Source organism: Castellaniella sp. S9, from assembly GCF_027257175.1.
Classification (GTDB): Bacteria; Pseudomonadota; Gammaproteobacteria; order Burkholderiales; family Burkholderiaceae_B; genus Castellaniella.
Genome location: NZ_JAPFGD010000008.1, coordinates 57,072 through 111,693, shown reverse-complemented (window position 1 = coordinate 111,693; position 54,622 = coordinate 57,072). Strand labels below are relative to the sequence as shown.

Below are 54,622 nucleotides of genomic sequence, written 5' to 3'. Positions count from 1 at the left end.
CCACGGCGATGGCCACGAACAGCGGCCCGATGATGGCGAGGATATCGAGCATGGGTGAGGTTCCGGCGGCGAGTCGGTCGCCCGGCGCGCGCCGGGCGGGGAAACGAAAGGCGCCAGTATAGAGGAAGCTAGAAGAATTGACCCACGTTCAACAGCGTGAGCACACCGAGCGCGGCGAAGACGGCGGCGGCGATCCCGTGCACCAGATTCATCCGCACCCGCCGGGCGATGGCTTCGCCCAGGAATACCGCGGGCGCGTTGGCCAGCATCATGCCCGCCGTGGTGCCGCCGACGACCGCCGCCAAGTCATGGTAACGGGCCGCCAACGCGATGGTTGCCACCTGGGTCTTGTCGCCCATCTCGGCCAGGAAGAACATCACCAGGGTCGCACCCAGCACCCCCAGGCCGTTCGTCGGCCGCGCCGTGGCTTCGGCCTCGAGCCTGTCGGGCACCAGCAGCCACCCCGCCATCGCCAGGAAGGACAGGCCGACCGCCCAGCGCAGGACGTGGGGGTCCAGCAGATAAGCCACGCCGACGCCCAGCAGGCCGGCCACCGCGTGGTTGACCAGGGTGGCGATGAGGATGCCGAAGCAAATGGTCCATGGGCGCTTGAAGCGGGCGGCCAGCACGATGGCCAGCAACTGCGTCTTGTCGCCCATTTCGCTCAGGGCGACGATGCCGGTGGAAATCAGGAATGCATCCATGTCGTGAAATCGGGGCTGGCGCGACTACGCTCTCCCCGGCCCCATGCGGCGGAAAGGCGCAGTCAAAGGTCTTGCCAGGCACTGGGCTGCATGCGCCACGGCCGGACGGCCAAGTGTGTTGACGCATGCCTGCGCGCGTACGCGCAGCGGCTACTCCCCGATGACGGGTGCGGGCGGATTATAGCGCGTCCGGCGATATCCCTACGGCCGATGGCGTCCGCGCGGCGCTGACTCCCTCTTTTGACGTATGATGGGTGTTACCCCCGCGTCAATTTCTTTGCACATCATGTCGTCCCGCAACAAGATCATCGAATTCGACCAGCCCGACATGGCCTCGGGCGCCATCACCGTGGCCGAGGCCTGGGCCCGGGTCAATCCGCCGCTGTCCGCAGACGAGCGCGAGTTCCAGAAAAACCGCATCCGCGCGTTGCTCGAGGCCCGCGATGCCGTGCTGGTCGCGCACTACTACGTGGATTCCGATATCCAGGATCTGGCCGAGGAAACCGGCGGCTGCGTATCGGATTCACTTGAAATGGCGCGCTTCGGGCGCGACCATCCGGCACGGACCCTGGTCGTGGCCGGCGTGCGCTTCATGGGCGAGACCGCCAAGATCCTCAGCCCGGAAAAACGCATCCTCATGCCCGACCTGGATGCGACCTGTTCGCTGGACCTCGGCTGCGACCCTATCGCTTTCAGGCAGTTCCGCGCCCAGCATCCCGATCGCATCGTGGTGGTCTATGCCAACACCAGCGCCGCGGTCAAGGCGCAGGCCGACTGGATGGTGACCTCGTCGATCGGCCTGGACATCGTCGCCGAACTCCATCGCCAGGGACACAAGATCCTGTGGGCGCCGGACCGCCACCTGGGGGGCTACATCCAGCGCCAGACGGGTGCCGACATGGTCCTGTGGCAGGGATCCTGTCTGGTGCACGACGAATTCAAGGGCGTCGAACTCGATCTGCTGCGCGAGGAACACCCCGACGCGCTGGTCCTCGTGCATCCGGAATCGCCCGCATCGGTCGTCGCCCAGGCCGACGTGGTCGGATCGACGTCGCGCCTGCTGGCCGCCGTCCAGGAATCCTCGGCGTCGACCTTCATCGTCGCGACCGACCAGGGCCTGCTGCACAAGATGCGCCAGGCCGCCCCGGACAAGGTCTTCCTCGCCGCCCCCACGGCCGGCGAGTCGGCCACCTGCAAGAGCTGCGCGCACTGCCCGTGGATGGCCATGAATTCGCTCAAGGGCCTGGCCGATTCGCTGGAATTCGGCCACAACGAGGTCCAGCTGGATCCGGCCCTGGGCCGGCAGGCCAAGGTCTGCATCGACCGCATGCTGGATTTTGCGGCGCAGCGCGGCCGCAAGGTGCTGCCCGGCCCCGACCTGGCCCGCGAGCAGGCGCTGTTCTCAGGCGTCGGCCCCGCATGAACGCGCCACACGAAGGCGCCCCGGCGCACGCGCCGGGCTCCACGCTGCGCAACCCCTACGCCCCCTTCCCGCCCGATCTCCAGGCCGCCTTCGACGCCAACGTCGACCGCGCGCTGGCCGAGGACGTCGGCGAGGGCGACGTCACGGGCCTGCTGATTCCCGCCGGCCGGATCGACGACGCCCGGGTCATCGTGCGCGAGGCGGCGGTGCTGTGCGGCGCGCCCTGGTTCGAGGCCGTCATGCGCCGCGTCGACGACGGCATACGCATCGACTGGGATCATGCCGAGGGCGACCTCATGGCGCCCGGTTCGACGGTGTGCCGGCTGCGCGGCCCGGCGCGCGCATTGCTGACCGCCGAGCGCACCGCGCTCAACTTCCTGCAGATGTTCTCCGGCGTGGCCACGGCCACCCGGCGCTACGTGGACCTGATCGCCGGCACGCGCGCCGCCGTCCTCGATACCCGCAAGACCCTGCCGGGCCTGCGGCTGGGCCAGAAATACGCAGTCCGGGTCGGCGGCGGACGCAACCAGCGCCTGGCGCTGTATGACGGGGTGCTGATCAAGGAAAACCACATCGCCGCAGCCGGCGGCATCGGGCCCGTCCTGCGCGCCGCCATGGCCTTGCCGCACGACGTGCCGATCCAGATCGAGGTGGAAACGCTCGATGAATTGAATCAGGCGCTCGAGGCGGGTGCGGTTTCTGTCCTGCTGGACAACTTCAGCCTGGCGGATCTCGCCGACGCCGTGCGCGTCAACCGCGGGCGCGCCCTGCTCGAAGCCTCGGGCGGCATCACCCACGACACCATACGCGCCATCGCCCTGACCGGCGTGGATCGCATCTCGATCGGCAGCCTGACCAAGGACCTCAAGGCCATCGACTATTCCATGCGCATCGTCTGAGGATCCCTAGCGGAAGCCTTCCTCGGGCGTGAGGACGGTGGGCAAGGCCTTGGGCAGCATCCAGGGAAAATCCATGCAATAGTGCAGGCCCCGGCTTTCCTTGCGCAGCAGTGCGCTGCCCACCACCAGGGCCGCCACCTGGACCAGGTTGCGGCATTCCAGCAGGTCGCTGGTCACGCGGTGGGCCTGGTAGTAATCCTCGATCTCCTGCTCCAGCATCGCGATGCGCTGGCGTGCACGACCCAGGCGTTTCTGGCTGCGCACGATGCCGACGTAGTTCCACATGAGGCGCCGCACCTCGTCCCAGGCATGCGTCACCAAGACCGCCTCGGAGGAGTCCCGCGCGCGGCTGTCGTCCCAGGCCGGCACCTCGCTGGGCGCATGGGGCGGCGCGTCCTCGCGGCGATCGATGTCGTGCGCCACGTTGCGCCCGATCACCAGGCATTCGAGCAGGGAATTGCTGGCCAGGCGATTGGCGCCATGCAGCCCGGTGTAACCCGTTTCACCGACGGCATACAGGCCCGGGATATCGGTGCACCCGTTCAGATCGATGACCACGCCCCCGCAGGTGAAATGCATGGCGGGCACCACCGGGATGGGTTCGCGCGTCATGTCGATGCCGAACTCCAGGCAGCGCGCGTGGATCGTGGGGAAATGCTCGCGGATGAACTCGGGCGGACGGTGGCTGATGTCGAGCTCGACATGGGTGAGGCCGTGCTTCTTGATTTCGAAATCGATGGCGCGCGCCACCACGTCGCGCGGCGCGAGCTCCAGACGCTCGTCGTGCCACTGCATGAAGCGCTTGCCCGCCTCGGCGCCCGCCCCGGCGGGCAGCCGCAGCACCCCGCCCTCGCCCCGCAGCGCCTCGGAAATCAGGAACGATTTCGCCTTGGGGTGGTACATGCAGGTGGGATGGAATTGCATGAACTCCATATTGGCCACCCGGCAGCCCGCGCGCCACGCCATGGCGATGCCGTCGCCGGTGGAGGTGTCGGGGTTGCTGGTATGCAGGTAGACCTTGCCCGCGCCGCCCGTGGCGAGGACCACCTGCGAGGCCAGAATGGTGTGCACGATGTCGCGGTCCTCGTCGTACACGTAGGCGCCCAGGCAGCGCGCGGGCGCGCAGGCCTCGCCGGGCGTTTTGCTGCCGCCCAGGATCCGGCTGGTGATGAGCTCCACGGCGGAATGGCGCTCGAGCAGCGTGATGTTGCGGTGCGCGCGCACCTGCTGCTCGAGGGTGAGTTGCACGAGGTGGCCGGTCTCGTCGGCGGCGTGGATGATGCGGCGCTGGCTGTGGCCGCCCTCGCGGGTCAGGTGAAAGCCCAGTTCGGCGCCCTGGTCGGGCGTGAACGGCACCCCGAGGTCGATGAGCCAGTCGATCGCCGAACGTCCGCCCTCGACGATGGCGCGGGTGGCGGCCTCGTCGCACAGGCCCGCGCCGGCCACCAGCGTGTCGGCAATGTGGTCGTCATGGCTGTCCTGGGAATCGAGCACCGCGGCAATTCCGCCCTGCGCCCAGTTGCTGGCGCCGTCGAGCAGGGCCTTCTTGGACAGGACCGCGACTTTCTTGTCGGCGGCCAGATGCAGGGCGACAGTCAGGCCCGCCAGGCCGCTGCCGACGATCAATACATCGTATGCGTGGTTCATCGTGGGGTGTGCGTTCGGAATGGTGACCGGATTATGACACCTCTGGGGTGAGTGTTGGTGCGGGAGGTCTCAAGCCGAAGCGGCTGTCCACCTCGCGGCCTGCAGGCCGCTCGGATGAAACAGGCACGGAATGGTCCGCAGGGACCATTCCGTGCCTGTTTCATCCACACACCCCCTGATACCCGCAATGGGTGCAGAACTGGCAGCCGTCTTTCTTGATGACGCGGTGCAGGTGGCATTCGGGGCATTCGGCGCCGACCATGGCGACCAGGGCCTCGGACTGCGGGGCACGCGGCGCACCCTCGTCGGTTTCGGCCTGCACGACGCCCATCTGTTCCAGGGGTTCGCCCTGCTCGTCCAGGATGCCCAGCATCGCGTAGCGGTGGATGACCAGGCGGGCGATGTAGGCCTCGGTGGAGGGGAAGGAGGCGGACTTGTCGCTGCCCGGCACGCGCGCCAGGAAGTCGCCTTGAGGTTCGGCATATTTCAGGAGCTTGCGCAGTTTCATGGCGATCCAGGCGGGATCGACGATGCGCATGTCCAGGCTGAGCAGCTTGAACAAGCCCTCGAAGGCGCGCGGGAACTTGCCCGCCCCCCACACGGAGTACGGGCGCGTCGAGCCGTCGGGCATCCGCAATTCCTTCATCATCAACACGAAGTCGTCGCCCGTCACCGGATTGAGCACGTCGCAGATCCAGCCCATGGTGCCGTCGGTGCCGGTCTTGGGTTCGCGCGGGGCGATCAGGGCGTCCATCATGGCCGAGTCCCCGCCGCCATCGTGGTCGATGCCCAGGCTGCGGTGGCGGAAACCCACCAGGCGCGCCAGCGCGGCCACCGTCGAGGGCATCCACACGGGTTCGCCCGTTTCAGGGTCGGTGATCTGGAAGGGCGAGCCGCCGTTGGTGCGCGCCAGGACCTCGAGCTTGCGGTTGAGCCACGGCGTGTCGTCGGTGTACATGTCCAGGCTGAGCATCTTGGCGACCGACCCCAGGCCGCGCGGCGGGCGCGCGCCGTTGACCCAGACCTCGAAGGGCCGCCGGGTCAGGTCCGAGACGAACACCACAAAACTGCCGTCGGGGGTTTCGATCGTGTCCGACGCCCATGCCGAGGCGCCGCGCGGCAGGCGCGGGCGGCTGGGCCAGCGCAGGCTGTTCAACACCGGCTCGATGGTGCGCTTGAGCACCAGGCGGCGGTCGGCCTCGGACAGCAGGATCGCCTCGGGCTGGGGCGCCTCGACGACGGGCGCGACCGACAGGACGGCGGCGCGCTTGCCGCTGGGACGGTAGGTGGTGATGCCTTTCAGGCCGAGCTTCCAGGCCTGCAGGTAGAGGTCCTTGAAATCCTCGTAGGGATAGTCGACCGCGACGTTGACGGTCTTGGAGATCGCCGCATCGACGTGGTCCTTGACGGCCGCCACCATCATGGCGTGATCCTGCGCCGAGATCTCGAGCGCGGTGCGGAAATACGGCGGCAGGCCCGCGGACACGTCGCCGCCCATCAGGCGGTACAGGCGATAGGCATGGTCCTCGACCACATAGTCCTGTTTGCCGCCATCGGCCATGCGCTTGGTGCGGGTGTAGGTCCAGGAAAACGGCGGCTCGATGCCGTTGGAGGCATTGTCGGCGAAAGCCAGCGAAATCGTGCCGGTCGGCGCGATGGACGTCAGGTGGCTGTTGCGGATCCCATGGTCGCGGATCGCCTGCCGGATATCCTCGGGCAGGCGTTGGGCAAAGCCGCTGGCCAGGTAGGGCTCGGCCTCGAAGAGCGGAAAGGCGCCGCGTTCCTGGGCGAGGGCCACCGAGGCCCGGTAGGCGGCCTCGGCCACCTCGCGCGCGAAGCGGCCCGCCAGCCGACGGGCCTCGTCGCTGTCATAGGCCAGGCGCAGCATGATCAAGGCATCGCCCAGGCCGGTCACGCCCAGGCCCACCCGGCGCTTGTTGGCGGCCTCGGCGGCCTGCTCGGGCAGCGGCCACACCGTGGCGTCCAGGACGTTGTCCAGCATCCGTACGGCCAGGCCCGTGACCTCGGCGAGGCCCTCCCAGTCGACCTCGGGATCGCCGTCGAAGCCGAAGGGATTGCGCACGAAGCGCGTCAGGTCGATCGAACCCAGGCAGCAGCAGCCATACCCCGGCAGGGGCTGCTCGCCGCAGGGATTGGTGGCCTCCAGCACCTCGATATAGTGCAGATTGTTTTCGCGGTTGATCTGGTCGTGGAACAGCACGCCGGGTTCGGCATAGTCGTAGGTCGAGCGCATGATCTCGTCCCACAGGTCGCGCGCGCGGATTTCCTTGTAGACCCACAGGCCGTCCTCGCGCCTTCGGGCGCCGGCCGCCAGCAGGTCCGTGCCCGGTTCGGCCGGATGCGTGAGGGGAAAGGCGGCATCGGCCTCGACGGCGCGCATGAACGCGTCGGTGACGCTGACCGAGACGTTGAAATTGGTGAGCTCGCCGCTGGTCTGCTTGGCGCGCACGAAGGCCTCGATGTCGGGATGGGTGACGCTGAGCACGCCCATCTGCGCGCCGCGCCGGGCGCCCGCCGACTCGACGGTCTCGCAGGAGCGGTCGAAGACGCGCATGTACGAGACCGGCCCGGAAGCCTTGGAGGCCGTGCCCTTGACCGCCGCGCCCGCCGGCCGGATGTGGCTGAAATCATAGCCGACGCCGCCACCGCGGCGCATGGTCTCGGCGGCCTTCTGCAGGGCATCGTAAATGCCCGGGCGGCCGTCCACCGCGGCCGACACCGAATCGCCCACCGGCTGGACGAAGCAATTGATGAGGGTGGCCGACAGGTCGGTGCCCGCCGCCGAATTGATCCGCCCCGCCGGAATGAATCCCCGTTGCTGGGCCTCGAGGAACAGGGCCTGGAAGTGCTTGCGGCGGGAGGGCTTTTCCACCGCCGCCAGCGCGCGCGCCACGCGCTGCTGGATCTCGGTGATGCTGGATTCCGTGCCCTTGGCGTACTTTTCCTGGAGGACCTCGATGGAAATGGACTGGGGCTCCAGCCCGGCGATGGGGTGTGCTCTCTTCATGGTGCGCCTGAATATGTCATTGATGTCAAAATGAAAAACCCTGTGCGGGCCCTGGGACACACGGCCGGCACAGGGTCGTCCACGGCGCCGCCTTTAGTGGGGCGCGCCCGCGATCAGCCATTCGACGACAGTCTGGATATCGGCGTCCGAAATGCCCGCATTGGGGGGCATCGGGATCGGCCCATAGACCCCCGAACTGCCCGAGCGGATGTGCTTGGTCAAGACCTCGGCGGCATCGGCCTCGCCCTTGCGCTTGGCCGCGACGTCTTGGTAGGCGGGACCGATGACCTTCTTGTCGACGGCGTGACAGGCCAGACAGGCGTTCTTGGTGAGGATGTCCTTGACCTGGGCGTAATCGGGCGCCGCGTGTGCGGCACCGCCCATCGCCAGGAGGGATGCGCACAGGGCGATCGCGGGTAGCTTCATTGTGAATCTCCGGGAATGAAGTCGTTCTTGGAAAGGTTCGAATCAGTATAAGCCACCCGTCCGCAGCAGGGCGTCGGGCGCTTCGGTCATTACACCATGCCGGTCGGGGCGGGAGGCAAAATATCAGTACTGAGCGTAAGCTTTCCCTGACACGGCGCGGGACTTATGATAAGCATGAGGTCCACGGCCCCCGGGTCCGGACAGCCGCTTTCACGGAGTTCTTCATGCCCTACTACGAACATGCGCCCGCCCTGCAGGTCGGCCGGTGGCTGAACACCGACGAGCCCCTGGACCTCGAAAGCCTGAAAGGCTCGGTCGTCGTGCTGCATGCCTTCCAGATGCTGTGCCCCGGATGCGTATCCCACGGCATCCCGCAGGCCAAGGCGATCCACAACGCGTTTCCGCGGGGACGCGTGCGCGTGATCGGCCTGCATACGGTCTTCGAGCACCACGAGGCCATGGGCGAGGTCGCCCTGAAGGCCTTCCTGCACGAATACCGGATCACCTTCCCGGTCGGTATCGACATGACCGATCCCAAGGGCAACCCCATACCGCTCACCATGCAGGCCTACCGGCTGCAGGGCACCCCCAGCCTCATCGTGCTGGACCAGGCGGGCGACATCCGCCTGCACCACTTCGGCTCGCTCGATGACCTGCGGGTGGGCGCGGCGATCGGCCAGCTGCTGGGCGAGGAGCCCGCGGCCGCCGACTGACCGCGCCCGCGGCCGGATCAATTGCGCGGCGTACCCAATGGATCCTCGCCGCCGGCCGGCGGCGCGACCTTGCCGAGGAAGCCCGCCAGCAGGTCGATGGGCACCGGAAAGACCAGCGTCGAGGACTTGTCGCCCGCCACCTGGGTGAGCGTCTGCAGATAGCGCAGCTGCATGGCGGAGGGCTCCTGCGCCAAAGTGCGGGCGGCGTCCTGCAAGGCCTGCGCGGCCTGGCGCTCGCCCTCGGCGTGGATGATCTTGGCACGCCGGTCGCGTTCCGCCTCCGCCTGCCGCGCCATTGCCCGCACCATGGTTTCGTTCAGGTCGATGTGCTTGATCTCGACCGTCGTGACCTTGATGCCCCAACCGTCGGTCTGGGCGTCGAGGATGGCCTGCACGTCGTGGTTGAGTTTTTCGCGCTCGCTCAGCATCTCGTCGAGCTCGTGCTTGCCCAGCACCGCGCGCAGCGTGGTCTGCGCGAGCTGGCTGGTCGCCTCGAGGTAATGTTCGACCTGGATGATCGCCTTTTCCGGCGCCACGACCCGGAAATACACCACCGCGCTGACCTGCACCGAGACGTTGTCGCGCGAGATCACGTCCTGCGGCGGGATATCCATGGTCACCACCCGCAGGTCGACCCGCACCATCTGCTGCAGGAACGGGATCACGATGACCAGGCCGGGCCCGCGGGTGGCGGTATAGCGGCCCAGCGTGAAAATCACCGCCCGTTCATATTCGCGCAGGATCCGGAACAGCTTGAAGAGCATCACCACCAGGATGACCAGGACCAGGATGCTCAGGCCCACGTCCATGTCCAGAAAAATCATGATCCACCCCCTTGATTCGTGGAAGATTCGTCGACGCCCCGCGCGGAAGGTTCGCCCAGGCGCTCGACCTCGAGCGTGAGGCCGCGCGCCGCGCGCACGCGCACGACGTCGCCCTCGGCGAGGGGCTCGCGCGTATGCACGCGCCAGATTTCACCGCGCACCAAGGCATAGGCGCGGCCCCGCGAATCGGAAGCCTGCGTCACCTCGCCACGCATGCCGGGCAGTTCCTCGTTGCCGCCCAGCACCCGCATGCGATGTGCCTGGATCCCCAGGACCACCGCCAGCAGCAGGATCAGCCCGACGGCAATCAGGACCCACATCGTGTCGGCCCCCCAATACAGCAGCACCATGGCGCCCTCCCCTTCAGGTCTTGTGGCGCCTGGCATAGGCGCTCATTTCCTCGGCCAGGATCAAGGCGTGGTTGTGCTCGGGGTCGCGCGCCCCGTAGACCAGCGTGATCGGGCGTCCCTTGGCCGCGGCAAACACCTCGCCCATCGCGCGCTGGCATGCCGCCTCATGGAGTTCGGAGGCGTAACCTTCGCGGAAACCGTCCCAGTGCTCGGGTTTGTGCCCGAACCAGGTGCGCAACGCCGGACTGGGGGCGAGGTCCTTGCACCACAGGTCGTAGTGGAAGGCATCCTTGGAGACCCCGCGCGGCCACAGGCGGTCGACGAAGACGCGGAAGCCGTCGGCCTCGGCGGCTTCCTCATAAACGCGCTTGATGCGTACCGGCGGGGTTTTCATGCGGGCCTCAGCTAGGGTGGGTCATGTCCAGGGGGACGATCCATTCATCGTACTGCGCATCGCTGAGGAATCCCAGCGCGAGGGCGGCCTCGCGCAGCGTGCTGTGCTCTTTGTGGGCCTTCTTGGCGATGGCGGCCGCCTTGTCGTAGCCGATGTGGCGATTCAGCGCGGTCACCAGCATCAGGTTCTTTTCCAGGTTCTCGTCGATGCGCGCACGATTGGGCTCGATGCCCGCGGCGCAATGCTCGTCGAACGACAGGCAGGCGTCGGCCAGCAGCTCGATGCTCTCGAGGACGTTGTGCACCATGACGGGCTTGTAGACGTTCAGCTGGAAATTGCCCTGGGACCCGGCAAAGGCGGTCGCGGCATCGTTGCCGAACACCTGGACGCACACCATGGTCATGGCCTCGCACTGGGTGGGGTTGACCTTGCCCGGCATGATCGAGGAGCCCGGCTCGTTTTCCGGAATCAGCAGTTCGCCGATGCCGCAGCGCGGGCCGCTGGCGAGCCAGCGCACGTCGTTGGCGACCTTCATCAGCGCACCCGCGAGGGTGCGCAGCGCCGCCGACAGGTTGACCAGGGCATCGTGCGCGGACAATGCGAAGAATTTATTGTCGGCGCTGCGAAACGGCAGGCCGGTGATGTCGGCGATGCGCGCCGCCGCCAGATCGCCGAAGCGCGGATGGGCGTTGAGGCCCGTGCCCACGGCCGTGCCGCCGATGGCGAGGTCGTAGATGCCCGGCAGAGCCGCCTGCACCGCGTCCAGGCCGAAGTCGATCTGCGCCACCCAGGCGCTGATTTCCTGGCCCAGCGTGATGGGCGTGGCATCCTGCAGGTGGGTGCGGCCGGTCTTGACGATGTCCTGGTAGGCGCGGGCCTTGGCATCGAGGGTTTCACGCAGCTTGCCCACGGCCGGGAAAAACCGCCCCGCGAGTTCCTGGGCCACGGCGATGTGCATGGCCGTCGGGAACGTGTCGTTGGAGGACTGCCCGCGGTTGACGTGATCGTTGGGATGCACGGGCGCCTTGGATCCGATCGTGCCGCCGGCCAGTTCGATGGCGCGGTTGGCGATGACCTCGTTGGCGTTCATGTTGGATTGCGTCCCCGATCCGGTCTGGAACACCACCAGTGGAAACTCGGCGTTGAGCCGGCCGGCGATGACCTCGTCGGCCGCACGCACGATGAGTTCGCCGATGTCGGCGGGCAGTTCGCCCAGTTCGGCATTGGCCTGAGCCGCGGCCTTCTTGAGGATGCCCAGGGCACGGATCACCGGGGGCTGCCACCGGAAGCGATCCACGCCGATGGGGAAATTCTGGATCGAGCGCTGGGTCTGCGCGCCCCAATAGCGTGCGGCGGGCACCTCGATGGGGCCCATGGAATCGGTTTCGGTACGGCTTTCGGCCATGATTTCAAGCTCCTTGTGGAAAATTACCTTGCCGTTCGGCGGTATCGGCGGGCGTCGCGCCCATGAACAGCGCCGCCCAGGCCTGGGCGACGTCCAGCATGCGGTTGGCAAACCCCCATTCATTGTCGAACCAGACCAGCAGATTTGCAAAATCGCCGCCGTTCACCCGCGTATGGCCCAGGTCGATGATCGCCGAGCGCGGATCGTGGTTGAAATCGATGGAGGCGTGCGGATGGCCGGTGCAGGCGAGCAGCCCGGGCCGTTCGCGCGCCGCCTGCTGGAACAGGCCGTTGAGGGACTCGACGTCGGTGGCGCGGCCCAGGTTGACCATCAGGTCGATGGCCGAGACATTCAGGATGGGCACCCGCACGGCCTTGGCCTGGATCCGCCCGGCCAGGCCGGGCAGCAGGCGCTCGACGCCCTGCGCCAGCCCCGTGGCCACCGGCACGATGGATTGCATGGCCGAACGGGTGCGGCGCAGATCGGCGTGGTGGTAGCCGTCGATCATGGGCTGGTCGTTCATGACCGAGTGCAAGGTGGTCAGGTAGGCGTTGCGCACGCCGGGCCCGCGCTCGAGCAGGTCCAGCACCGGCACGATCGCATTGGTCGTGCACGAGGCCGCCGATACGAGGCGCTGGCCGGCGTCCAGCCCGTCGTCGTTGATGCCGTGGACCACGGTGAAGTCCACGTCGGCGGCGCTGCGCGCGGGCTGCGACACCAGCACGCGCGGGCAGCCCGCCTCGAGGAATGCCGTCAGGGCGTCGCGCGTCCCGTACGCGCCCGAGCATTCGAGCAGCAGGTCGATGCCGAGCTCGCGCCAGGGACAGTCGCCGGGCGCGCGCCCATGGTGGACGCGGACCAGCCGTCCGTTGATCCGCAGGCCATCGGCGGCCTCCTCGACCGTGCCCGGGAACACCCCATGAGTGGAATCGAAGCGCGTCAGGTAGGCCATGGACGCGAGATCCGCGGGTTCGTTGATGGCGACGAGCTCGATGGCCCGGTCCCGGCCTGACTCGATCAGCGCACGCAGTACGCAACGGCCGATACGGCCGTAGCCATTGATGGCGACGCGAAGGGGGTGGTTCATGAACGGTCTCGAGGAAAAGAACGGTGGCCGGCGCCTCAGCGATTGAAGGCGGTCACCATGTTGCGCGGCTCGTCGCGGCAGAACGCCTCGATATTATCGCGGACCTGCTGGATGAGCGTCGCGATGGCCTCGGCGCTGGCCCAGGCCACATGGGGCGTCAGGATGAAATTCGGCATGTCGGCCAGGGCCATGAGGGGATGGTCGGGCGCGGGAGGTTCCTCGCTGGCGACGTCGAAGGCCGCCCCCGACAGGCGGCCCTCGCGCATCGCGCGCACCAGCGCGTGCTCGTCGACCAGACCGCCGCGCGCGGTATTGATGAGCAGCGGCCGGCGCTCCATGAGGGCGAACTCGGCATCCCCGATCATGCCGCGCGTCTGGGCATTCAGGGGGCAATGCAGGCTGATCACGTCGCTGGAACGCAGCACATGCTGAAACGAGGTGTAGTCCTCGGCGGGCGCGTCGATTTCCTTGCGCGCCGCGAACTGGACCTTCATGCCGAAGGCGCGGGCCAGCTCGGCCACCGCCTCGCCCAGCGCCCCGCGGCCGATGATGCCCAGCGTCGAGCGCGCCAGGTCGTGTATCGGGTAGTCGAAATAACAGAAGGCCCCCGCCGCCTGCCAGCGGCCGTCGATCACCGACTGGCGATAGGCCACCAGGCTGCGGCGCAGGGCCAGCATGAGCGCCATGGTGTGCTCGGGCACCGAATGGGTGGCATAGTCGCGCACGTTCGAGACGACGATGCCGCGCTGGTCGCAGGCATCCAGATCGATGTTGTCGGTGCCCGTGGCGGCCACGGCGATCAGGCGCAGGCGGCCGGCATGCTGCAGGTGATTCGCCCGCAGCGGAACCTTGTTGACCACCACGATGTCGGCGTCGCGGATGCGCTCGATGACCTGCGCCGGGGTCGTTCGGGCATGCAGGATCAGCTCGTGAGGCACCGAAGGGCCGGGAAAATCAACGTCCGCGGGCAGTGAGTCCCGATCCAGGAAAACAATGCGCAAGGGCGAATCAGCCATGAAGGAACTCCTGCGAGACGCGAAGACGGCATCGATAGTCTAACCCAAGGGCGGCCTGGGCCGCTGGGCCCCGCCGCCGGTGCGCGGTGGTATAAACAAGGCTTACGTTCATCCCTGGAGGCCGAGCTTTGCCATGAAACTCTATTACTTCCCGGGCGCCTGCCCGCTCGCCACGCACATTGTGCTCGAATGGATCGGCAAGCCCTACGAGGCCGTCCGGATCACGCGCGAGCAGACCAAGCAGGCCGAATATCTGGCGCTCAATCCCGCCGGCGCGGTGCCGACGCTGGTCGACGGGGACTTCGTGCTGACCCAGAGCTCGGCGATCCTGGAATACCTGGCAGAGCTCAATCCCGAGGCCGGCCTGCTGGGGGATTCGCCTCGCGAGCGCGCGGAAACCCGCCGCTGGCTGGCGCTGTGCAATGCCGACCTGCACCGCACGTTCGCACTGGTGTTTGGCGCGTCCTTCTACAGCGGCGGCGACGACAAGGCGACCGGCGTCCTCAAGGCGCAAGCGACCCAAAAACTGCTGGACCTGTTCACCATCGCCGAGCGCCGGCTCGAAGGCCGCGACTGGCTGACCGGCCGGCGCTCGCTGGCCGATCCCTACCTGTACACCGTGCTGCGCTGGGCCGACCTGCTGGGCATCGACCTGCCCGGCATGGATGCGCTGCGGCGGTTCCAGGCCCGCATGCAGGCCGACGCCGGCGTCCAGGCGGCCCTGGCCGCCCAAGGGCTTTCGTAGCTGCCAGGCTGGCGGGGGCGGACCGCTGCGGCGGGCGCCCTGCGGCCTCAGGCGCCCAGATAGGCCTTGCGGACCTCGTCGTTGATCAGCAGGTTTGCGCCCGTGTCGTGCAGCACGACCTTGCCGGTTTCCAGCACATAGCCTCGATCGGCGACCTGCAGGGCCTTGTTGGCGTTCTGCTCGACCAGGAACACCGTCACGCCCTCCTCGCGGATGGTGCGGATGATGTCGAAGATCTGGGCGATGATCAGGGGCGCCAGGCCCAGTGTCGGTTCGTCCAGCAGCAGCAGCTTGGGCCGTGTCATCAGCGCGCGGCCGATGGCCAGCATCTGCTGTTCACCGCCCGACATGGTGCCGGCGCGCTGGCCGGCGCGTTCCTTGAGGCGCGGAAACAGCTCGAAGACATGCTCCAGGCTTTCCTCGGTCTGGCGGCGGTCGAGGAAAAAGCCCCCCATGTTGAGGTTTTCGGAGACCGTCAGGTCGGGGAACACACGCCGGCCCTCGGGTGAAATGGCGATGCCGCGCTGCATGACGGTGTGCGTGGGCAGCTGGGTGATGTCCTCGCCCATGAAATGGATGCCGCCAGAGCGTGCCCGGGGATTGCCGCAGACGGTCATCAGCAAGGTGGTCTTGCCTGCGCCGTTGGCGCCGATCAGGGTGACGATCTCACCCTGGTTCACCTCGACCGAGACGTCGTTGAGCGCCTGGATGGCGCCATAGAAAGTGTTGACGTTTTCAAGCTTGAGCACGGTTCATTCCCCGAGATAGGCTTTGATGACGCGGGGATCCGTGCGGACCTCCTCGGGCAGGCCGGTGGTGATGGGCTTGCCGTGTTCCATGACCAGGATGCGGTCCGACACCCCCATGACCAGGCTCATGTCGTGCTCGATCAGCAGGACGGCCACGCCGAACTCGCGGCGCAGCTGATCGATGAGGGCTTGCAGATCGCGTTTTTCCTGGGGATTGAGGCCGGCGGCCGGCTCGTCGAGCATGAGCAGGCGCGGCTTGGTGATCATGCAGCGCGCGATCTCGAGGCGGCGCTGGTGGCCGTAGGCCAGGGTGCCGGCCTCGCGGTTGGCGTACTGGCGGATGTCCATGAAATCCAGCCATTCCGCCGCGCGGCGCTTGGCCTCGGACTCGGATTTACGGAAGGACGGCGCCTTGAACAGCCCGCGCACCAGGCCGGTCTGCATCTGGGTGTGCTGGGCCACCAGCAGGTTTTCCAGCACGGTGAGGCTCTTGAACAGGCGCACGTTCTGGAAGGTGCGCACCAGGCCATGGCGCGCCACCTTGTGGCTGGGCTGGCCCGTGATGGGCTGGCCGTCCATCAGGATGTCGCCGGTGGTGGGCTTGTAGAAGCCGCCCACGCAGTTGAACACCGTGGTCTTGCCCGCGCCATTGGGGCCGATGATGGCGAACACCTCGTCCCTGCGCACCTCGAATTCCACCTGGTCGACGGCCAGCAGGCCGCCGAATCGCATGGTCAGTCCGCTGACCTTCAGAAGTGCTTCGCTCATGATTCCAATTCCACATGCGGACGCTTGACCGGCAAGAGGCCTTGCGGGCGCCAGACCATCATCACCACCATCACCAGACCGAAGATCAGCATTCGGTACTCGGCGAATTCGCGGGCGATCTCGGGGACCACGGTCAGCAGGATCGCCGCCAGGATGACGCCGACCTGCGAGCCCATGCCGCCCAGCACGACGATGGCCAGGATCAGCGCCGACTCGATGAAGGTGAAGGATTCGGGATTGACCAGACCCTGGCGGGCCGCGAAGAACGCGCCGCCGAAGCCGGCGAACATCGCCCCCATGGTGAAGGCGGACAGCTTGATGGTGGTCGGGTTCAGGCCCAGCGAACGGCAGGCGATCTCGTCCTCGCGCAAGGCCTCCCAGGCGCGGCCGATCGGCATGCGGATCACCCGGCTGGAGACGAACAAGGTCACCAGCGCCAGGCACAGCGCCATCAGGTACAGGTAGATCACCACGTCCTGGCTGTCGAAGGACCAGCCCATCATTTCATGGAAGGTCGGATGCCCGTCGGTCGAGCGCCGCGTCATCTGGTAGCCGAAGAACGAGGGCTTGGGTATGCCGGAGATCCCGTCGGGGCCGCCGGTCAGGCCGTAGAGGTTGATGAGCATCAGGCGGATGATCTCGCCAAAGCCCAGCGTGACGATGGCCAGGTAGTCGCCGCGCAGCCGCAGCACCGGAAAACCCAGGATGAAGCCGAAGAACGCCGACATCAGGCCGGCCAGCGGCAGCGCCTCCCAGAAGCCCCAGCCCGCCCAGTGATAGAGCAAGGCGTAGGTATAGGCGCCCACCGCATAGAAGCCGACGAAGCCGAGGTCCAGCAGGCCGGCGAAACCGACCACGATGTTCAGCCCCAGGCCCAGCATGACGTAGATCAGCACCAGCGTGGCGATGTCCACCTGGGCGCGCCCCGTGAAGAACGGCCAGACCAGGGCGAACAGCACCAGCACCAGGATGGCGCGCTGGCGGCCCTTGTCGGAGAGCGCCGGCAGTCGCCAGCGCGATTCCGCGCGCGCCTTGCCCTTGCGCGCGAACAGCGGCCGCAGCAGCTGGAACACGAAGATGATCGCCATGCCGCCAAAGATATAGTCCCATTCCGGCTGGAGGTAGGTCTCCATCCCGCGGCGCAGGATCTGCAGGCCGAACACCGGGGCGATGATGACGCCGGCCACGATGGCCGCGATCACCGCGTTTTTGAAGTTCTGAAACATTAGACTTTTTCCACTTCGGGTTTGCCCAGCAGGCCCGTGGGACGGAACAGCAGGATGAACACCAGCAACAGGAAGGCGACGATGTCCTTGTACTGAGAGGAAATGAAGGCGGCCGCGAAAGTCTCGGCCAAGCCCAGCAGCACGCCGCCCAGCATGGCCCCGGGTATGCTGCCGATGCCGCCCAGCACGGCCGCGGTGAAGGCCTTGATGCCGGCGATGAAACCGATGAAGGGATTGAGCTTGCCGATGGCCAGGGCGATCAGCACGCCGCCCACCGCGGCCAGCATGGCGCCGATCACGAAGGTGAAGGAAATGATGCGGTTGGTGTCGATGCCCAGCAGGTTGGCCATGTGCAGGTCCTGCGAGCAGGCGCGCGAGGCCTGTCCCGTGCGCGAGTACTTGATGAACAGCGACAGCCCGATCATCAGCAGCACCGTCACCACGATGATCATGATGCGCGAGTAAGGCGCGGTCACCATGAAGTCGCCGGTGCCCACCGTGAACTCCACCGAGCCGCTGATCAGCGAGGGGACCGCCATGTCGCGGGCGCCCTGTCCCGTGGCCACCCAGTTCTGCAGGAAGATCGACATCCCGATCGCGGAAATCAGCGGCACCAGCCGGGGGCTGCCGCGCAGGGGCGCATAGGCGACCTTTTCCACCGCAAAGCCATAGACCGCGGTCACCAGGATCGCCACCAGGAGCATGAGCAGGATGATGACCGGCAGCGGCAGCCCGCTGTTGACGCCGATGGCAGAAAGCGTCACCAGGCCGACGTAGGCGCCGATCATGTAGATTTCGCCGTGCGCGAAGTTGATCATTCCGATGATGCCGTAGACCATGGTGTAGCCGATGGCGATCAAGGCATAGATCGCGCCAAGCGACAGCCCGTTGAAGAGCTGTTGCGTGAGGATGGGAAGCAGATCAGACATAAAGAGGGAATTTCCGGGGAAGACGCCGGCCGCGGGCGACCGCCCGCGGCGCTGCTGGAGAGGCCCGGGCGCACGCCCGGGCCGCCGGACCCGATCAGGGCTGGATCTGGGTCATATTGCCTTGGCCATCCCACCGGAACACCGCGAACTCGAAGTGCTTCAGGTCGCCCTTGGCATCGTAGTCCACCTTGCCGATGGCCGTGTTGAAGCTGTTGCCGTGCATGTAGTCGGCGACCTTGTCGGGGTCCGCGCCCACCGCGTTGATGCTGTCGGCCAGGATCTGGACGGCGGCGTAGGCGGTCATGGTGAAGGCGCCGTCGGGACTGCGATTGTACTTCTTGAAGTTCTCGAGGATCTGCTCGTTGCCCTTCATTTTCGTGAAGTCCGCCGGCAGTGTCACGAGGAGCTTGTCGACGGCGGGGCCGGCGATGGCGACCAGGTCCTTGTTGGCCACGCCCTCGGGACCCATGAACTGGGTGTCGAGGCCTTGTTCGCGCGCCTGGCGCAGCAGCAGGCCGAGTTCGGCGTGATAGCCGCCGAAATAGATCAGGTCGGGACCCAGGGCCTTGAGCTTGGAAATCACGGCCGAGTAGTCGCTGTCACCCACGTTGATCCCCTCGAACATGGCGACGTTGACCTTGCTCTTTTCCAGGGCGGTCTGCACCTGGGTGGCCACGCCCGAGCCATAGGTCTGCTTGTCGTGCAGGATGGCGACCTTGGTGGGCTTGAGCTGGCGGGCGATGTAGTCGGCGGCGAAGGGGCCTTGCTGGTCGTCGCGGCCGATGGTGCGGAAGAAGAAATGCGGCTTGATCGTGTCGGTGACCAGGGGGGAGGTCGCACCCGGAGTGATCGCGACGATGCCTTCCTGCTCGTAGACGTTGACGGCCGGGACGGTGGTCCCGGAACATGCGTGCGCGACCGCGAACTTGGCGCCGGCGTTGATCACGCGATTGGCGGCGGGAACGGCCTGCTTGGGCTCGCAACCGTCGTCGATCAGCAGCGGCTCGATCTTCATGCCCTTGATGCCGCCCGCGGCATTGAGTGCGTCGATCGCAGTCAGCGCGCCGGCCTGGATCTGATCCCCGTATTGGGTCGCCGGACCCGTCATGGGCTGGGGAATCCCGATCTTGAGGGTATCAGCCTGGGCGCCGACAGCCAGTGTCATGGCGCCGATCGCCAACATGAGGGGTGTGACACGCTTCTTGAAATTCATTCGAATAGTCTCCGGTAGAGCCCACCGCCAAACATCTGCGCCCTATTGGAGCGACAGCCATTCAACGGCAAGCCGGGGTTTTCAGCTTTCCGCCCTGAGCGGCAGGGCGTATTCTGACGAGTTGCCTACGGGGTGTCACTACGGTTAATCCCTTACATCCGTTTGCAATCGTCAGCTGGCTGGGCGACGGAGCCACCGGCGGCGTCCTTATTCCCGATCCCCGGCCAATTCGCGCGCGAGTTCGGCCGCGCGCTCGGCGGCCGCGCGGACCGCCTGGCCCACGATCCGCTCGAAGCCGGCCTCCTGGAATACGGCCAGCGCCGCCGCGGTGGTGCCGCCCTTCGAGGTGACCCGGTCGCGCAGGACGGCCGGCGAATCCGGCGACAGCGTGGCGAGCTGCGTCGCCCCGTGGAAGGTCGCCAGCGCCAGCTGGCGCGCCTGCCCCGCCGTCAGGCCCTGCTCGGTCCCCGCCTGGATGAGGGCTTCGAGGAACAGGAAGACATAGGCCGGCCCGCTGCCGGAGACAGCGGTCACGGCGTCGATCGACTCGTCGCGGTCGACCCACACGATCTCCCCGACCGCACGCAGGAGGTTTTCGGCCAGGGCGCGGTCGTCCGCCTCGACCCCTTGCATGGCATACATGCCGGTGATGCCGCTGGCGATCAGGGCGGGCGTGTTGGGCATGCAGCGCACGAGCTTCGCGTGCGGGGCGCCCTCGCCGCCCAGCCAACGGCCGATCGCCTCGCCCGGGATGCCGGCGGCGATGCTGATCACCAGGGTATCGGGCCGCAGGAAGGGTCGGCATTGCTGGACGACCTCGCGCATGACCTGGGGCTTGACGGCAAAGAACCAGACGCGGCAGGCGGACAGGCGTTCATCGGGCGTGGCCGCCGCGGTGGAGCCCTGCTCGGTCCAACGCGCGCGCAGCGCCTCGTTCGGATCGATGACGTGGACGTCGGCCGCGGCGCAGCGCCGCCCGATGAGTCCGGTTGCCAGGGCGTTGGCCATATTGCCGCCGCCGATCAATGCGAGAGTGAGTTCTTGTGTCATAGGGTGGCCATTGTATGACGAAGGGCGCGGAACCTGCCGCGCCCTTTGGGTGTGCCCGATCGGCCGGTACGCCCCGCAAGGGGCGCCGGCGCGGCGGGGATTACTTGAAGACGGTCTTGTTGCCGTCGGCGTGCCAGGTGAAGATGTCGAACTTGAAGTCCTTCAAGTCGCCCTGCTGGTTCCAGGCGATGTCGCCGATCGGGGTCTTGACCGTGTTGGCGTGCAGCCAGGCCGCGACCTTGACCGGGTCGTCCGCGCCGACGCCCTTGATCCCGGCGGCGATGGACTGCAGCGCCGCGTAGGCCGTGAGCTGGAAGGCGCCGCCCGGATTGCGGTTCTTGTCCTTGAACGCCTTGACGATGGCGGCGTTGTCCGGGTTCTGGGTGAAGTCCGCCGGCAGGGTGACCAGCATGCCCTCGACGGCCGGGCCGGCGATGGCGTTGATGTCGGGATTGCCGACGCCCTCCGGGCCCATGAACTTGGCATTGAGGCCTTGCTCGGCGCCCTGGCGCAGCAGCAGGCCCATTTCCGGATGGTAGCCGCCGTAATACACGAAATCGGCGCCCGAGGACTTGAGCTTGGTGATGACGGCCGAATAGTCGCTGTCGCCGGCGTTGATGCCCTCGAACAGCACGACCTTGATGCCGGCTTTTTCGAGGTCGTTCTTGACCGCGGTGGCGATGCCCTGACCGTAGGATTGCTTGTCGTGCAGGACGGCCACCGACGCGGGCTTGATCTTTTCGGCGATGAACTTGGCGGCCGCGGGGCCCTGCTGGTCGTCACGGCCGATGGTCCGGAAGATCATGTCGAAGTTCTTGCCGTCGGTCACGAGCGGCGAAGTCGCCGAGGGCGACACCATGACCACGCCTTCGGTGTTGTAGACCGGTGCGGCGGCGATGGTGGCGCCCGAGCACACGTGGCCGACCACGTAGTGGATTTCCTCGTTGACCACGCGGTTGGCGACCACGGGCCCTTGCTTGGGCTCGCAGGCGTCATCCATGACGACGGCCTCGAGCTGGTTGCCGAGCACGCCGCCCGACGCATTGATGGTTTCGATTGCGGTATCGACCCCCTCTTTGACCATGTCGCCGTACTGGGTAAGGGCACCGGTGAAGGGGCCCGCGATAGCGATCTTGATGGTGTCGGCGCTGGCAACCGAGGATATCAGCATGCCAGCCGCCAGACCTAGCGCCGCCGCCACCGGGGTTACACGGATCTTCATATCAACCTCCTTTGAAAATACCGAAAGAGGATACATCGAAAGTTACAGAGCGTGGGTGGCGGCTGCCTGAGGGTTTACGCGTACGTCAATCAGGCGAGCAGGCTGCGCAGCATCCAGGCGTTCTTTTCGTGCACGTCCAGGCGCTGGGTCAGCAGGTCGGCGGTGGGCTGGTCGTTGGCCTTGTCGGCGCGCTGGAAGGCGCTGCGGGCGGTCTTGGCGACAGCCTCGTTGCCCGCCACCAGCATGCGGATCATGTCCTCGGCGGACGGCACCGAGGTGGGTTCCGCGATCGAGGACAGGCGCGCATATTCGGCATACGTGCCGGGCGCGTAATGTCCCAGGGCGCGGATGCGCTCGGCGATGGCGTCGAGCGCCTGCCACATCTCGGTGTACTGGGTCATGAACAGTTGATGCAGGGTGCTGAACATCGGCCCGGTCACGTTCCAGTGGAAGTTATGGGTCATGAGATACAGCGTGTATGCATCGGCGAGCGTTTTGGAGAGCTCGTCGACAACCGCGGCGCGGTCCTTTTCCGAGATGCCGATGTCAATTGCCAGATCGGCGTTCGAGGCTTTGGGGGTGCGCTTTGAGGCCTTTGCCATTTCAGACTCCTTGGAATGCGGACCGAACCAGAATAGCACGCATGGGCCTGCCTCGTCAGAGGCGCCGCGCTGCCTCGCCAAAGGGGTCCACGGCGCCGTTCAGCCCGCCTCGCCCGCCAGGGCGGCCGCGTCCTCGAGCATGGTCACGCCGGGGATCCCGCAATAGCGCACGGCCTGTACCAGCGCCTCGATGGCCGCGAGCCGCGGGAAGCTCTTGCGCCAGACCAGGACCACGCGACGATCCGGCACCGGAGGCTTGAACGGCACGAAGGCCAGGAATTGATTTTCCTCGCCGCGCATGCCCAGGGCGCTGGCCGGCATCACCGTGATGCCGATGCCGGCGGCCACCATGTGGCGTATGGTCTCGAGCGACGAACCCTCGAAGGTCCGCTGGATGCCCTCGCTGGAGGCCGAGAAGCGGGACAGCTCGGGGCACACTTCGAGCACCTGGTCGCGGAAACAATGCCCCGCGCCCAGCAGCAGCATGGTTTCCTCTTTGAGCTTGGCCGAATCGATCTGTCTGCTGGCCGCCCAGGGATGGTTGTGCGGCAGGGCCACGTAAAACGGTTCGTCGTACAGGGCGCACTGCGCCAGCCCGGTGTCCGGCAGGGGCAGCGCGAGGATGGCGCAGTCGATCTCGCCCTGGCGCAGCAGCTCGAGCAGGCGCGCCGTGTAGTTTTCCTGAAGCAGCAGCGGCATCTGCGGCGTGGCGCGGATCTGGGCCGGCACCAGATGCGGCAACAGATAAGGTCCGACGGTATAGATCACGCCCACGCGCAGGGGCCCCTCGAGGGGGTCGTGGCCCTGGCGGGCGATCTCGCGCAGATTGGCGCCTTCTTCGAGGACGCGCTGGGCCTGGGCCACCACCCGCAAGCCGATCGGCGTGATGCCCACCTCGGCGCCGCCGCGCTCGAACAGCACCACGCCGAGTTCTTCCTCGAGCTTGCGGATGGCCACGGACAGGGTGGGCTGGCTGACGAAGCAGGCCTCGGCGGCGCGCCCGAAGTGGCGCTCCCGCGCCACGGCCACGATGTACTTCAGTTCGGTCAAGGTCATGATGATTGCCTGCTGACTCGCGATATGCTGAGGGGTCCAAAAAATTCAACTGCGCAGGTACTGCGCCCTGCCCTGCATCCAGCGCCGCTGATGCGCCAGCGCATGCTTCGGAAAATCCGCCGCCAGCCGCGCCGCCGCCTCGCGGGCCTGCTCCAGCAGATCCTCGTCGGCCGACAGGTCGGCAAAGCGCAGCAGCGCCTGTCCCGACTGACGGATGCCCAGCAACTCGCCCGGCCCGCGCTGGGCGAGATCGCGCCGGGCGATCTCGAAGCCGTCGCTGGTCTCGTACATGGCCCGCAGGCGCTCGCGCGCCACGCCGGACAAGGGAGGCTGGTAGAGCAGCACGCAGGCGGATTCGCCCGCGCCGCGCCCGACGCGGCCGCGCAACTGGTGCAACTGGGCCAGGCCGAAGCGCTCGGCGTGCTCGATCACCATGAGGGTGGCATTGGGCACGTCGACCCCGACCTCGATCACAGTGGTGCTGACCAACAGATCGATGCGGCCGTCGCGAAACGCCCCCATGACCTCGGCCTTGTCCTGCGCCGGCAGGCGTCCGTGCATGAGGCCGACCCGCAAGTCCGGCAGCATGCCGCGCAGGCGTTCCCAGGTGTCCACGGCGGTCTGCAGCTGCAGGGCTTCGCTTTCCTCGACCAGGGGGCAGACCCAGTACGCCTGCCGCCCCGCCCTCACCTCGTCGCCGATCCGCGTCAGGATCTCGTCGCGCCGGGTGTCGGCAAACAGCTTGGTCAGCACCGGCGTACGCCCCGGCGGCAGCTCGTCGATCACGGAGACCTCCATGTCGGCGAAAAACGCCATCGCCAGGGTGCGCGGGATGGGGGTGGCGCTCATGCTGAGCTGATGCGGCTGGACGCCTTCGGCCTCGCCCTTGCGGTTGAGGTCCAGGCGCTGTCCCACGCCGAAGCGATGCTGCTCGTCGGTGATCACCAGGCCCAGGTCGCGGAAGACGACCTTGTCCTGGATCAGCGCCTGCGTGCCGACCGCCAGCCGGGCCTCGCCCGAGGCGATCGCCGCCAGCGCGGCGCGGCGGGCCGCCGCGCTCAAGGTCCCGGTGAGCCAGGCCACCTGCACGCCCAGGGGCTCGAGCCATTCCGAAAACTTGCGCAGATGCTGCTCGGCGAGGATCTCGGTCGGCGCCATGATCGCCACCTGGGCCCCCGCCGAGATCGCCTGCGCGGCGGCGCAGGCCGCGACGATGGTCTTGCCGCTGCCCACGTCGCCCTGCAGCAGACGGTGCATGGGGTGGCCCTGGGCCAGATCCGCGGCAATCTGGTCGATGGCGCGCTGCTGGGCCGCCGTCAGGGCGAACGGCAGGCTGGCCCGCAGGCGGTCGAGCAGGTCGTCGCCGGGCACGAGCGCCCGGGCGCGCTGGGCCAGCCTGGCCGCGCGGGCGGCCGCCAGGGCGAGCTGCTGCGCCAGCAGCTCGTCGAATTTGATGCGCCGCCAGGCGGGATGGCGATGCCCGGCCAGGTCGTCCAGAGACACGTCGGGCGTTGGGCGGTGCAACATCCGCAAGGAGGCCTCGAAGGGCGCGAGGTCATAGGCCTGGAGAATCTGCGGTGGCAGGGTATCGTCCAGGTCGGCCCGCGCCAGCGCCTCGTCGATCGCCTTGCGCAGGCTGGGCTGGCTCAGGCCCTGGGTCGTGGGATAGATCGGCGTCAGGGTGCGCGGCAACTCGGTGCCGGCCTCGGAAATCAGGGGGTGCACGATCTCGGGGCCGCCGAAGCCCGCGCGCACTTCGCCGCGCGCCCGCAGCCGCCGCCCGGCACGCACCCGTTCGTGCTGCCCGGGGTAGACGTGCAGCCAGCGCAGGGTGATGCGCCCGCTGCCGTCCTCGAGCACGGCCAGCAGCTGGCGCCGCGGACGGTGCTGGACCTCGCTATGGATGATCTCGCCCTCGAGGACCGCATGCCGGCCCGTGCGCGCCTGCCCGACGGGCGTGATGCGGGTCTCGTCCTCGTAGCGCAGCGGCAGGTGGACGATGAAGTCCGCCGGCCGGCATAAGCCGAGCTTGCGGAACTTGCGCTCCGAGGCAGACTCCGCCGGGACCGGGCCGCGGGCGGTGCCGGCCTTGCGGGACGTGGCGGTGTTCAAGGTGCCCTAGAGGGCGAGGATGGCCTCGACCTCGAACTGCGCGCCCTTGGGCAGGCTGGCCACGCCGATCGTCGAGCGCGCGGGATAGGGTTCCGGGATGATCTCGGCCATGATCGCGTTGGCGCTGGCGAACTTGCTGAGGTCGGTCAGGAACAGGGTGAGCTTGACGATGTTGTCCAGGGTGCCGCCGGCGGCGGCGATGACCGCCTGCATATTGGCGAAGGACTGGCGCACCTGACCCTCGAAATTCTCGGAGACGAGCTCGCCGGTGCCCGGCTCCAGGCCGATCTGGCCGGACAGGAAGACCAGCCGGCCCGCCTGGGCGCTGACGGCCTGGGAATACGGGCCCACCGCGGCCGGCGCGGTGTCGGTATGGATGATTGCCTTGCTCATGATGATGTTCCGGTCTCGTGTTGAATGACTATCGGAGTTTACAGATCAATAGACAAAAGTAAAAGCCCTCGAGCGGACAGCCGCCGGAGGGCCTGCAGGCATGGCAAGGCCGCCGCTATTTTTCGGCGAAGGCGCGCTCGTAGACGTAGTCGCCCGGCTCGCCCACGCCGGGCGATACCACGAAGCCACGATCGTCGAGCATCCGGCGCACGTCCGTCAGCATCGCGGGGCTGCCGCAGATCATGGCGCGGTCGAGCGCCGGGTCGAGCGGCGGCAGGCCGATGTCGTCGAACAGCCGGCCGCTGTCGACCAGCGCGGTGATCCGTCCCTGGTGCTCGAAGGGCTCGCGCGTGACGGTGGGGTAATAGATGAGCTTGTCGCGCACCACGTCCCCCAGGTATTCATCCTGGGGCAAGTCCCGCCGGAGGTAGTCCGCATAGGCGAGCTCGCTGACGAAGCGCACCCCGTGCACCAGCACGATCTTTTCAAAGCGCTCGTAGACCTCGGGGTCCTTGATGATGCTGAGGAAGGGCGCCAGGCCGGTGCCGGTGGCGAACAGGTACAGGCGACGGCCGGGCTTGAGGTCGTCGGCCACGAGGGTGCCGACCGGCTTGCGGCTGACCAGGATCGAATCGCCCGCCTTGAGATGCTGCAGGCGCGAGGTCAGCGGGCCGTTGGGCACCTTGATGCTGAAGAACTCGAGGTTGTCCTCGTGGTTGGCGCTGGCGATGCTGTAGGCGCGCATCAGCGGTTTGCCGTCGACCTCGAGGCCCAGCATGACGAAGTGGCCGTTGTGGAAGCGCAGCCCCGGGTCCCGCGTGGTTTTGAAAGAGAACAGCGTGTCGTTCCAGTGACGCACGCTGAGGACCTGTTCGGAATTGAAGGCTGCCATGATGATCGCGAATAGAAACCGTCGTATGGGAATGGTAAGGGCGGAACCGCGAATTGCAAGCCGCGGGGGCGTGTAGCCAAGCTGGCCGCCCCCATTTTACACCGGGCGGCGGTGGTTCCCGGCGCCCGGCGCCGGTGCCCGGCAGGGCGGCTGCAATACAATCCGCCCATGGCCGGCTCGCGGTATCGGCCTCAACCGCGGGCGGCGGCCGTCGACCCGCCCGTCGAAAAGGATAGGATCCCATGCGCATCAAAAGCCAGAAGGACTTTTTCTCCGGCCTGCTCTTCATGGCCGCCGGCACCGCCTTCGGCTGGGGCGCCACCGATTACCGGCTGGGGACCAGCGCGCACATGGGCCCGGGTTATTTCCCCCTGCTCTGCAGCCTGATCCTCGCCCTCATCGGCCTGGCCGTCTGCATCAAATCCCTGGCTGTCGACACCGCGGACGGCGAGCGGATCGGCCGCTGGGCGCCCCGGCCGCTCGTCTTCATCGTCCTCGCCAACATGGTGTTCGGCATCCTGCTGGGCGGCTGGCCGGCGCTCGGCATCCCGGCGTTCGGATTCGTGCCGGCCACCGTGGCCACCATCCTCGTAGCCGCCGGCGCGGGGCCCCGGTTCCGGGTGCGCGAAGCCACCGTCCTGGCGACCGTGCTGGCGCTGGGCAGCTGGCTGGTGTTCGTGCAGGGCCTGGGCATGCAGCTGCAGAGCTGGCCGGACTTCATGGCCGGCTGAGGCGGAGGACCCCACGCATGGACGTCCTACAGCACCTGGCCCTGGGATTCAGCGTTGCCTTTACGCTCCATAACCTGGCCTATGCCTTCGCGGGCTGCCTCCTGGGCACGATGATCGGCATCCTACCCGGGCTGGGGCCCACCGCCACCATCGCCATATTGCTGCCCAGCACCTATGCGCTGGATCCGACCTCGGCGCTGATCATGCTCGCGGGCATCTACTACGGCGCGGCCTACGGCGGCTCGACGACATCCATCCTGGTCAACCTGCCAGGCGAGATCTCGTCGGTGGTCACGACGCTGGACGGCTACCAGATGGCCCGCCAGGGCCGGGCGGGCCACGCCCTGACGGCCGCGGCCGTGGGCTCCTTCGTGGCGGGCTGCTTCGGCACTGTGGTGATCGCCGCCTTCGCGATTCCCTTGACCGCGCTGGCATTCAAGTTCGGCCCCGCGGAGTATTTTTCCCTGATCGTTCTCGGACTGATCGGGTCCGTGATTCTGGCCTCGGGCTCGGTGCTGAAGGCGCTGGGCATGATCGTGCTGGGCCTGTTGCTGGGCATGATGGGCGCCGATGTCAATTCGGGCGTGCAGCGCTATGCCTTCGACGTCCCCGAGCTGTCCAACGGCATCGATTTCGTGGTCATTGCGATGGGCTTGTTCGGCTACGGCGAAATCATCGCCAACCTGTCGCGCGGCGACGAAAAGCGGCAGGTGTTCAAGGTCGGGATTTCCAAGCTGTATCCCGGCCGCAAGGAGTGGCGGCGCATGACGCCCGCCATTTTTCGCGGCACCCTGATCGGCGCCGTCCTCGGCGTGCTGCCCGGCGGCGGCGCCGTGCTCTCGTCCTTCGCCGCCTATACGGCGGAAAAGAAGATCCGCCTGCGGCCCGGCGAGGCGCCCCTGGGCGAGGGCAATATCCGCGGCGTGGCCGCCCCCGAGGCCGCCAACAACTCGGGTTCGCAGACCGCCTTCATTCCCCTGCTGACGCTGGGCCTGCCGCCCAACAGCGTGATGGCGCTGATGGTGGGTGCCATGATCATCCACAACATACAGCCCGGCCCCCAGGTCATGACGAGCAATCCCGAGCTGTTCTGGGGCTTGATCGCCTCGATGTGGATCGGCAACGCCTTCCTGGTGATCCTCAACCTGCCGCTGGTCGGCCTCTGGGTGAAGCTGCTGACGCTGCCCTATCGCTGGCTGTTCCCGGCCATCGTGCTGTTTTGCGCCATCGGGGCCTATTCCCTGAGCAACAGCACCTGGGACATCTGGATGCTGGGCTGGTTCGGCATCCTCGGCTATGTCTTCATCAAGCTCGGCCTGGAACCGGCGCCACTGCTGCTGGCCCTGATCCTGGGGCCGATGATGGAAGAAAACCTGCGCCGCGCCCTGCTGCTGTCCCGCGGCGACTGGAGCATACTCGTGACCCGGCCGATCTCGGCGACGCTGCTGGTGCTGGCCGCCGCGCTGCTCGCGGCGATGGTGCTGCCCGCCATCCGCAAGCGCCGCCAGGCGGCTTTCGTCGAGGAATGAAGGGCGATCCGGTCTGTTATATTTCAAACACACCATGAATCCCACCCCCCAACCCTCCATCACCGAGCCCGCGCGGCAGACACCGGTCATCGACGAGGTCGACGTGCTGGTGCTGGGCGGCGGACCGGCCGGGCTGGCGGCGGCTGCCAGCGCCGCCCGCTGCGGGGCGCGCACCCTGCTGGTCGAGCGCTACGGTTTCCTGGGCGGCATGGGCACGGCGGCGGGCGTCACCAATTTCTGCGGCCTGCACGCCAATGTGCATGGCGTCATCCGCCGGGTGGTGCAGGGTGTCGGCGCGGAACTGCTGGAGCGCATCGACGCGCTCGGCGGCCTCAATGCGCCGCACCTGCTCTTTGGCGCGCGCATGGCGGCGCAGGCCTACGATACCGCGGCCTACAAGGTGGCGGCCGACGAGCTGTTGGCGGCCAGTGGCGCGCGGGTGCTGCTGCACGCCTGGGTGGCGGGCGTCCTGATGCGGGACACGGAACGCCTCGACGCCATCGTGGTCGAGACCAAGTCGGGGCGCGCGGCGATCCGCGCGCAATATTTCATCGATTGCACCGGCGACGGCGACGTCGCGGCCTTCGCGGGCGTTCCCTACGAGAAAGGCGCCGATGGCGAGGCCATGATGTATCCCAGCACGATGATGCGCATCGGTGGCGTCGACCCCGTGCGCGCGGGCGAGGCCTGGCGACACGTGGCCGGGCGCATGCAGGCCGCCCAGGCCCGCGGCGAGACATTCACGCGCCAGGGACCGATCCTGCGGCCGCAAAAGAATCCGACGGAGTGGCGCGCCAACGTGACGCAGCTGGCGCGCGCCGACGGCGGGCCGGTGGACGGCACCGACGCCTGGCAGCTGTCCGCCGCCGAAGGCGAAGGCCGGCGCCAGGCGGCGCATTTCCTGGGTTTCCTGCGCCGCGACATGCCCGGCTTCGAGGATGCCTATCTGCTGGATCTGCCGCCGCAGCTCGGCATCCGGGAAACGCGGCGGATCGTGGGCGACTACGTCCTGAGCGAGGACGACGTCCTGCAGTGCGCCAGCTTCGACGACACGGTGGGCGTCAATGGCTGGCCCGTCGAGGAGCACGCGGCCGGACGGGTCGAGTGGCGCTGGCCGCACGGCACGCAGGACGCGGCCGGACGGGCCGCCAGCCGCGGATACAACCACCTGCCATGGCGCATGCTGCTGCCCCGGGGCATGGACAACCTGCTGGTGGCCGGCCGTTGCGCGAGCATGACGCACGGCGGACAATCGGCCGCGCGCGTATCCGGCGCCTGCTTCGTCATGGGCCAGGCCGCCGGCACCGGCAGCGCCCTGGCCTTGCGCCGCGCCATCCCGCCCCGGCGGCTGCCGGCCGGCGATCTGCAGGACGAACTGCGCCGCGCGGGCGCATGGCTCGGCCTGGACGGCGATCCCCTGCCCGCGCCCATCTGATCACCCAAGCACCACCTTTCACGGAGACCCTCCATGCAACGTCGCACATTCGTCATGGCCGCAGCCGCGGCGGCCCTCACCGTGTCGCTGGGCGCGCACGCCCAGGACTGGCCGACGCGGCCGGTCAAGCTGGTCGTCGGATTCCCGGGCGGATCGACGCCCGACATGGTCGCGCGGACCGTCTCCGAGCCGCTCTCGAAACTGCTGGGCCAGCCGGTCGTCGTCGAAAACAAGCCGGGCGCCAGCGGCAACATCGCGGCCGACAACGTCGCCAAGTCGACCGACGGGCATACCTTGGGCATCGTCATCAACGGCAACCTGACCTCGTCCAAGATGCTGTACCCGAGCCTGCCCTATGACCCCGTCAAGGATTTCAGCGCCATCAGCCTGCTGACGACCGCGCCGCTGATTCTGGTCGCGCCGGCGAGCGAGCCCGGCGGCGCCGCGTTTTTCGACAAGGCCAGGCAGGAAGGCGATCGCTGGAACTACGGCTCGGTGGGTGTCGGTTCGGTCTCGCATCTGGGCATGGAACTGCTCAAGAGCGAAGTGCCGGGCCTCGAGCCCATGCTGGTGCCCTACACCGGCGGCAATCCGGCCGTCGTGACCGCGCTGATCGGCGGTCAGGTGCAGATGGCCCTGATGCCGCCGGGCGTGGCCATGCCGCAGGTCGAGGCGGGCAAGCTCAAGGCGATCGGCGTGACCACCACCGGCCCGAGCCCGCTCGTGCCGAACGTGCCCTCGCTGTCCGAGGCCGGGGTCGAGGACTTCACCCTCGAGGTCTGGACCGCGCTCGTCGGTCCGGCCAGCCTGCCGGCGGCCGCCCAGCAGAAGCTCTCGTCCAGCATCATGGAGGTCCTGCAAACACCCGCCGTGCAGGAAAAACTGCTCGCCCAAGGCTGGAAGGCCGTGGGAACCACGCCCGAGGGCATGAAAACCCGCGTCGAACAGGAAACCGAGCTGCTGGGCAACATCATCCGCTCGCAGAACATCCGGCTGCAATAAAGGCGAAGGCGTCAGCTCGCCGCCGACGCGGGCGCCGTCCCGATCCGCATGCGGCGGCCGCCCTGGGTTGAGGCGCCCAGGACGGCCGCCGCATGCCGGCCCAGGCGTTCAGTTTACTTTCAGATCGTGCTCGGGTAATCTTTGCCCTGCGGTAGTTTTAATAATCATTATCATTCTCGCCTCATTCCCCCCGACATCCTATTTTCAGCGTACCTTGCCACGGGAGCCACTCGTATGACCTCGCCCTTTCCGCCCACGTCCCGACTCGCCCGCCGGCTGGCCACGCTGGCGATCGGCCTGCCGCTGCTGGCCGCCTCGGCCGCCATGGCCGCCGAGGTCAACCTGTACACCACCCGCGAGCCCAAACTGATCGAACCGCTGCTGAACGCCTACACCCAGCAGTCGGGCGTGAAGGTCAACACCGTGTTCGTCAAGGACGGGCTGCTGGAGCGTGTCAAGGCCGAAGGCGCCCAGTCGCCGGCCGACGTGCTGATGACCGTGGACATCGGCAATCTGCTCGACCTGGTCGACGGCGGGGTCACCCAGCCCATCCAGTCCGAGGCCCTGAATGCGGTCATCCCCGCGAATCTGCGCGGCGCCGACGGCCAGTGGTATACCTTGTCGCTGCGCGACCGCGTCGCCTACGTCGCCAAAGACCTCGACATCCAGGCGCTGCACTATGAGGATTTCGCCGATCCGAAGTGGAAAGGCAAGGTCTGCATCCGCTCGGGACAACACCCCTACAACACCGCCCTGATCGCGGCGCTGATCGCCCATGACGGCGCCGAAGCGACCGAGCAATGGCTGCGCGGCGTCAAGGCCAACCTGGGACGGCCGGCGACCGGCGGCGACCGCGACGTGGCCCGCGACATCCTGGGCGGCATCTGCGACATCGGCATCGCCAACGCCTACTACGTGGGCCGGATGAAGAACGCCCCGCAGGACTCGGACAGCTACAAATGGGGCGAAGCGATCAAGGTGATCCGGCCGACCTTCAAGGACTCCAAGGGCACGCACGTGAACATCTCGGGCGCGGCGGTCGCCAAGCATGCGCCCCACCAGGCCGAGGCGATCCAGTTGCTGGAATACCTGGTCTCGGACGAGGCGCAGAGCCTGTACGCCAAGGCCAACTACGAATATCCCGTCAAGGCCGGTGTCGAACTCGACCCGGTGGTCGCGAGCTTCGGCGCCCTGCAGGTGGACGAGCTGCCGCTGACCGAGATCGCCCGGCACCGCAAGCTGGCCAGCGAACTGGTCGATAAAGTCGGCCTGAACCGCTAGGGCAGGATGGTGGGGGCTTGACCGGCTTTCCCTCGGGGTCGCGCGCCCAGGCGCGCGCCTGGCATTTCGGCATGATCCTCGCGGGGATCAGCGTGCTGGCGCCCATTGCCTCCCTGCTGGGCCTGGCCGCCCAGGGTTCGGTCGAACACTGGGCGCACCTGCTGGATTACGTGCTGCCGGACGCCGTCGGACAGACTTTGCTGCTGCTGGCCGGCGTCGGCGTCCTCAGCGCCGGGCTGGGCGTGGGCGGCGCCTGGCTGGTGACCGCCTACGATTTTCCGTTCCGGCGCACGCTGTCCTGGGCCATGCTGCTGCCGCTGGCGGTGCCGACCTACATCGTGGCCTACGCCTATCTCGACATCCTGCATCCCATCGGCCCGGTGCAAAGCGCGCTGCGCGCCGTGCTGGGCTACGACAGCCCGCGCGACTTCCGCCTGCCCGACCTGCGCAACATGCCCGGCGCGATCGTCCTGCTGGGATTCGTGCTCTATCCCTACGTCTACCTGACCACGCGCAGCATGTTCGCCACCCAGGCGGCGAGCCTGCTCGAGGCGGCCCGCCTGCTGGGCCATGGGCCCTGGAGCACGTTCTTTCGCGTCGCCGTGCCCATGGCGCGGCCGGCGGTCGCCGTCGGCCTGAGCCTGGTCCTGCTGGAGACCCTCAACGACATTGGCGCCTCTGAATTCCTGGGCATCCAGACCCTGACCGTGTCGGTCTACTCCACCTGGGTCAGCCGCTCCGACCTGGCCGGCGCCGCGCAGATCGCCCTGGTCATGCTGCTGCTCGCCATGCTGCTGATCGCGGCCGAACGCCATGGGCGGCGCAGACTGCGCTACACGGGATCGCGGCGCACCCATCCCGTCCAGGCGCGGCGGCTGCGCGGCGCGGCCGCCTGGGCGGCCACGGGACTGGCCGCCTGGCCGGTGCTCGTGGGCTTTGGCGCGCCGGCGGCCTACCTGCTGGTTCAGACCGGCGAATGGCTGCTGATCAGCGGCCCGCCCTCGCCCCGGCTGCTGCGCGCCGGCGCCAACACGGTATCCGTGTCCCTGGCGGCCACCGCCGTCACGGTGGGCCTGGGCCTGGTGGTGGCCTGGAGCGCGCGCATCATGCAGCGCCCTCCCCGCTGGCTGCGCGCCCTGCCCCGCCTCGCCACCCTGGGCTACGCCCTGCCCGGCACCGTGCTGGCGATCGGGCTGCTCTTTCCCGTCATGGGCCTGGAGCGCGGCGCCGCGCTGGCGCGCGAGGCCCTGGGCATGGCGCCCGGCGAACTGATCCTCATGGGCACGCCGATCGCCCTGGCGGCGGCCTACACCATCCGCTTCCTGGCGATCTCGGTCGGCAGCATCGAGGCCGGCCTCACCCGCATTCCGTCCTCGATCGAACAGGCGGCGCGCCTGCTGGGCGAAAACGTCAACGGCACCCTGCGCCGCATCCACCTGCCCTTGCTGCGGCCAGCGCTGGCCACGGCCGCGCTGCTGGTGTTCGTCGACAGCATGAAGGAGCTGCCCGCCACGCTGCTGCTGCGGCCCATGAATTTTGATACCCTCGCGACATGGCTGTACGGCGAGGCCGCCCGCGGGTCCTACGAGGAAGGTGCGATCGCCGCGCTGGGCATCGTGCTCGCCGGCCTGATTCCCGTCATCCTGCTGGCCCGCATGCACAACCGGAAAACCGCCTGAGGCGCCGATGCTGGAACTGGATCACATTCACCTGAGCTATCCCGCCGCCGGCGGCCGCCTGCAGGCCGTCAGCGACCTCAGCCTGTCTCTCGAGGGCGGCCAGATCGCCTGCCTGCTGGGCGCCTCGGGCTGCGGCAAGACAACCGTGCTGCGGGCCATTGCGGGGTTCGAGCCCCTGGACGAGGGCGAGATCCGCCTGGCGGGGCGCGTGCTCTCGACGGTCGGCGGCCAGGTCGAGCCCGAACACCGGCGGGTCGGCATGATGTTCCAGGACTACGCCCTCTTTCCCCACCTGACGGTCGCGCAGAACGTCGCCTTCGGCCTGCGCCGCCTGTCGGCCAAGGCGCGTGCGCAGACGGTGCGCGAGATGCTCGCCCTCACCGATCTCGATGGCCTGGGCAACCGCTATCCGCACCAGCTCTCGGGCGGACAGCAGCAGCGCGTGGCGCTGGCCCGCGCCCTGGCGCCCGAGCCCCAGCTGCTGCTGCTGGACGAACCGTTCTCCAACCTGGACATCGACGCCCGCGAGAAACTCGCCTTCGAGCTGCGCGACATCCTCAAGGCGGCCGGCCGCACCGCCCTGCTGGTCACCCACAACCAGGCGGAGGCCTTTGCCATCGCCGACCGGATCGGGGTGATGCAGGAGCGCACACTGGCGCAATGGGACTCCCCCTATGGCCTGCACCACCATCCGGCGACACCCGAGATCGCGGCCTTCATCCGCCGTGAAGCCCTGCTGGCCCAGCGCGCGCAGGCCTGCCTGCGCGGCAGACCGGGCGCGCCCGCGGCGGCCTAGGGGCCTGTTCGGGCAACCCGTGCAGACGCCTGGTGCCTGGTCCTCACGCCTCCCCGCCGCCCGCATCCAGCCCCAGTTCCCGGCACTTGCGCGCCAGCGTATTGCGGCCAATGCCCAGGCGCCGGGCCGCCTCGCCGCGCCGGCCGCCGCTATAGGCCAGGGCGGCGCCGATCACCGCGCGTTCGAAGTCCGCCGCCAGCGTGTCCATCACACAAGGCTCCTGGCGTCCCAGACGGCGGCGCGCGTCCTCGGCCAGGGCGGCCGCCCATCCGGGCCCCTGCCGCCCCTCCGACGGGTCGGTTCCGGCGCGGCCCGCACCGGCCTCGGCCGCGGTCGCCGGCGCGGCCTCCAGGACCTCGGGCGGCAGGTCGTGCCGCTCGACCGTCTGGCTGGGCGCCATCACCGTCAGCCACTGGCAAATGTTCTCGAGCTGGCGGATATTGCCGGGATAATCGAAACGCTCGAGCGTCGCCAGCGCGTCGGGACCGAGGGTGCGCGCCGGCACCCCGAGCTCGGCGGCGCTGGTGCGCAGGAAATGCGCGGCCAGGGCGGCGATGTCCTCGCGGCGCTCGCGCAGCGGCGGCAGGCGCAGGCGAATCACGTTCAGCCGATGAAACAGGTCCTCGCGAAACAGACCCTGCGCGACGCGCCGCTCGAGCGGCTGATGGGTGGCCGCCACCACGCGTACGTCCACGGCCAGGGCCTGGGTGCCGCCGACCCGATAGAAACTGCCCTCGGCCAGAACCCGCAACAGGCGGGTCTGCAACTCGGCCGGCATGTCACCGATCTCGTCCAGGAACAGCGTGCCGCCGCGCGCCTCCTCGAAGCGCCCGCGACGCGTCTGCACCGCGCCGGTGAAGGCGCCGCGCTCGTGCCCGAACAATTCGGCTTCCAGCAGGTCACGCGGGATCGCCGCCGCGTTGACGGCAATGAAGGGCCCGGCCGCACGCCGGCTGTGCTGGTGCAGGGCGCGCGCAATGAGTTCCTTGCCGGTGCCGGATTCGCCGGTGATCAGCACCGTCGCCTTGGAGGCCGCCAGGCGCCCCATGGCGCGAAAGACCTCCTGCATCGCCGGCGCATGCGAGGGCATCAGCATGCCGCGCGCCGCCTCGCCCGCCAAGGGCCCGGCATCGGATTGCTCGCGCGCGGCACGGCGGATGGTGAGCACCGCGGCCTCGACGTCGAAGGGCTTGGCCAGGTAGTCGAATGCGCCGTGCTGGAAGGCCGCCACGGTCGTGTCCAGATCGGTGAACGCCGTCATGACGATGACGGGAATGTCCGGCGCGCGCGCCTTGATCTCGGCCATCAGACTCAAGCCGTCGCGGCCCGGCATGCGCACATCGGTGAGGACCACCGACGGCCGCTCGCCCGCGTCGAACGCGTCCAGCGCGGCCACGCCGTCCGAAAAACCCCGCACCGGCAGCCCTTCCTTGTCGAGGGCCTTCTCCAGCACCCAGCGCATGGTCTTTTCGTCGTCGACGATCCACACGGGATTCATAGCGGCTCCATGGGCAGGATGAGGCGGAACTCGGTATGGCCGGGCCGCGAGTCGAACTCGACCAGGCCGCCGTGCTGCTGCATGAATTCCTGGGCGAGGCTCAGGCCCAGTCCCGAGCCCTGGGCCCGCCCCGTCAACAGGGGATGGAAGATCTTGTCGCGCAGCGCATCGGGCACGCCGGGGCCGTTGTCGATGACGGACAGCACCAGGCCCATGCGCACCTGTCGGCGCAGCAGCACCAACTGGTGGCCGACGCGCGTGCGCAGGATCAACCGTGGGGCCTGGAGCCCGGGGTTCTCGGTCAAGGCCTGGCCCGCGTTGCGCGCCACGTTCAACAAGGCCTGAAGGATGCGCGAGAAATCGCCCCGCAACTCGGGCGCCGAGGCGTCGTAGTCGCGCACGATCTCGATTCGCCGGCCATACTCGGCGGCCAGCAGCGTGTAGACCCGCTCGCAGACCTCGTGAATATTGAAGCACCGGATCTCCAGCCCCTGCCGCTGCGAGGACACCAGGCGCTCGACCAGGTCCACCAGGCGGTCGGCCTCGGCGATGATGACGCCGGTATAGTCCCGCAGCCCCGGATCCTCGAGTTCGCCCTCGAGCAATTGCGCCGCGGCGCGCAGGCCGCTGAGCGGATTGCGGATCTCGTGCGCAAGATTGCGCAGCGATTCGCGCTGCGCGGTCTGCTCGGCATGGGCGTGCTGCCGGTCGTCCAGCAAGGTCGCCCGCACGGGGATCTCGTACAGCCAGGCCCACGGCGCCGCGCGCAGCGGCACCTTGACGACGCTCTGGACCATGCCGATGAGCGGGTCGGCGTCCATGCCTTCGAGCTGACGGCGCGACAGGCCGAAATATTCCTCCGCGGCCGTGTTGGCATGGCGGACCCGCCGGTCCCCGTCCAGCAGCAGGACCGCGGTCTTCAGCAGGTCGTAGCCGGCGGGGTCCATGGCGCAGCCCGCCGGCTACAGGCTGTAGTACATGTCGAACTCCACGGGATGCGGCGTCACGCGCAGGCGGTCCAGCTCGTTGGCCTTCAGGCCAAGGTAGGCGTCGATCAGGTCATTGCTGAACACGCCGCCGCGCGTCAGGAACTCGCGATCGCCGTCCAGGGCCTCGAGGGCCTGTTCCAGCGAGGCGCAGACCGTGGGGATCTTGGCATCCTCCTCGGGCGGCAGGTCGTACAGGTTCTTGTCCGCCGGATCGCCCGGATGGATTTTGTTCTGCACGCCGTCCAGGCCGGCCATCATCAGGGCCGAAAAGGCCAGGTAGGGGTTGGCCAGGGGATCGGGGAAGCGCGCCTCGACGCGGCGGGCCTTGGGATTGCCGACGTACGGAATGCGGATGGAGGCCGAGCGGTTGCGCGCCGAGTACGCGAGCTTGACCGGCGCCTCGTAGTGCGGCACCAGGCGCTTGTAGGAATTCGTCGAGGGATTGGTGATGGCGTTCAGGGCGCGCGCGTGCTTGATGATGCCGCCGATGTAGTACAGCGCGAACTCCGACAGGCCGCCATAGCCGTTGCCGGCGAACAGGTTCTGGCCGTCCTTCCAGATCGACTGGTGCACGTGCATGCCCGAGCCGTTGTCGCCCACGATGGGCTTGGGCATGAAGGTCGCGGTCTTGCCATAGACGTGGGCCACATTGTGGATGACGTACTTCATGACCTGGTTCCAGTCGGCGCGCTGCACCAGGGTGCTGAAGCGCGTGCCGATCTCGAGCTGCCCGGCCGTCGCCACCTCGTGGTGATGGACCTCGACCGGCACGCCGAGCTGCTCCATCAGCAGGCACATTTCCGAGCGCATGTCGTGGAAGGAATCGACCGGGGGCACCGGCACGTAGCCGCCCTTGATGCCGGGCCGATGCCCCAGATTGGTGCCGTTGGCGTCGTCCGCGCTGGACCAGGCGCCCTCCTCGGAGCGGATCTTGACGAAGCAGCCCGACATGTCGGCATTCCAGCTGATGCTGTCGAACACGAAGAACTCGGGCTCCGGACCGAAATACGCGGTGTCGCCCAGGCCGCTGGACTTCAGATAGGCCTCGGCGCGCCGGGCGAGCGAGCGCGGATCGCGGTCATAGCCCTTGAGGTCGGACGGCTCGACCACGTCGCAGGTCAGGATCAGCGTAGCCTCCTCCCGAAACGGGTCCATGCGGGCCGTGGTCGGGTCCGGGATCAGCAGCATGTCCGAAGCTTCGATGCCCTTCCAGCCCGGCAGCGACGAGCCGTCGAAGGCCACGCCGGCCTCCATCTTGTCCTCGTCCACGACGTGCGCCGGGGTGGTCAGGTGATGTTCGCGGCCCAGCGTGTCGGTATAGCGAAAATCGACGAAAGCCACTTCGCGCTCCGCGATCATCTTGATGACTTCTTCGTTGGTGGACATGAGAGCTCCTGTCTAGCACAGTTCGATTGAGGGAAAAGCCGATGGCTTACAACGCGTAAAGCAACAAGCGTGCCAAGTTTTTGGGCGTGCTGGAGGGCGGCAAAACGACCCATCGGCGAACCTGACGCCATGTCGCACCATAAGAGTGCAAATTATAGGGCGTGCATGCCCTATTTCAGTGCACTCCGGACAGGAAAAACATCTATTCCGCCAGGAACTCCATCTGCAACTCATTCAGGAATCGCCAGCCCAGCGGGGTGGCGCGGATCTGCTCGAGCCCCGGTTCCAGCAGGCCGCGCTCGGCGGCGTGCCGCATCGCCGGCAGGATCGACATCAAGGACAAGCCCGTGCGTTCGATGAACAGGCCGCCCTCGACACCGTCCCTGAGGCGCAGCGCATTGAGCATGAATTCGAACCCCAGGTCGGCTGCCCCGAGGACTCTTTCCTCGGCGATGTGGCTGCCGTCGCGCGCCAAGGCCTGGCGCATCCAGGAGTCGGGCATGCGCGAACGCGCCTGGCGCAGGATGCGATCCTGGAACGACAGCTTGGAATGCGCGCCGGGGCCGATGCCCAGGTAATCCCCGAAACGCCAGTAATTCAGGTTGTGCTGGCAGGCCTGCCCCGGGCGGGCATAGGCCGAGACTTCGTAGCGCTCCCAGCCGGCGGCCGCGGTCAGCTCGACGATGCGGTCCTGCATGGCGGCGCTGGCGTCATCGTCGGGCACCTTGGGCGGGTACTTTGCAAAGACGGTGTTGGGCTCCATGGTCAGGTGATAGAGCGACAGATGGCCGGTGCCGTAGGACATGGCCTCGCGCAGGTCGCGCTCGCACGCCTCCAGAGTCTGCCCCGGCAGCGCATACATCAGGTCCAGGTTCACGCGCTCGACCGCATGCTGGGCCATCCCGATGGCGCGCCGCGCCTGCGCGCCGTCGTGGATGCGGCCCAAGGCCTCGAGCGCGCGATCATCGAAGCTCTGGATCCCGAGCGAGATCCGGTTGACGCCGGCGCGCGCATAGCCCTCGAAACGGTCCGCCTCGGCGGTGCCCGGATTGGCCTCCAGGGTCACTTCCGCATCCGGCGCCAGGTTCAGGCATGCGCGAAACAAGGCCATCATCCGGTCCACCGTCTCGGCGGACAGCAGGCTGGGCGTGCCGCCGCCGATGAACACCGTGGACACGGTCCGTCCCCAGACCGAGGGGACGGCCTGCTCGAGATCCGCCGCCAGGGCGGCCAGGTAATCCTCCTCGGGGGCCCCTTCGGTGCGCTCGTGCGAATTGAAGTCGCAATACGGGCATTTGCGTACGCACCACGGCACGTGCACGTACAGCGACAGGGGTGGGAGGGCGACAAGCCCGGGCTTGCCGCGTACGCCCGGGCGACCGTCATCGCGCTCGGGCATCGGGACTGGGACGAGTTTCTTCAAGGGTGTCGTTCGCTTGGTTTCAGCGCACCGCGCCCTGCAGGGCCTGGAGCAGGCCGCGCAGGGCGCGGGCGCGGTGGCTGAGGGTGTTCTTGCGGGCCGGCGGCAGCTCGGCCGCCGTCAGGCCCAAGTCTGGCAGATAAAAATACGGGTCGTAGCCAAAACCATTGGCGCCTCGCGGCTGATCCAGCACCTCGCCGTCCCAGGCGCCTTCGACCACCACAGGACGCGGATCCTCGGCCGAGCGCAAATAGGCCAGTACCGCCACATAGCAGGCCCGCCGATCCTCGCGTCCCGCCATGTCCGCGACCAGCTGCGCGTTGTTGGCCTGGTCGCCGCGCGGACCGCCCCGCCGACTGGCATAGCGCGCCGAATACACACCGGGCGCGCCGCCCAGCGCGCGCACGCACAACCCCGAGTCGTCGGCCAAGGCCGGCAGGCCGGTCAGACGGCTGGCGTGGCGCGCCTTGGCCAGTGCGTTTTCGATGAAGGTGCCGTGGGGCTCGTCCGCCTCGGGCACCCCCAGGTCGCCCTGCGGCACCATTTCGATGCCCGCCGCGCCCAGGATCGCGGAAAATTCCTTCAGCTTGCCGGGATTGTTCGAGGCCAGCACGACCCGCATCGTCATACTGTCGCCTCCTCGAGGGCACGGGCCTGCAGGGCGCCCAGGCGGGCGATCCCCGCGCCGGCCAGATCCAGCAAGGCATCCAGCTCCGGACGGCCGAAACTGCCGCCCTCGGCCGTACCCTGCACCTCGACATAGCGGCCGGCATCGGTCATGACCACGTTCATGTCGGTGTCGCAGGCCGAATCCTCGGGATAGTCCAGATCCAGCACCGGGCGGCCGCCGACGATGCCGACCGAAACGGCGGCCACCTGCCCGAGCAGCGGATCGCCCGCCAGCAGGCCGCGGCGCTGCAGGCCGCGCACCGCCAGGGCGGCGGCGACCCAGGCGCCGGTGATGCCGGCGCAGCGCGTGCCGCCGTCGGCCTGCAGCACGTCGCAATCCAGGTGGATGGTGCGCTCGCCCAGGGCATGCAGGTCGAAGACGGCGCGCAGGCTGCGGCCGATGAGGCGCTGGATCTCCTGGGTGCGGCCGCTTTGCTTGCCGCGCGCGGCCTCGCGCTCGCCGCGCGTGTGTGTGGCCCGCGGCAGCATGCCGTACTCGGCCGTAACCCAGCCGCGCCCTGCGCCCTTGAGGAAGGGCGGGACCTTGTCCAGCACACTGGCGTTGCACAAGACCTGGGTGTCGCCCATGCAAGCCAGCACCGAACCCTCGGCGTATCGGGTATACCCGGTCAGCAGGCGCACCTTGCGCAGTTCGTCGGGGGCGCGGCCGGACGGGCGCGCGCCGGCGGATGGATGTTGAGTCATCAAAGATTCCGTGGGTGAGGCAAGCGGGCTTGCCGATGTTCGAGACTACAATACGCCCATATTGTAGATAAACACGGAACGTCCCATGATCCGCAGCATGACGGCCTTCGGCGCGGCACGCCTGGAATCCGAGCCCGGCGCCATCGGCATCGAGATCCGCAGCGTCAACAACCGCTACCTGGACCTCAATCTGCGCCTGCCCGACGACTTGCGCTTCGCCGAGTCCCGCCTCCGGGAGCTGGTGGGCCGGTATGCGCAGCGCGGCAAGATCGAGGTTCGCGTCAGCTACGCGATGGCCGCCGGCGATGCGCCGCGCAGCATCGACCCCGACGCCCTGCGCGCCCTGGCCGCGCAACTGCATGCGGCGCGCGCCCTCATCCCAGACGTCCCGGCGCCGACGCTGGCCGAGCTGCTGGGCGGCGGCGAACGCACGGCGCTGGATGCCGAGACCTGGCTGCCGCTGTGCGAACGCGCGATGACGCAGGCGCTCGACGAATTTACCGCGGCGCGCGCACGCGAGGGCGGGCGCCTGGCCGACGCCATGCTGCAGACGGCACGCGAGATCGCCGTCATCGTGGAGCAGGTCGAAGCCGACCTGCCCGCCTTGATCGACAGCCAGCAGGCCCGCGTGGCCCAGCGCCTGCGCGAGGCGCTCGAGGCCGCCAGCCCCGAGGGCTTCGCCCAGATCGGCGGCGCCGAGCTCTCGGCGCGCATCGCCCAGGAGGCGGGGCTGTTCGGCCTGCGCGTGGACGTGGCCGAGGAAATCGCCCGCCTGCGCTCGCACCTGGCCGAGCTGCAGCACATCCTGGGCGACCCGGGCGCCGCCGGCAAGCGGCAACCGCCGCCCAAGGGCAGCCGCGGCAAGCGCCTCGACTTCCTGTTCCAGGAAATGAACCGCGAGGCCAATACGCTGGGCTCGAAATCCGCGGCGCTGTCGGTCACCCAGGCGGCCATCGACCTGAAGCTGCTGATCGAGCAGATGCGCGAGCAGGCGCAGAATATTGAGTAGTGGTTCAGGACGGTTCGGGACGTTCCATAAAGACGGCCACCTCCCTGTAAAGCCCCTTGAAAAGCAATTTAATTGGGGGTACATTTAATCATGCGAACCGTCGTTGAAACCCTCATCTTCCAAAAGCAAGCCAACGAAGTTTGGGGTGAAAGCGAGCGCCACGCTTTCATCGACTGGATCGCCGAGAACCCAGAGGCCGGTGACGTAATCCCCGACTGGTGATGGTGTATGCCAAGGCTGTGCGCACCAACGTGAAGACCAAGGACATCAAGCGGAGCTGACCATGAAGACCCTGAAGAAACTGGACATGGACAAGGTGGCAAAGGCCATCGAGGCCGATGCCGGCCAGGCGCTACCTGGGCTGCGCGAATCGCTAGCCGAGGCCAAGGCGGGCAAGTTCGCCCAGGTGCATACGCCGGAGCAGATCGCCAAGCGCCGGGGGCGCCCCGTGGGCAGCACCCAGGCCGTGACGAAAGAAGCGGTGAAGCTGCGCCTGGATGCCGACGTGCTGGCCGCGCTGCGCGCCAGTGGCGACGGCTGGCAGACTCGTATCAACGACACCTTGCGGGCTTCGCTGGCCCTGGGCGGCAAGATTAAGGCCCACCCGGCCGGCTGACCCCAAAGCGCCGGCGCTGGTGCTGCTCAACGTGATCGAGCGCAACCCGCAAGCCGTCATCGACGCATTGGCCTGACGCCGGGCACCCCGAAAAATCCTTGAACGCGCGGCTGCATCAGCCCACTGTCATGTGGGCAAGCGTGATGCAAGGTTCCGCGTGCGCAGCGCTTGGCCCAGCGCGAGATGGCTTGCGGAATGCGGAAGCAAACCCGCCTGCCTTATGCGCCATTATCTACGGTGGCCGTGTTGCCTGCCAGAATCTTGTCGACGCACAGGTCGGCGGCGCCATCGACGGGTTCCTCCATATTGGCAAACGTCACCCAGCCGCCTTCCTCGATGAAGGTGTCCTGTTTCCAGGTGTCGACCTCTTTGAGCTGAGTCAATTGATACTGTGAATCCGGCGCGGCCAGAAATCGATTTGCGCAGATATTAGCGGCCAGGGTGGCGACCGCCTGATCGGTGGAAGACGCGACCTGTTCAGCCGCCGTTGCCCCAGTGACCCACCCGCCTGCGCCGAACCCGACCGCCATCGTCAAGGCCGCCGCGCCCACGCAAGACCAAAACCACACTGTTTTCGTGGGTCGATATTGGCCCCAACTGTTCATCATTTCGTTGGACATGTTTTTCCTCCTTATGGTGCTGAATTGCCCTTATATGAAACTGACGACAGTAATCTGTATGACCCGTCAATTCACTAAGTGAAAAAACCGTGACCATCGATATTCAAACAATGCCGTTCTGGTGTTCCTTTTAAAAGGGGCTGATTTATTGTACAGAGCGCATTTCAGGCAAAAGCGCCATGCTTACAATTTTTCGATCAAGGATATCCCTGAGGAACTTTTTATGAAAATTGCACACCGGCCGCGAAGCGTCCCGCTCGCCGGCCGACAAATCATTGTGGAATACTAGTGCCCTGTTTGCTTAATACTCATGCTTAAATTCGGCGTCTGCACTGCCCGCCCACGGCTCCCCTGCCAGGCTGTCCGCGACGTAGTCCATGAAGGCCTGCACGCGGGCGGGCCGCCGGCGGCCCGGCGGCGTCACGATGTGCAGCGCGATGGGTTCGACCTCCCAGGCCTCCATCGCCGTCTCCAATACGCCCGCGCGCAGATGTTCCCAGACCAGGAATTCCGGTTGGAGCGCCAGGCCCAGGCCCGCCAGCAAGGCCGGCGTCAGCGCCTCGGCGTTATTGGAATGCATCTGGGCCGGCATGACCTGTGTGAACTCGCCCTCTTTCTTGTGGCGAAACCGCCAGCTCGCGCCTGCGCGCGAGTAGGCGTATTTCAAGGCCTTGTGATTGGCGAGTTCACGGGGATGGCGCGGTTTCCCGTATTTCTGGAAATAGGCCGGCGAACCGACCAGCAGGATCCGCACCCCGCACAAACGGCGGGCCAGCAGGGACGAGTCCACGAGGTTGGCGATGCGCAAGGCCAGGTCGTAGCGTTCCGCGATCAGGTCGGCCTGCTTGTCGTCGAACTGCAGGTCCAGTTCCACCTCGGGATGCAGGGCCAGGAAGCCGGGCACGATGGGCGCGAGGCGGCTCAACCCGAACGACATCGGCGCCGACACGCGGATGATGCCGCGCAGGCTGCTGGATTGCTCGGTGATCTCGGCCTCGACGGCCTCCCCGTCCTCCAGAATGCGTGTGGCGCGTTCAAGCGCCAGGTGGCCGCTTTCGGTCAAGGACATGCTGCGCGAGGTGCGCTGGAAAAGCGTGGTGTTCAGGCGGGCCTCCAAGCGTCCGATCGCCTTGGACACCGTGGCCTGGGACAACGAGACCTCTGCCGCGGCGCGTGCGAAAGAACCTGTTTCAGCCACTTTGGCGAAGATGGCCCAGGCTTCGAAGTCCGGCAGTTTTTTCATCGGATGCGACAGAGGGTGTGGATATCGACATCATAGGGGCACAGTCGATGCGTTTCAATTTTTGAAGCTTCAACTGTCTAGCCGAATCGGGGTCGCCCGGCGGCCAGCCGCAAAACGGAAACCAAGACATTCCATTTCTGCCATTCTCACCCAGGGCCAGGGGGCATAGACTGAAGCCATTGCAATTCGACGCTGATGAGGATGTCATGATCGAACACCGCCCATTCAACTCGCTTGGAGGCGCCAACCACGGCTGGCTCGACGCGAAGCATCATTTTTCCTTCGCCGGATACTTCGACCCCCGGCGCATGCAGTGGGGCACGCTGCGCGTCTGGAACGACGACACCATCCAGGCCGGCTCGGGCTTTCCGCCCCATCCCCACGCCGACATGGAAATCATCACCTATGTCCGCGAGGGAGCCATCACCCATGAGGACAATCTCGGCAACAGGGGGCGCACGGTGGCCGGCGACGTCCAGGTCATGAGCGCCGGGACGGGCATCCGGCATTCCGAGTACAACCTCGAGCCCGGCTCGACCCGCATCTTTCAGATCTGGATCATGCCGGACCGCGGGGGCCAGCCGCCGTCCTGGGGTTCCAAGCCCTTTCCCAAGCATGGGCGCTCCGGCAAGTTCGTCACCCTGGCCAGCGGCATCGAGGGCGATGGGGACGCGCTGCCCATCCGGACGGATGCGCGGGTACTGGGCGCCACGCTCGAGGCCGGGGAAACCGTCGAGTATCGATTCTCGGACCCTCGGCGCTATGGCTATCTAGTGCCGGCCACGGGTCGCGTCGAGGTCAACGGCCTGGCCCTGCAGGCACGCGACGGCGCCGCCATTCATGGCGAGGACGCCATACGGGTCACCGCCCTCGAGGACGCCGAACTGGTCCTGGTGGATGCGGCGCCGGCCGACTAGCCGCCTGCCGCGCGCAGCGCTTGCAGCAGCTCCACGGCACGGTCGGTGCGCACGTCGTGGTCGGCGGCCAGCTGCCTCGCGATAGCGTCGATCTCGCCCCCCACCGCACCGGCGCCCATGGCGATGTTGCGGGCATGCAAGGCCATGTGTCCGCGCTGTATGCCTTCGGTGGCCAGGGCGCGCAAGGCGCCCAGATTCTGAGCCAGGCCGACCGCGACCGCCACCTCGCCCAGTTCCTGCGCCGTGTCCACCCCCATGATCTTCAGGGCAATGCGGGCCAGGGGGTGCGTCTTGGTGGCGCCGCCGACCAGGCCCACGGGCATCGGCATCTCGAGGGTCCCGACCAGGGCGCCGCCGATATCCTTTTCCCATGTGCTCAGTGAGGTGTAGCGCCCATTCCGGCATGCCCAGGCATGCGCCCCGGCTTCGACCGCACGCCAATCATTGCCGGTCGCCACGATGATCGGGTCGATGCCGTTCATGATGCCCTTGTTGTGCGTAGCGGCCCGGTAGGGATCCACCGCGGCGAAGGTATAGGCGTCGATCACCCCTTCGATGACCTCGGACCCGCTGCGTTCCCGGGTCTCGAGAACCTCGGGCGTCAAGCGCACACGCGCACGCGCCAGGCGCAGATCCGCCAGATTGGAGAGAATGCGCAGGCGCACCTGCCCGCCGGTCAGCTTTTCCACCAGGGGCGAGACGGACTCGGCCATGGTGTTCACGGTATTGGCGCCCATGGCGTCGCGCACGTCCACGATCAGATGCATGACCACCATCGGGCCGCGAGGCGTATCGGGAAACACGTGGACCTCGATGTCCCGGCATCCCCCGCCCAGATCGTTCAGTACTTTGTCGCGGCCATTGGCTAGGGCGACGACCTCGTCGCGATGCTTGAGCAAGGCCAGCCTGGCCCCATGGGGATCGGCAACACCCAGGATCTGCACCTGCGCCCGCATGATGGGGCCGGTGCTGGATGTCTCGAAGCCGCCGCAGTCGCGGGCCAGCTTGGCCATGAACGAAGCGGCGGCGACGATCGAAGGCTCCTCGACCACCATGGGCACGAGCACGTCCTTGCCGTTGACGGTGAAGTTTCCCGCCACGCCCATGGGCAGTTCGAAGGTGGCGATGACGTTCTCGATCATGCCGTCGGCCCGCGGCAGTTCCAGCGCCCCCGGCTTCTCGAGCAGCGCGACGTCGCCTTCGCCCAGGCCGCAGGCCTGCGCCACGTGCGCCAGTCGCTGCGCAGGCGCCAGATTGCGAAAATTGGGAAGCCGTGAATGGGTAGTCATGCTTGTCCTTTATAAAAAATGGTTCGTGCCGGGGCCCATCTGAACGGCCTGCGGGAAGCGCCCTCGAATCAACGTGCAAGAAAACGCCGCAGGCCCGCTTTGGCTTCATCGCAGGTGAATGCGCGCTGGCCCAATTGCGCCTCGCGCGCGAATGCATCCTGGAGGGAAAGGTGCCCCAGCGTCGAAGCCGCCTCTTTGATGACCGACAGGGCGACCCTGCCCTTCCGGGCGATACCTTCGGCATACGCCAGCGCGGCCCGCGCCAGCTCGGCTGCTGGAACGACCCGGTTCAGCAAGCCCATGTCCGCCAGCCGGCGTGCCGAAAAGCGCTCGGCCGTCATCATCAGCTCCATGGCATAGGCATAGGGAATCTGGCGCGTCAGGCGCACCAGCGTGCCGCCCGCGGGCACGATGCCCAGCGTGGCCTCCGGAAGGGCAAAGACCGCGGTGTCGGCGGCGACCCGGATGTCGGCCGCCAGCATGATTTCGAAGCCGCCGCCCATGCACAAACCATTGATCGCCGCCACGACGGGCTTGTAGAAACCAGGCTGCTTGATATGCGCACCGTCCCATTCCGAAATGTCGAATCGCCCCTCGGCCAACGCCGGTATGGATTCCGTGAGGTCCGCACCCACGCAGAACGCGCGATCCCCCGCGCCGGTCAGCAGCACGACCCGCACCTCGGGATCCTCGTTGGCCCGCGCAAAAGCGTGCGCGAGCTGGTCGTACATCGCCAGCGTCAGGGCATTGAGTTTCTCGGGGCGGTTGAAGCGGACATGCGCAATCCCCTCGCGCACTTCATAGTCGATGTTCATCAGATCACGCCCTCCGCGCACAGGCTTTCCAGGTCCGCGGCGCTCAGGCCCGCCCAGCGGCTGAACACCAGCGCATTGTGTTCGCCGAAGGACGGCGCCGCCCCCGTCGCCCGGACGGGCGTCTTCGACAGCTTCATCGGGCTGCCGAAGACCTTCACCGCCACGCCGTCCATGTCCACGGGAACGAACATGTCCCGCACCTGGAGATGCGGATCCCCCACCACTTCATCGATGGTCTTGATGGGCGTCAGAGGAATGGCGTCTCCGGCCATTTCCTCGAGTTCGGCCTTGGTTCGGCCTGCACACCAGCGCCGGACGATCGGCGCGACGCGGCGTTCGTATATCTGCGGATCGAACCGCTTTTCCATGGTGTCGATCTCCGGATCGTCGACCAGGTCGGGCTCGCCGAATATCCTGCAGGCCTCCCGCCAGAACTTGTCCGTATAGGCGCCGAAGAATACGAATCCGTCCTTGCAGGCGAGCTGGCCATAGGGGCGCACGAAGGGATGGTCATTTCCCAGAGGCTGCGCAACGACGCCATCGACGGTGAAATTGACCACGGCGTGCTCGGTCAGCGTCACCACGGAATCCTGCTGCGCGACATCCACCAGCTGCCCTTCCCCGGTCTGCCGGGCGTGCATGACGGCCGCCAGGGCCGCGATCGCCCCATAGAAGGAGGCCGACAGGTCCCCGATGATCGTGCCGACCCGGACGGGCGGACGATCCTTTTCCCCGTTGAAAGACCACAATCCGCCGGTCGCCTGCGCGCTGTTGTCGTAGGCGGGGCGCAGCGAATGAGGGCCCGTCTGGCCGAATCCGCTGATTGAGACATAGACGAGGCGCGGGTTTTCGCTTTTCAGCGCCTCGTAGTCCAGACCCAATTTCGCCATCGTTCCGGGGCGGAAGTTCTCGACGAGCATGTCGGCCTTGCCGATCAGCTTGCGCAGCAATGCCTGGCCCCGGCTGGTTTTCAGGTTCAGGCTGACGCCGAGCTTATGCCGGTTGTACTGAGCGAAAAAAGCGCTCGCCCTGCCCTTTTCCCCCTGCACGAATGGCGGGAAAGTCCTCACGTAGTCGGGCTCCGCGGGGTTCTCGACCTTGATCACCGTCGCCCCGAGGTCGGCCAGCATCATCGTGCAATAAGGCCCCGCCACCACGCGCGTCACATCGACGACCACCAATCCTCTGAGCGGGCCGTCGCCCAGGGGCAGCCCTGCCTCTGCTGCATTCATTCACCTTCTCCCGATATTTCCCGGCGATGCCCGGCGCTCGCGCGATCCGCCGTGACATAGCCGCGTTCGATAAACAGCGTCAGACTTTGCACGCCGTCCAACAAGGACGCATTGGACTCGGTGATCACCACGCAAAGCTGCGGGTGAGACTCGCGCAAGGCCCTGAGCGCATCGCCATACTGCCGCGCCAATACGGGCGCCAGGCCCTGGAATGGCTCGTCCAGCAAGACGTAGCGGGTCCCCACCATCAGCGCCCGAGCCAGTGCGACCATCTTGCCCTGCCCGCCCGACAACGCGGCCCCCGAGCGCTGCAACATGGGCTTGAGCTGCGGCATCGCGGCAAGCACCGCCTCCGCCCGCCGCGCAATCTCGCGCCTGGATACGCCCTGCACGTCGCAAGGCAGGGCAATGTTCTGGGCAACGGTCAGGGCGGGGAAAATGACCCTGTCCTCCGGTGCATAGCCGAACCCCGCGGCCGCCCGCAAATAGGCGGGTTCCTCGCCGATGTTCCGGCCATCGAGCAGCAGACGGCCCGACACCGGTTTCACCAATCCCATGATGCTTCGCAGCAGGGTCGTCTTGCCCGCGCCGTTGCACCCGACGACCGCGACCGTATCGCCCTGCGGCAGGCTGATGCTGACATCGCGCAGCACCACGTTGCCACCCAGGGCCACGCGCATGGATTCGATATGCAAGCCCACCTCAGCGCTCTCCCAGGACTTCGCGACGAACGACCGGATCGTTGAAAACGGCCTGCGGCTCGCCGTCCGCGGCCACCCGCCCGTCGATCCATGCCGCGACACGCGTGGCGTACGCCAATACGATGTCGACATCGTGCTCGACGAACCAGCTGGTCACCTGGCGCTGCCTCAGCGCGGCCATGATGGTTTGCATCACCGCGTGCTTGTCCTCGGAGGCCACCCCGCTGGTCGGTTCGTCCATGATCATGAGCCGGGGCTCCAGCATCAGGGCGATGGCCACGTCCAGCAGCTTGCGGTGGCCCTCGGGCAGGACCGCCGCCGGCTCGTCCCGGTAGGACGTCAGGTCCACCAGTTCCAGCATGTCGGCCACCGCATGGCCATCGGCGTTTCGCGCCAGCGGGATCCAGCGGGAGATTCGGCGGCTGCGCGCCACCGACGCCAGTTGCAGGCATTCCTGCACGGTGTGCTCGAGAAACAGCTGCGGCAGCTGGAAGGAGCGCCCGACCCCCAGCCGGGCGATCTGCCTGGGGCCTTTGCGGGTGATGTCCTGCCCGGCGAACATCACGCAGCCGGCGGTGGGCTTGATGTAGCCCGTGCAGATATTGATGAATGTGGTCTTGCCCGCGCCATTGGCGCCAATCACGGCCAGGTGCTCGCCCTGGCGCAAGATGAAGTCGATGCCGTCGGCGGCATTGATTGCGCCGAAACTCAAGGTCAGCCCCGAGGTTTGCAGCAGCGGTTCGCCCGATGTGGCGTTCATGATTCTTGATCCTCGGCCGCCCTGCCCGGACGGAATTGACGAAACCGCCCGACCAGCCCCGAAGGGGCAAAGAAAATCACGATCAGCAAGGTGACGCCCAGCACCATTTGCCAGATCGCGGTGAAGTACGCCGCGCCCACCAGCAGGATCAGCTCGAATACCGCCGCGCCGAGGAACGCGCCGATGGCGTGGCCCGCGCCTCCCAGGATGGCGATGAACACATACTCGCCTGAACGCAGCCAATAGCCGCCTTCAGGCGTCATCAGCCCCTGGGCCAGCGCGAGCAGCGCACCGCCGATACCCACCAGCGCGGACGAGATCACATAGGCTTCGATCATCGCCGCACGGGCCGAAAGGCCGATGTATTCGAGCCGGGTCTCGTTGACGCGTATCGCGATCGCGATCTGTCCCGCCGAGGACCTGAAGTAGCGCTGCACGACCCAACCCAACAGCAAGGCCAACAAGAGCGCCAGCAGCGTCATGCCCCACTCGAACTCGCCGCGATCCAGCGCCATGCCCAGCAGGGGCGGCCGCTCGAACCGCAAGCCGTCCGTTCCGCCGGTCCATGTGTAGAGTTTCCCGGCCAGGGAATAGAACACCATCGAAATGCCCAGGTTGAGCATGCCGAAGAATATTCCCCGATAGCGGGACACAAAAGCCGCCACCACCACGCCGACGATCACGGCGCTCGCTACGCCGGCTGCCAGGGCGATCAGCGCATCGGTGCCCGGAAATGTCCTGACGGTAAATGCCGCGCCGTACCCGGCAATCAAGGCGTACATGGCATGGCCGAAAGAAACCTGCCCCGCCCGCATCAGCACCGACAGGCCGAGCGCCGCCATGCCGTAACACAGGAACGTGATGACGGGCATGCGCGTCCATGGCCAGATCCATGCCATCGCCAACAGGGCCGCGGATGCGCAGCCGATGCCCACGGAGAACGCCGGATGCCGCATCAGATCCTCCTGGCCTCGGCAACCGAGAACAAGCCGCTGGGACGGATCAGCAGGACGAGAACCATCATGAGATAAGGCATGACCACCTCGAGCTCCGGCAGGGTGTAGACCGCCAGCGCCCGGGCCTGCCCGATCAGGATGGATGCGACCAGCGCGCCGGTGATCTGGCCCAGGCCCGCGGTGGCGATGACGGCAAAGGACGTGACCACCATGTCGGCGGCCACCCCCGGCACGAATGTCGTCATGGGGACGGACAGCGCGCCGCCGACCGCGCCCAGAGCACCGCCCAGCGCAAAGGTCATCAAGCCCATGCGCGCCGCATCGATACCCAGCGCGGTGGCGACTTCGCGATGATGGATGACGGCGAGCAGTTTTCGGCCCGTGATGGAATACCGCAGCAGGCACTGCAGCCCGAAAAACGACGCCAGCGCGATGCCCGGCACCAGCAGCAGCTGGTACTTCATGAAAGTCACGCCCAGCAGCTCGATCGTCCCCATGCGGCCGACCAGCCCGCCCGCATTGACGGGCGTGCTGCCCCAGATCATGCGCTGCAGATTCTCGAGGATCATGAAAACCGCAAAGGTGACCAGCAACTGCAAGACCGGGTCGCGATCCTGGAAACGCCGCATGATGCCCCGTTCGAGCAGCGCGCCCAGCGCGCCGCCCACCAGTATTGCCGTGCACAGCAACGCGCACACCAGCAGCGGCACCGAGGCATCGTCGGGCATCAGCCAGGCCAGCACGGTGGCCGCGCTATAGCCGCCGAACGCATAGAAGCTGCCATGGGCGACATTGATGACGCCGAACACGCCGCAAATCAGCGTCAGTCCCAGCGCGATCATGAACAGCAGGCTTGCATACGACAGCCCGTCGACCGCGGCCAGCAGCAATAGATCGAGATTCATGTCCGGCGTTCCGAGAGAGTCGGCTATTTGCCCACGCGCTGGATCCGCTGGCTTTGCAGGATCTCGGGCTTGAGCGTCTTGACCCAGTCCGCCGAGATCCCGCCCACGGGCGGCGATACCAGTTCGGCGGGATAGAACATCAGCTCGCCCACCTGCGGAAACGGGTAGTCGGAATGCTTCAACGTGACGCCATAGAGCTGTCCCTGCATCGCCTGGCCGTCTTCACGCATCCGGATCGGCCGCGACAGGCCCCGGTACTCCAAAGTGCGGAAAGTGGCCGCCAATTGGTCGGTCGTCGGCCACGCCCCCGCATTGGCCTTCAGCGTTTTGTCATAGGCCAGCGTGATGGCCTCGAGCGCCTGGACCATGTGATAGACCCCGAAATCCGGATAAAAGCCCGTCTTGTCCTTGAACTTCTTGACGAAATCCCTGACTTTCGGGTCATCCGCGAACTCGGGATCGGCAAAATAGCCATCACCGACGAAACCGACGATGACGCCGGGCGGCACCGCATCGCCCAGGCGTTCAAGAGACGAGTCGGCCAGAGGCAGCACGAACTGCGCGGTTTTCAGCAAGCCGCGTTGCGAGGCCTGGCGCAGGAAAGTGTCCAGATCGCCGCCCCATGCGGTCGACAGCACCACGTCCGGCTTCAAGGCCTGCAGGCGGGTGACTTCCGCGGAAAAATCGGGCGCGCCGAATTTCGGGAACATCTCCGCAACGATCTTCACATCCGGCTTGAGCGCCAGCAAGGCGTCGCGGAACAGATCCCAGGAATCACGACCCCAGGCATAATCCTGGTTGACCACCGCCAGGGTCTTGAAATCCGGCTTGACCTTCAGCAGATGCAGCACCGCCGCCACCATCTCCATCGTGCCGTTGGGGTCCGTCTTGAACACGTAGCGGTAGTTCTTTCCCTCGAGCACCTTCTCCGAAGAGCACTCCCATAGAATATTGATGACCTTGAGGTCTTCGGCGACGGGCGCCAGCGCCCCGCAATATCCGCTGGAGATGGCGGAAACCATCACCTTCTCGCCGGGCTCTTGCGCAAGCCGGCGATATTCCGTCAGGAATTTATCGGCGCCTTGCCCCTCATCGATCCAGGTTTGTTTGAGCTTGACGCCGTCGACGCCGCCGCGGGCATTGAAGTCCTCGATCCACATGTCGGCGGCGACTTTGGCGGGCGCCCCCAGGACGGCGGCCGAACCCGTCATGAAGGTACTCATGCCGAGCTTGATCTCGGCGGGCCGGTCGGTCTGGGCCAGGGCCGGCCCGGCGGCCATGCAAAGGCCCAGCACGGCGGCCAAGGTACGTATCAGCGTCTTCATTTTGTCTCCTTGTCATTGGAAATTCATCGACATGATGCGCCCCAGGCACTGGGGCAACAATATAGGATTCATCTATTTATTTTTTCTTTTATATATTTTTTATACATTTGATTCGCCGCGTCGGGGTTTACGATATGGAGGAACCCGTCATATGACAGTACCCTCATGACCAGCGATCGGCCCACACCCCTCACCCCCGCGTCCCCCGCCCTCCCGGCCATGGACGCCGTCCGGTTCCAGG

General features: G+C 67.1%; 55 protein-coding genes, 1 pseudogene and 1 riboswitch (2 of these 57 only partly in view). Of the genes and pseudogenes, 17 read left to right on the top strand and 39 right to left on the bottom strand.

Going from position 1 to position 54,622, the window contains the following annotated elements; genetic code table 11:
- A protein-coding gene (locus OOZ48_RS13945) for an AEC family transporter (RefSeq protein WP_269499342.1) crosses the window boundary here: on the bottom strand, positions 1–52 show its 5' end (the start). 887 nt of this gene lie to the left of the window's left edge; only the first 52 of its 939 coding nucleotides appear in the window; its start codon is at positions 50–52; its stop codon lies off the left edge, out of view.
- Positions 53–128: 76 nt separating this feature from the next.
- Positions 129–704, bottom strand: coding sequence for a TMEM165/GDT1 family protein (locus OOZ48_RS13940; protein ID WP_269499341.1), 576 nt, complete (start codon positions 702–704; stop codon positions 129–131).
- A riboswitch (yybP-ykoY riboswitch) is annotated at positions 699–875 on the bottom strand. (Overlaps the previous gene by 6 nt.)
- Positions 876–990: 115 nt before the next feature.
- On the opposite strand from OOZ48_RS13940, the gene nadA reads away from it, so the two are divergent.
- Both nadA and nadC read left to right on the top strand, forming a co-directional pair.
- Positions 991–2,127 (top strand): quinolinate synthase NadA, encoded by a 1,137-nt coding sequence (gene nadA, locus OOZ48_RS13935; protein WP_269499340.1) that lies wholly within the window; start codon positions 991–993, stop codon positions 2,125–2,127.
- The gene (nadC, locus tag OOZ48_RS13930; RefSeq protein WP_269499338.1) at positions 2,124–3,026 is read left to right on the top strand and encodes a carboxylating nicotinate-nucleotide diphosphorylase; all 903 of its coding nucleotides are present in this window, start codon (positions 2,124–2,126) and stop codon (positions 3,024–3,026) included. The genes nadA and nadC overlap by 4 nt, the downstream gene beginning before the upstream one ends.
- 6 nt (positions 3,027–3,032) lie before the next feature.
- Here nadC and nadB read toward each other — a convergent pair whose 3' ends face one another.
- The 3 genes from nadB to OOZ48_RS13915 all read right to left on the bottom strand — a co-directional run bounded on the left by nadB (position 3,033) and on the right by OOZ48_RS13915 (position 8,127).
- Complete coding sequence (nadB, locus tag OOZ48_RS13925) at positions 3,033–4,673, bottom strand: L-aspartate oxidase (RefSeq protein WP_269499336.1); 1,641 nt, start codon at positions 4,671–4,673, stop codon at positions 3,033–3,035.
- A 160-nt stretch (positions 4,674–4,833) separates the two neighbouring features.
- Complete coding sequence (locus OOZ48_RS13920) at positions 4,834–7,701, bottom strand: adenosylcobalamin-dependent ribonucleoside-diphosphate reductase (RefSeq protein WP_269499334.1); 2,868 nt, start codon at positions 7,699–7,701, stop codon at positions 4,834–4,836.
- A gap of 93 nt (positions 7,702–7,794) precedes the next feature.
- Positions 7,795–8,127 carry a c-type cytochrome gene (locus OOZ48_RS13915; RefSeq protein WP_269499332.1) on the bottom strand — a complete coding sequence of 111 codons (333 nt, stop codon included), beginning with the start codon at positions 8,125–8,127 and terminating at the stop codon, positions 7,795–7,797.
- 224 nt (positions 8,128–8,351) lie between these two features.
- Here OOZ48_RS13915 and OOZ48_RS13910 point away from each other — a divergent pair, with 224 nt between their 5' ends.
- The gene (locus OOZ48_RS13910; protein WP_269499330.1) at positions 8,352–8,840 is read left to right on the top strand and encodes a redoxin domain-containing protein; all 489 of its coding nucleotides are present in this window, start codon (positions 8,352–8,354) and stop codon (positions 8,838–8,840) included.
- A gap of 17 nt (positions 8,841–8,857) precedes the next feature.
- Here the strand turns inward: OOZ48_RS13910 and OOZ48_RS13905 are convergent, their stop codons facing one another.
- From OOZ48_RS13905 to OOZ48_RS13880, 6 genes are read right to left on the bottom strand one after another with little or no spacing between them, the layout of a single operon-like run.
- The gene (locus OOZ48_RS13905) at positions 8,858–9,649 is read right to left on the bottom strand and encodes a slipin family protein (protein ID WP_442867595.1); all 792 of its coding nucleotides are present in this window, start codon (positions 9,647–9,649) and stop codon (positions 8,858–8,860) included.
- 11 nt (positions 9,650–9,660) lie between these two features.
- Entirely contained in the window at positions 9,661–10,014 is a 354-nt protein-coding gene (locus tag OOZ48_RS13900) for an NfeD family protein (RefSeq protein WP_269499324.1), read from the bottom strand.
- 13 nt (positions 10,015–10,027) lie between these two features.
- A complete protein-coding gene (locus tag OOZ48_RS13895; protein ID WP_269499323.1) occupies positions 10,028–10,408 on the bottom strand; it encodes a DUF488 domain-containing protein in 381 nt (126 codons plus the stop codon).
- A 7-nt stretch (positions 10,409–10,415) separates the two neighbouring features.
- A complete protein-coding gene (fumC, locus tag OOZ48_RS13890) occupies positions 10,416–11,813 on the bottom strand; it encodes a class II fumarate hydratase (RefSeq protein WP_269499321.1) in 1,398 nt (465 codons plus the stop codon).
- A 4-nt stretch (positions 11,814–11,817) separates the two neighbouring features.
- A complete protein-coding gene (locus tag OOZ48_RS13885) occupies positions 11,818–12,900 on the bottom strand; it encodes a type I glyceraldehyde-3-phosphate dehydrogenase (RefSeq protein WP_269499319.1) in 1,083 nt (360 codons plus the stop codon).
- 35 nt (positions 12,901–12,935) lie between these two features.
- Complete coding sequence (locus tag OOZ48_RS13880) at positions 12,936–13,916, bottom strand: D-2-hydroxyacid dehydrogenase (RefSeq protein WP_269499317.1); 981 nt, start codon at positions 13,914–13,916, stop codon at positions 12,936–12,938.
- A 133-nt stretch (positions 13,917–14,049) separates the two neighbouring features.
- On the opposite strand from OOZ48_RS13880, the gene OOZ48_RS13875 reads away from it, so the two are divergent.
- Positions 14,050–14,661 (top strand): glutathione S-transferase family protein, encoded by a 612-nt coding sequence (locus tag OOZ48_RS13875; protein WP_269499315.1) that lies wholly within the window; start codon positions 14,050–14,052, stop codon positions 14,659–14,661.
- Between the two features lie 47 nt (positions 14,662–14,708).
- On the opposite strand, the gene OOZ48_RS13870 is transcribed toward OOZ48_RS13875, so the two are convergent.
- From OOZ48_RS13870 to OOZ48_RS13815, 12 genes are all read right to left on the bottom strand, one after another.
- Positions 14,709–15,410, bottom strand: a complete 702-nt coding sequence (locus OOZ48_RS13870; RefSeq protein ID WP_269499313.1) for an ABC transporter ATP-binding protein — start codon at positions 15,408–15,410, stop codon at positions 14,709–14,711.
- Positions 15,411–15,413: 3 nt separating this feature from the next.
- Positions 15,414–16,178 carry a high-affinity branched-chain amino acid ABC transporter ATP-binding protein LivG gene (livG, locus tag OOZ48_RS13865; RefSeq protein ID WP_269499311.1) on the bottom strand — a complete coding sequence of 255 codons (765 nt, stop codon included), beginning with the start codon at positions 16,176–16,178 and terminating at the stop codon, positions 15,414–15,416.
- The gene (locus OOZ48_RS13860) at positions 16,175–17,404 is read right to left on the bottom strand and encodes a high-affinity branched-chain amino acid ABC transporter permease LivM (protein ID WP_269499309.1); all 1,230 of its coding nucleotides are present in this window, start codon (positions 17,402–17,404) and stop codon (positions 16,175–16,177) included. The genes livG and OOZ48_RS13860 overlap by 4 nt, the downstream gene beginning before the upstream one ends.
- Positions 17,404–18,333, bottom strand: coding sequence for an ABC transporter permease subunit (locus tag OOZ48_RS13855; protein ID WP_269499307.1), 930 nt, complete (start codon positions 18,331–18,333; stop codon positions 17,404–17,406). The genes OOZ48_RS13860 and OOZ48_RS13855 overlap by 1 nt, the downstream gene beginning before the upstream one ends.
- 94 nt (positions 18,334–18,427) lie before the next feature.
- A complete protein-coding gene (locus OOZ48_RS13850) occupies positions 18,428–19,546 on the bottom strand; it encodes a high-affinity branched-chain amino acid ABC transporter substrate-binding protein (RefSeq protein ID WP_269499306.1) in 1,119 nt (372 codons plus the stop codon).
- A gap of 207 nt (positions 19,547–19,753) precedes the next feature.
- Positions 19,754–20,596 (bottom strand): pyrroline-5-carboxylate reductase, encoded by an 843-nt coding sequence (proC, locus tag OOZ48_RS13845; RefSeq protein WP_269499305.1) that lies wholly within the window; start codon positions 20,594–20,596, stop codon positions 19,754–19,756.
- Positions 20,597–20,696: 100 nt separating this feature from the next.
- Complete coding sequence (locus OOZ48_RS13840; protein WP_269499303.1) at positions 20,697–21,818, bottom strand: branched-chain amino acid ABC transporter substrate-binding protein; 1,122 nt, start codon at positions 21,816–21,818, stop codon at positions 20,697–20,699.
- Positions 21,819–21,907: 89 nt separating this feature from the next.
- On the bottom strand, positions 21,908–22,420 hold the full coding sequence (locus tag OOZ48_RS13835) for a Dps family protein (RefSeq protein WP_269499302.1): 513 nt from the start codon (positions 22,418–22,420) through the stop codon (positions 21,908–21,910).
- Between the two features lie 99 nt (positions 22,421–22,519).
- Positions 22,520–23,476, bottom strand: a complete 957-nt coding sequence (locus tag OOZ48_RS13830; RefSeq protein WP_269499300.1) for a LysR substrate-binding domain-containing protein — start codon at positions 23,474–23,476, stop codon at positions 22,520–22,522.
- Positions 23,477–23,521: 45 nt separating this feature from the next.
- Entirely contained in the window at positions 23,522–25,588 is a 2,067-nt protein-coding gene (gene recG, locus OOZ48_RS13825; protein ID WP_269499297.1) for an ATP-dependent DNA helicase RecG, read from the bottom strand.
- 6 nt (positions 25,589–25,594) lie between these two features.
- On the bottom strand, positions 25,595–25,981 hold the full coding sequence (locus tag OOZ48_RS13820; protein WP_269499296.1) for a Rid family detoxifying hydrolase: 387 nt from the start codon (positions 25,979–25,981) through the stop codon (positions 25,595–25,597).
- 115 nt (positions 25,982–26,096) lie between these two features.
- The gene (locus tag OOZ48_RS13815) at positions 26,097–26,873 is read right to left on the bottom strand and encodes a ferredoxin--NADP reductase (protein WP_269499293.1); all 777 of its coding nucleotides are present in this window, start codon (positions 26,871–26,873) and stop codon (positions 26,097–26,099) included.
- Positions 26,874–27,115: 242 nt separating this feature from the next.
- Between OOZ48_RS13815 and OOZ48_RS13810 the strand changes: the two genes are divergently transcribed.
- From OOZ48_RS13810 to OOZ48_RS13780, 7 genes are all read left to right on the top strand, one after another.
- Positions 27,116–27,604 (top strand): tripartite tricarboxylate transporter TctB family protein, encoded by a 489-nt coding sequence (locus OOZ48_RS13810; protein ID WP_269499292.1) that lies wholly within the window; start codon positions 27,116–27,118, stop codon positions 27,602–27,604.
- A 17-nt stretch (positions 27,605–27,621) separates the two neighbouring features.
- Positions 27,622–29,133, top strand: coding sequence for a tripartite tricarboxylate transporter permease (locus tag OOZ48_RS13805; RefSeq protein WP_269499290.1), 1,512 nt, complete (start codon positions 27,622–27,624; stop codon positions 29,131–29,133).
- A gap of 34 nt (positions 29,134–29,167) precedes the next feature.
- Entirely contained in the window at positions 29,168–30,568 is a 1,401-nt protein-coding gene (locus tag OOZ48_RS13800) for an FAD-dependent oxidoreductase (RefSeq protein WP_269499289.1), read from the top strand.
- Positions 30,569–30,601: 33 nt separating this feature from the next.
- Positions 30,602–31,570, top strand: a complete 969-nt coding sequence (locus tag OOZ48_RS13795) for a Bug family tripartite tricarboxylate transporter substrate binding protein (RefSeq protein ID WP_269499288.1) — start codon at positions 30,602–30,604, stop codon at positions 31,568–31,570.
- 234 nt (positions 31,571–31,804) lie between these two features.
- Positions 31,805–32,851, top strand: a complete 1,047-nt coding sequence (locus OOZ48_RS13790; RefSeq protein ID WP_269499287.1) for a Fe(3+) ABC transporter substrate-binding protein — start codon at positions 31,805–31,807, stop codon at positions 32,849–32,851.
- 71 nt (positions 32,852–32,922) lie between these two features.
- Positions 32,923–34,530, top strand: coding sequence for an ABC transporter permease (locus OOZ48_RS13785; RefSeq protein WP_269499558.1), 1,608 nt, complete (start codon positions 32,923–32,925; stop codon positions 34,528–34,530).
- A gap of 7 nt (positions 34,531–34,537) precedes the next feature.
- The gene (locus OOZ48_RS13780) at positions 34,538–35,326 is read left to right on the top strand and encodes an ABC transporter ATP-binding protein (RefSeq protein ID WP_269499285.1); all 789 of its coding nucleotides are present in this window, start codon (positions 34,538–34,540) and stop codon (positions 35,324–35,326) included.
- Positions 35,327–35,369: 43 nt separating this feature from the next.
- Here OOZ48_RS13780 and ntrC read toward each other — a convergent pair whose 3' ends face one another.
- The 6 genes from ntrC to rph form a co-directional block, all read right to left on the bottom strand.
- On the bottom strand, positions 35,370–36,824 hold the full coding sequence (ntrC, locus tag OOZ48_RS13775) for a nitrogen regulation protein NR(I) (protein ID WP_269499283.1): 1,455 nt from the start codon (positions 36,822–36,824) through the stop codon (positions 35,370–35,372).
- Complete coding sequence (gene glnL, locus OOZ48_RS13770) at positions 36,821–37,771, bottom strand: nitrogen regulation protein NR(II) (RefSeq protein WP_269499281.1); 951 nt, start codon at positions 37,769–37,771, stop codon at positions 36,821–36,823. The genes ntrC and glnL overlap by 4 nt, the downstream gene beginning before the upstream one ends.
- Positions 37,772–37,786: 15 nt before the next feature.
- Entirely contained in the window at positions 37,787–39,199 is a 1,413-nt protein-coding gene (glnA, locus tag OOZ48_RS13765) for a type I glutamate--ammonia ligase (RefSeq protein ID WP_269499279.1), read from the bottom strand.
- A gap of 202 nt (positions 39,200–39,401) precedes the next feature.
- On the bottom strand, positions 39,402–40,598 hold the full coding sequence (gene hemW / locus OOZ48_RS13760) for a radical SAM family heme chaperone HemW (RefSeq protein WP_269499556.1): 1,197 nt from the start codon (positions 40,596–40,598) through the stop codon (positions 39,402–39,404).
- Between the two features lie 43 nt (positions 40,599–40,641).
- Positions 40,642–41,247: an RdgB/HAM1 family non-canonical purine NTP pyrophosphatase gene (gene rdgB, locus OOZ48_RS13755; RefSeq protein WP_269499276.1), complete on the bottom strand. Its 606-nt coding sequence runs from the start codon at positions 41,245–41,247 to the stop codon at positions 40,642–40,644.
- Positions 41,244–41,993: a ribonuclease PH gene (gene rph, locus OOZ48_RS13750; RefSeq protein ID WP_269499274.1), complete on the bottom strand. Its 750-nt coding sequence runs from the start codon at positions 41,991–41,993 to the stop codon at positions 41,244–41,246. The genes rdgB and rph overlap by 4 nt, the downstream gene beginning before the upstream one ends.
- Positions 41,994–42,078: 85 nt before the next feature.
- Between rph and OOZ48_RS13745 the strand changes: the two genes are divergently transcribed.
- The 4 genes and pseudogenes from OOZ48_RS13745 to OOZ48_RS18480 form a co-directional block, all read left to right on the top strand.
- Positions 42,079–43,002: a YicC/YloC family endoribonuclease gene (locus OOZ48_RS13745; RefSeq protein WP_269499272.1), complete on the top strand. Its 924-nt coding sequence runs from the start codon at positions 42,079–42,081 to the stop codon at positions 43,000–43,002.
- Positions 43,003–43,092: 90 nt separating this feature from the next.
- Positions 43,093–43,224 (top strand): hypothetical protein, encoded by a 132-nt coding sequence (locus OOZ48_RS13740; RefSeq protein ID WP_269499270.1) that lies wholly within the window; start codon positions 43,093–43,095, stop codon positions 43,222–43,224.
- Between the two features lie 61 nt (positions 43,225–43,285).
- The gene (locus OOZ48_RS13735; protein WP_269499268.1) at positions 43,286–43,618 is read left to right on the top strand and encodes a BrnA antitoxin family protein; all 333 of its coding nucleotides are present in this window, start codon (positions 43,286–43,288) and stop codon (positions 43,616–43,618) included.
- Position 43,619: 1 nt separating this feature from the next.
- Positions 43,620–43,694, top strand: a pseudogene (locus OOZ48_RS18480) (transcriptional regulator); the annotation flags it as partial.
- A gap of 142 nt (positions 43,695–43,836) precedes the next feature.
- Here OOZ48_RS18480 and OOZ48_RS13730 read toward each other — a convergent pair.
- Together OOZ48_RS13730 and OOZ48_RS13725 are read right to left on the bottom strand one after the other, a co-directional pair.
- Positions 43,837–44,238: a hypothetical protein gene (locus OOZ48_RS13730; protein WP_269499265.1), complete on the bottom strand. Its 402-nt coding sequence runs from the start codon at positions 44,236–44,238 to the stop codon at positions 43,837–43,839.
- A gap of 301 nt (positions 44,239–44,539) precedes the next feature.
- Positions 44,540–45,481: a LysR family transcriptional regulator gene (locus OOZ48_RS13725; protein WP_269499263.1), complete on the bottom strand. Its 942-nt coding sequence runs from the start codon at positions 45,479–45,481 to the stop codon at positions 44,540–44,542.
- A 206-nt stretch (positions 45,482–45,687) separates the two neighbouring features.
- On the opposite strand from OOZ48_RS13725, the gene OOZ48_RS13720 reads away from it, so the two are divergent.
- Entirely contained in the window at positions 45,688–46,398 is a 711-nt protein-coding gene (locus OOZ48_RS13720; RefSeq protein WP_269499261.1) for a pirin family protein, read from the top strand.
- Here the strand turns inward: OOZ48_RS13720 and OOZ48_RS13715 are convergent.
- From OOZ48_RS13715 to OOZ48_RS13680, 8 genes are all read right to left on the bottom strand, one after another.
- Positions 46,395–47,687, bottom strand: coding sequence for a hydroxymethylglutaryl-CoA reductase, degradative (locus OOZ48_RS13715; RefSeq protein WP_269499260.1), 1,293 nt, complete (start codon positions 47,685–47,687; stop codon positions 46,395–46,397). The genes OOZ48_RS13720 and OOZ48_RS13715 overlap by 4 nt on opposite strands.
- 68 nt (positions 47,688–47,755) lie before the next feature.
- Entirely contained in the window at positions 47,756–48,502 is a 747-nt protein-coding gene (locus OOZ48_RS13710; protein ID WP_269499258.1) for an enoyl-CoA hydratase/isomerase family protein, read from the bottom strand.
- Positions 48,502–49,734, bottom strand: a complete 1,233-nt coding sequence (locus OOZ48_RS13705) for a CaiB/BaiF CoA transferase family protein (RefSeq protein WP_269499257.1) — start codon at positions 49,732–49,734, stop codon at positions 48,502–48,504. Before OOZ48_RS13705 ends, OOZ48_RS13710 begins: the two co-directional genes overlap by 1 nt.
- Positions 49,731–50,429, bottom strand: a complete 699-nt coding sequence (locus OOZ48_RS13700) for an ABC transporter ATP-binding protein (protein WP_269499254.1) — start codon at positions 50,427–50,429, stop codon at positions 49,731–49,733. The genes OOZ48_RS13705 and OOZ48_RS13700 overlap by 4 nt, the downstream gene beginning before the upstream one ends.
- Positions 50,430–50,436: 7 nt before the next feature.
- A complete protein-coding gene (locus OOZ48_RS13695; RefSeq protein ID WP_269499252.1) occupies positions 50,437–51,195 on the bottom strand; it encodes an ABC transporter ATP-binding protein in 759 nt (252 codons plus the stop codon).
- Entirely contained in the window at positions 51,192–52,151 is a 960-nt protein-coding gene (locus OOZ48_RS13690; protein WP_269499250.1) for a branched-chain amino acid ABC transporter permease, read from the bottom strand. Before OOZ48_RS13690 ends, OOZ48_RS13695 begins: the two co-directional genes overlap by 4 nt.
- Entirely contained in the window at positions 52,151–53,056 is a 906-nt protein-coding gene (locus OOZ48_RS13685) for a branched-chain amino acid ABC transporter permease (RefSeq protein WP_269499248.1), read from the bottom strand. The genes OOZ48_RS13690 and OOZ48_RS13685 overlap by 1 nt, the downstream gene beginning before the upstream one ends.
- 23 nt (positions 53,057–53,079) lie before the next feature.
- On the bottom strand, positions 53,080–54,381 hold the full coding sequence (locus OOZ48_RS13680) for an ABC transporter substrate-binding protein (protein WP_269499246.1): 1,302 nt from the start codon (positions 54,379–54,381) through the stop codon (positions 53,080–53,082).
- A gap of 165 nt (positions 54,382–54,546) precedes the next feature.
- Between OOZ48_RS13680 and OOZ48_RS13675 the strand changes: the two genes are divergently transcribed.
- On the top strand, positions 54,547–54,622 hold the start of the coding sequence (locus OOZ48_RS13675) for a helix-turn-helix domain-containing protein (RefSeq protein ID WP_269499244.1). It continues 1,934 nt past the right edge of the window; 76 of the gene's 2,010 nt are visible here — the first part of the coding sequence; the start codon lies at positions 54,547–54,549; its stop codon lies off the right edge, out of view.

What these genes read in the sequence shown, in the direction of transcription:
- OOZ48_RS13940 (WP_269499341.1), bottom strand. Translation starts at nt 704, where the DNA reads ATGGATGCATTCCTGATTTCCACCGGCATCGTCGCCCTGAGCGAAATG.
- nadA (WP_269499340.1), top strand. Translation starts at nt 991, where the DNA reads ATGTCGTCCCGCAACAAGATCATCGAATTCGACCAGCCCGACATGGCC.
- nadC (WP_269499338.1), top strand. Translation starts at nt 2,124, where the DNA reads ATGAACGCGCCACACGAAGGCGCCCCGGCGCACGCGCCGGGCTCCACG.
- nadB (WP_269499336.1), bottom strand. Translation starts at nt 4,673, where the DNA reads ATGAACCACGCATACGATGTATTGATCGTCGGCAGCGGCCTGGCGGGC.
- OOZ48_RS13920 (WP_269499334.1), bottom strand. Translation starts at nt 7,701, where the DNA reads ATGAAGAGAGCACACCCCATCGCCGGGCTGGAGCCCCAGTCCATTTCC.
- OOZ48_RS13915 (WP_269499332.1), bottom strand. Translation starts at nt 8,127, where the DNA reads ATGAAGCTACCCGCGATCGCCCTGTGCGCATCCCTCCTGGCGATGGGC.
- OOZ48_RS13910 (WP_269499330.1), top strand. Translation starts at nt 8,352, where the DNA reads ATGCCCTACTACGAACATGCGCCCGCCCTGCAGGTCGGCCGGTGGCTG.
- OOZ48_RS13905 (WP_442867595.1), bottom strand. Translation starts at nt 9,649, where the DNA reads ATGGACGTGGGCCTGAGCATCCTGGTCCTGGTCATCCTGGTGGTGATG.
- OOZ48_RS13900 (WP_269499324.1), bottom strand. Translation starts at nt 10,014, where the DNA reads ATGGTGCTGCTGTATTGGGGGGCCGACACGATGTGGGTCCTGATTGCC.
- OOZ48_RS13895 (WP_269499323.1), bottom strand. Translation starts at nt 10,408, where the DNA reads ATGAAAACCCCGCCGGTACGCATCAAGCGCGTTTATGAGGAAGCCGCC.
- fumC (WP_269499321.1), bottom strand. Translation starts at nt 11,813, where the DNA reads ATGGCCGAAAGCCGTACCGAAACCGATTCCATGGGCCCCATCGAGGTG.
- OOZ48_RS13885 (WP_269499319.1), bottom strand. Translation starts at nt 12,900, where the DNA reads ATGAACCACCCCCTTCGCGTCGCCATCAATGGCTACGGCCGTATCGGC.
- OOZ48_RS13880 (WP_269499317.1), bottom strand. Translation starts at nt 13,916, where the DNA reads ATGGCTGATTCGCCCTTGCGCATTGTTTTCCTGGATCGGGACTCACTG.
- OOZ48_RS13875 (WP_269499315.1), top strand. Translation starts at nt 14,050, where the DNA reads ATGAAACTCTATTACTTCCCGGGCGCCTGCCCGCTCGCCACGCACATT.
- livG (WP_269499311.1), bottom strand. Translation starts at nt 16,178, where the DNA reads ATGAGCGAAGCACTTCTGAAGGTCAGCGGACTGACCATGCGATTCGGC.
- OOZ48_RS13860 (WP_269499309.1), bottom strand. Translation starts at nt 17,404, where the DNA reads ATGTTTCAGAACTTCAAAAACGCGGTGATCGCGGCCATCGTGGCCGGC.
- OOZ48_RS13855 (WP_269499307.1), bottom strand. Translation starts at nt 18,333, where the DNA reads ATGTCTGATCTGCTTCCCATCCTCACGCAACAGCTCTTCAACGGGCTG.
- OOZ48_RS13850 (WP_269499306.1), bottom strand. Translation starts at nt 19,546, where the DNA reads ATGAATTTCAAGAAGCGTGTCACACCCCTCATGTTGGCGATCGGCGCC.
- proC (WP_269499305.1), bottom strand. Translation starts at nt 20,596, where the DNA reads ATGACACAAGAACTCACTCTCGCATTGATCGGCGGCGGCAATATGGCC.
- OOZ48_RS13840 (WP_269499303.1), bottom strand. Translation starts at nt 21,818, where the DNA reads ATGAAGATCCGTGTAACCCCGGTGGCGGCGGCGCTAGGTCTGGCGGCT.
- OOZ48_RS13835 (WP_269499302.1), bottom strand. Translation starts at nt 22,420, where the DNA reads ATGGCAAAGGCCTCAAAGCGCACCCCCAAAGCCTCGAACGCCGATCTG.
- OOZ48_RS13830 (WP_269499300.1), bottom strand. Translation starts at nt 23,476, where the DNA reads ATGACCTTGACCGAACTGAAGTACATCGTGGCCGTGGCGCGGGAGCGC.
- OOZ48_RS13820 (WP_269499296.1), bottom strand. Translation starts at nt 25,981, where the DNA reads ATGAGCAAGGCAATCATCCATACCGACACCGCGCCGGCCGCGGTGGGC.
- OOZ48_RS13815 (WP_269499293.1), bottom strand. Translation starts at nt 26,873, where the DNA reads ATGGCAGCCTTCAATTCCGAACAGGTCCTCAGCGTGCGTCACTGGAAC.
- OOZ48_RS13810 (WP_269499292.1), top strand. Translation starts at nt 27,116, where the DNA reads ATGCGCATCAAAAGCCAGAAGGACTTTTTCTCCGGCCTGCTCTTCATG.
- OOZ48_RS13805 (WP_269499290.1), top strand. Translation starts at nt 27,622, where the DNA reads ATGGACGTCCTACAGCACCTGGCCCTGGGATTCAGCGTTGCCTTTACG.
- OOZ48_RS13800 (WP_269499289.1), top strand. Translation starts at nt 29,168, where the DNA reads ATGAATCCCACCCCCCAACCCTCCATCACCGAGCCCGCGCGGCAGACA.
- OOZ48_RS13795 (WP_269499288.1), top strand. Translation starts at nt 30,602, where the DNA reads ATGCAACGTCGCACATTCGTCATGGCCGCAGCCGCGGCGGCCCTCACC.
- OOZ48_RS13790 (WP_269499287.1), top strand. Translation starts at nt 31,805, where the DNA reads ATGACCTCGCCCTTTCCGCCCACGTCCCGACTCGCCCGCCGGCTGGCC.
- OOZ48_RS13785 (WP_269499558.1), top strand. Translation starts at nt 32,923, where the DNA reads ATGATCCTCGCGGGGATCAGCGTGCTGGCGCCCATTGCCTCCCTGCTG.
- OOZ48_RS13780 (WP_269499285.1), top strand. Translation starts at nt 34,538, where the DNA reads ATGCTGGAACTGGATCACATTCACCTGAGCTATCCCGCCGCCGGCGGC.
- ntrC (WP_269499283.1), bottom strand. Translation starts at nt 36,824, where the DNA reads ATGAATCCCGTGTGGATCGTCGACGACGAAAAGACCATGCGCTGGGTG.
- glnL (WP_269499281.1), bottom strand. Translation starts at nt 37,771, where the DNA reads ATGGACCCCGCCGGCTACGACCTGCTGAAGACCGCGGTCCTGCTGCTG.
- glnA (WP_269499279.1), bottom strand. Translation starts at nt 39,199, where the DNA reads ATGTCCACCAACGAAGAAGTCATCAAGATGATCGCGGAGCGCGAAGTG.
- hemW (WP_269499556.1), bottom strand. Translation starts at nt 40,598, where the DNA reads ATGCCCGAGCGCGATGACGGTCGCCCGGGCGTACGCGGCAAGCCCGGG.
- rdgB (WP_269499276.1), bottom strand. Translation starts at nt 41,247, where the DNA reads ATGACGATGCGGGTCGTGCTGGCCTCGAACAATCCCGGCAAGCTGAAG.
- rph (WP_269499274.1), bottom strand. Translation starts at nt 41,993, where the DNA reads ATGACTCAACATCCATCCGCCGGCGCGCGCCCGTCCGGCCGCGCCCCC.
- OOZ48_RS13745 (WP_269499272.1), top strand. Translation starts at nt 42,079, where the DNA reads ATGATCCGCAGCATGACGGCCTTCGGCGCGGCACGCCTGGAATCCGAG.
- OOZ48_RS13740 (WP_269499270.1), top strand. Translation starts at nt 43,093, where the DNA reads ATGCGAACCGTCGTTGAAACCCTCATCTTCCAAAAGCAAGCCAACGAA.
- OOZ48_RS13735 (WP_269499268.1), top strand. Translation starts at nt 43,286, where the DNA reads ATGAAGACCCTGAAGAAACTGGACATGGACAAGGTGGCAAAGGCCATC.
- OOZ48_RS13730 (WP_269499265.1), bottom strand. Translation starts at nt 44,238, where the DNA reads ATGTCCAACGAAATGATGAACAGTTGGGGCCAATATCGACCCACGAAA.
- OOZ48_RS13725 (WP_269499263.1), bottom strand. Translation starts at nt 45,481, where the DNA reads ATGAAAAAACTGCCGGACTTCGAAGCCTGGGCCATCTTCGCCAAAGTG.
- OOZ48_RS13720 (WP_269499261.1), top strand. Translation starts at nt 45,688, where the DNA reads ATGATCGAACACCGCCCATTCAACTCGCTTGGAGGCGCCAACCACGGC.
- OOZ48_RS13715 (WP_269499260.1), bottom strand. Translation starts at nt 47,687, where the DNA reads ATGACTACCCATTCACGGCTTCCCAATTTTCGCAATCTGGCGCCTGCG.
- OOZ48_RS13710 (WP_269499258.1), bottom strand. Translation starts at nt 48,502, where the DNA reads ATGAACATCGACTATGAAGTGCGCGAGGGGATTGCGCATGTCCGCTTC.
- OOZ48_RS13705 (WP_269499257.1), bottom strand. Translation starts at nt 49,734, where the DNA reads ATGAATGCAGCAGAGGCAGGGCTGCCCCTGGGCGACGGCCCGCTCAGA.
- OOZ48_RS13695 (WP_269499252.1), bottom strand. Translation starts at nt 51,195, where the DNA reads ATGAACGCCACATCGGGCGAACCGCTGCTGCAAACCTCGGGGCTGACC.
- OOZ48_RS13690 (WP_269499250.1), bottom strand. Translation starts at nt 52,151, where the DNA reads ATGCGGCATCCGGCGTTCTCCGTGGGCATCGGCTGCGCATCCGCGGCC.
- OOZ48_RS13685 (WP_269499248.1), bottom strand. Translation starts at nt 53,056, where the DNA reads ATGAATCTCGATCTATTGCTGCTGGCCGCGGTCGACGGGCTGTCGTAT.
- OOZ48_RS13680 (WP_269499246.1), bottom strand. Translation starts at nt 54,381, where the DNA reads ATGAAGACGCTGATACGTACCTTGGCCGCCGTGCTGGGCCTTTGCATG.